56 protein-coding genes, 1 tRNA gene and 1 pseudogene (1 of these 58 cut by a window edge) are annotated in these 50,437 nt (G+C 37.9%); 17 read left to right on the plus strand and 41 right to left on the minus strand.

The annotated features are described in order from the left end of the window. The 19 genes from BLR53_RS06825 to BLR53_RS06910 all read right to left on the minus strand — a co-directional run. Window positions 1–578: the 5' portion of a DUF932 domain-containing protein gene (locus BLR53_RS06825; RefSeq protein ID WP_074588286.1), read on the minus strand. It extends 454 nt beyond the left edge of the window; the window shows 578 of its 1,032 coding nt (coding positions 1–578); its start codon is at window positions 576–578; its stop codon lies off the left edge, out of view. Next, on the minus strand, window positions 562–762 hold the full coding sequence (locus tag BLR53_RS06830) for a hypothetical protein (protein WP_074588289.1): 201 nt from the start codon (window positions 760–762) through the stop codon (window positions 562–564). Before BLR53_RS06830 ends, BLR53_RS06825 begins: the two co-directional genes overlap by 17 nt. After that, the gene (locus tag BLR53_RS20220; RefSeq protein WP_280513380.1) at window positions 759–893 is read right to left on the minus strand and encodes a hypothetical protein; all 135 of its coding nucleotides are present in this window, start codon (window positions 891–893) and stop codon (window positions 759–761) included. The genes BLR53_RS06830 and BLR53_RS20220 overlap by 4 nt, the downstream gene beginning before the upstream one ends. Before the next feature lie 55 nt (window positions 894–948). After that, on the minus strand, window positions 949–1,518 hold the full coding sequence (locus BLR53_RS06835) for a hypothetical protein (protein WP_074588291.1): 570 nt from the start codon (window positions 1,516–1,518) through the stop codon (window positions 949–951). 507 nt (window positions 1,519–2,025) lie between these two features. After that, entirely contained in the window at window positions 2,026–3,558 is a 1,533-nt protein-coding gene (locus BLR53_RS06840; protein ID WP_074588295.1) for a hypothetical protein, read from the minus strand. Window positions 3,559–3,732: 174 nt separating this feature from the next. Continuing rightward, window positions 3,733–4,725, minus strand: a complete 993-nt coding sequence (locus BLR53_RS06845) for a hypothetical protein (RefSeq protein WP_074588297.1) — start codon at window positions 4,723–4,725, stop codon at window positions 3,733–3,735. Between the two features lie 13 nt (window positions 4,726–4,738). Next, entirely contained in the window at window positions 4,739–5,806 is a 1,068-nt protein-coding gene (gene traM / locus BLR53_RS06850; RefSeq protein ID WP_074588300.1) for a conjugative transposon protein TraM, read from the minus strand. A 23-nt stretch (window positions 5,807–5,829) separates the two neighbouring features. Further along, complete coding sequence (locus BLR53_RS06855; RefSeq protein ID WP_074588303.1) at window positions 5,830–6,051, minus strand: hypothetical protein; 222 nt, start codon at window positions 6,049–6,051, stop codon at window positions 5,830–5,832. Beyond that, window positions 6,048–6,671: a conjugative transposon protein TraK gene (traK, locus tag BLR53_RS06860; RefSeq protein ID WP_074588305.1), complete on the minus strand. Its 624-nt coding sequence runs from the start codon at window positions 6,669–6,671 to the stop codon at window positions 6,048–6,050. Before traK ends, BLR53_RS06855 begins: the two co-directional genes overlap by 4 nt. A gap of 3 nt (window positions 6,672–6,674) precedes the next feature. Continuing rightward, entirely contained in the window at window positions 6,675–7,847 is a 1,173-nt protein-coding gene (gene traJ / locus BLR53_RS06865) for a conjugative transposon protein TraJ (RefSeq protein ID WP_083332029.1), read from the minus strand. Between the two features lie 4 nt (window positions 7,848–7,851). Next, window positions 7,852–8,487, minus strand: a complete 636-nt coding sequence (locus BLR53_RS06870) for a hypothetical protein (RefSeq protein ID WP_074588307.1) — start codon at window positions 8,485–8,487, stop codon at window positions 7,852–7,854. Next, window positions 8,474–9,124: a hypothetical protein gene (locus tag BLR53_RS06875; protein WP_074588310.1), complete on the minus strand. Its 651-nt coding sequence runs from the start codon at window positions 9,122–9,124 to the stop codon at window positions 8,474–8,476. The genes BLR53_RS06870 and BLR53_RS06875 overlap by 14 nt, the downstream gene beginning before the upstream one ends. After that, window positions 9,111–9,821 (minus strand): conjugal transfer protein TraI, encoded by a 711-nt coding sequence (locus tag BLR53_RS06880; protein ID WP_143007839.1) that lies wholly within the window; start codon window positions 9,819–9,821, stop codon window positions 9,111–9,113. The genes BLR53_RS06875 and BLR53_RS06880 overlap by 14 nt, the downstream gene beginning before the upstream one ends. A 7-nt stretch (window positions 9,822–9,828) precedes the next feature. Further along, a complete protein-coding gene (locus BLR53_RS06885) occupies window positions 9,829–10,224 on the minus strand; it encodes a hypothetical protein (protein ID WP_074588315.1) in 396 nt (131 codons plus the stop codon). Window positions 10,225–10,244: 20 nt separating this feature from the next. Beyond that, a complete protein-coding gene (locus tag BLR53_RS06890) occupies window positions 10,245–12,713 on the minus strand; it encodes a TraG family conjugative transposon ATPase (protein WP_074588317.1) in 2,469 nt (822 codons plus the stop codon). Next, a complete protein-coding gene (locus BLR53_RS06895; protein WP_074588319.1) occupies window positions 12,706–13,059 on the minus strand; it encodes a DUF4133 domain-containing protein in 354 nt (117 codons plus the stop codon). Before BLR53_RS06895 ends, BLR53_RS06890 begins: the two co-directional genes overlap by 8 nt. A 96-nt stretch (window positions 13,060–13,155) precedes the next feature. Then, window positions 13,156–13,521 (minus strand): DUF4134 domain-containing protein, encoded by a 366-nt coding sequence (locus tag BLR53_RS06900; RefSeq protein ID WP_074588321.1) that lies wholly within the window; start codon window positions 13,519–13,521, stop codon window positions 13,156–13,158. A 54-nt stretch (window positions 13,522–13,575) separates the two neighbouring features. Further along, the gene (locus tag BLR53_RS06905; RefSeq protein WP_143007840.1) at window positions 13,576–14,094 is read right to left on the minus strand and encodes a hypothetical protein; all 519 of its coding nucleotides are present in this window, start codon (window positions 14,092–14,094) and stop codon (window positions 13,576–13,578) included. A gap of 116 nt (window positions 14,095–14,210) precedes the next feature. After that, window positions 14,211–15,095, minus strand: a complete 885-nt coding sequence (locus BLR53_RS06910) for an RteC domain-containing protein (RefSeq protein ID WP_074588325.1) — start codon at window positions 15,093–15,095, stop codon at window positions 14,211–14,213. Between the two features lie 313 nt (window positions 15,096–15,408). Here BLR53_RS06910 and BLR53_RS06915 point away from each other — a divergent pair, with 313 nt between their 5' ends. Beyond that, entirely contained in the window at window positions 15,409–15,714 is a 306-nt protein-coding gene (locus BLR53_RS06915) for a helix-turn-helix domain-containing protein (protein WP_074588327.1), read from the plus strand. Window positions 15,715–15,748: 34 nt separating this feature from the next. Here BLR53_RS06915 and BLR53_RS06920 read toward each other — a convergent pair whose 3' ends face one another. From BLR53_RS06920 to BLR53_RS06945, 6 genes are all read right to left on the minus strand, one after another. Beyond that, window positions 15,749–16,687, minus strand: a complete 939-nt coding sequence (locus tag BLR53_RS06920; protein WP_074588329.1) for a helix-turn-helix domain-containing protein — start codon at window positions 16,685–16,687, stop codon at window positions 15,749–15,751. Window positions 16,688–16,699: 12 nt separating this feature from the next. Further along, a complete protein-coding gene (locus tag BLR53_RS06925) occupies window positions 16,700–17,344 on the minus strand; it encodes a GNAT family N-acetyltransferase (protein ID WP_244889461.1) in 645 nt (214 codons plus the stop codon). A gap of 65 nt (window positions 17,345–17,409) precedes the next feature. Next, a complete protein-coding gene (gene mobC / locus BLR53_RS06930; protein ID WP_074588339.1) occupies window positions 17,410–19,491 on the minus strand; it encodes a conjugal transfer protein MobC in 2,082 nt (693 codons plus the stop codon). A gap of 33 nt (window positions 19,492–19,524) precedes the next feature. Continuing rightward, the gene (locus BLR53_RS06935) at window positions 19,525–20,781 is read right to left on the minus strand and encodes a relaxase/mobilization nuclease domain-containing protein (protein ID WP_074588342.1); all 1,257 of its coding nucleotides are present in this window, start codon (window positions 20,779–20,781) and stop codon (window positions 19,525–19,527) included. After that, entirely contained in the window at window positions 20,766–21,170 is a 405-nt protein-coding gene (locus tag BLR53_RS06940; RefSeq protein WP_074588347.1) for a mobilization protein, read from the minus strand. Before BLR53_RS06940 ends, BLR53_RS06935 begins: the two co-directional genes overlap by 16 nt. 182 nt (window positions 21,171–21,352) lie before the next feature. After that, window positions 21,353–21,577 carry a hypothetical protein gene (locus tag BLR53_RS06945; RefSeq protein ID WP_074588352.1) on the minus strand — a complete coding sequence of 75 codons (225 nt, stop codon included), beginning with the start codon at window positions 21,575–21,577 and terminating at the stop codon, window positions 21,353–21,355. 153 nt (window positions 21,578–21,730) lie between these two features. Between BLR53_RS06945 and BLR53_RS06950 the strand changes: the two genes are divergently transcribed. Both BLR53_RS06950 and BLR53_RS20305 read left to right on the plus strand, forming a co-directional pair. Then, on the plus strand, window positions 21,731–23,704 hold the full coding sequence (locus BLR53_RS06950; RefSeq protein ID WP_074588357.1) for a hypothetical protein: 1,974 nt from the start codon (window positions 21,731–21,733) through the stop codon (window positions 23,702–23,704). A gap of 270 nt (window positions 23,705–23,974) precedes the next feature. Further along, window positions 23,975–24,760: pseudogene (locus BLR53_RS20305) on the plus strand (recombinase family protein); the annotation flags it as partial. Between the two features lie 722 nt (window positions 24,761–25,482). Here the strand turns inward: BLR53_RS20305 and BLR53_RS06970 are convergent. Further along, window positions 25,483–25,567, minus strand: a tRNA-Ser gene (locus BLR53_RS06970). Between the two features lie 121 nt (window positions 25,568–25,688). Further along, on the minus strand, window positions 25,689–26,189 hold the full coding sequence (locus tag BLR53_RS06975; RefSeq protein ID WP_074588365.1) for a DinB family protein: 501 nt from the start codon (window positions 26,187–26,189) through the stop codon (window positions 25,689–25,691). Between the two features lie 177 nt (window positions 26,190–26,366). On the opposite strand from BLR53_RS06975, the gene BLR53_RS06980 reads away from it, so the two are divergent. After that, a complete protein-coding gene (locus BLR53_RS06980) occupies window positions 26,367–26,732 on the plus strand; it encodes a hypothetical protein (protein WP_037444348.1) in 366 nt (121 codons plus the stop codon). Window positions 26,733–26,836: 104 nt separating this feature from the next. Continuing rightward, window positions 26,837–27,370, plus strand: a complete 534-nt coding sequence (locus tag BLR53_RS06985) for a ferritin (RefSeq protein ID WP_037444346.1) — start codon at window positions 26,837–26,839, stop codon at window positions 27,368–27,370. A 130-nt stretch (window positions 27,371–27,500) separates the two neighbouring features. On the opposite strand, the gene BLR53_RS06990 is transcribed toward BLR53_RS06985, so the two are convergent. From BLR53_RS06990 to BLR53_RS07000, 3 genes are read right to left on the minus strand one after another with little or no spacing between them, the layout of a single operon-like run. Beyond that, window positions 27,501–28,496 carry an MlaD family protein gene (locus BLR53_RS06990; RefSeq protein WP_074588369.1) on the minus strand — a complete coding sequence of 332 codons (996 nt, stop codon included), beginning with the start codon at window positions 28,494–28,496 and terminating at the stop codon, window positions 27,501–27,503. After that, window positions 28,497–29,264, minus strand: a complete 768-nt coding sequence (locus BLR53_RS06995; protein WP_037444342.1) for an ABC transporter ATP-binding protein — start codon at window positions 29,262–29,264, stop codon at window positions 28,497–28,499. Between the two features lie 12 nt (window positions 29,265–29,276). Continuing rightward, the gene (locus BLR53_RS07000; protein WP_074588372.1) at window positions 29,277–30,083 is read right to left on the minus strand and encodes an MlaE family ABC transporter permease; all 807 of its coding nucleotides are present in this window, start codon (window positions 30,081–30,083) and stop codon (window positions 29,277–29,279) included. 290 nt (window positions 30,084–30,373) lie between these two features. Between BLR53_RS07000 and BLR53_RS07005 the strand changes: the two genes are divergently transcribed. Then, window positions 30,374–31,045 (plus strand): GDSL-type esterase/lipase family protein, encoded by a 672-nt coding sequence (locus BLR53_RS07005; RefSeq protein WP_074588375.1) that lies wholly within the window; start codon window positions 30,374–30,376, stop codon window positions 31,043–31,045. Between the two features lie 35 nt (window positions 31,046–31,080). Beyond that, a complete protein-coding gene (locus BLR53_RS07010; RefSeq protein WP_074588377.1) occupies window positions 31,081–34,329 on the plus strand; it encodes a S41 family peptidase in 3,249 nt (1,082 codons plus the stop codon). Window positions 34,330–34,403: 74 nt separating this feature from the next. Here BLR53_RS07010 and BLR53_RS07015 read toward each other — a convergent pair whose 3' ends face one another. Together BLR53_RS07015 and BLR53_RS07020 are read right to left on the minus strand one after the other, a co-directional pair. Then, on the minus strand, window positions 34,404–37,604 hold the full coding sequence (locus BLR53_RS07015; RefSeq protein WP_083332030.1) for a glycosyltransferase family 117 protein: 3,201 nt from the start codon (window positions 37,602–37,604) through the stop codon (window positions 34,404–34,406). After that, window positions 37,601–37,942 carry a PadR family transcriptional regulator gene (locus BLR53_RS07020; RefSeq protein ID WP_037444334.1) on the minus strand — a complete coding sequence of 114 codons (342 nt, stop codon included), beginning with the start codon at window positions 37,940–37,942 and terminating at the stop codon, window positions 37,601–37,603. Before BLR53_RS07020 ends, BLR53_RS07015 begins: the two co-directional genes overlap by 4 nt. 333 nt (window positions 37,943–38,275) lie before the next feature. Between BLR53_RS07020 and BLR53_RS07025 the strand changes: the two genes are divergently transcribed. Continuing rightward, on the plus strand, window positions 38,276–38,854 hold the full coding sequence (locus BLR53_RS07025; RefSeq protein WP_037444517.1) for a fasciclin domain-containing protein: 579 nt from the start codon (window positions 38,276–38,278) through the stop codon (window positions 38,852–38,854). A gap of 146 nt (window positions 38,855–39,000) precedes the next feature. Then, entirely contained in the window at window positions 39,001–39,492 is a 492-nt protein-coding gene (locus BLR53_RS07030; RefSeq protein WP_074588580.1) for an OsmC family protein, read from the plus strand. Between the two features lie 70 nt (window positions 39,493–39,562). Here the strand turns inward: BLR53_RS07030 and BLR53_RS07035 are convergent, their stop codons facing one another. Further along, a complete protein-coding gene (locus tag BLR53_RS07035) occupies window positions 39,563–39,922 on the minus strand; it encodes a winged helix-turn-helix transcriptional regulator (RefSeq protein ID WP_037444323.1) in 360 nt (119 codons plus the stop codon). A 130-nt stretch (window positions 39,923–40,052) separates the two neighbouring features. On the opposite strand from BLR53_RS07035, the gene BLR53_RS07040 reads away from it, so the two are divergent. Next, window positions 40,053–40,850: an SDR family oxidoreductase gene (locus BLR53_RS07040; protein WP_074588379.1), complete on the plus strand. Its 798-nt coding sequence runs from the start codon at window positions 40,053–40,055 to the stop codon at window positions 40,848–40,850. A 150-nt stretch (window positions 40,851–41,000) separates the two neighbouring features. On the opposite strand, the gene BLR53_RS07045 is transcribed toward BLR53_RS07040, so the two are convergent. Further along, window positions 41,001–41,846: an SDR family oxidoreductase gene (locus BLR53_RS07045; RefSeq protein WP_037444318.1), complete on the minus strand. Its 846-nt coding sequence runs from the start codon at window positions 41,844–41,846 to the stop codon at window positions 41,001–41,003. A gap of 220 nt (window positions 41,847–42,066) precedes the next feature. On the opposite strand from BLR53_RS07045, the gene BLR53_RS07050 reads away from it, so the two are divergent. After that, a complete protein-coding gene (locus tag BLR53_RS07050) occupies window positions 42,067–42,345 on the plus strand; it encodes a winged helix-turn-helix transcriptional regulator (RefSeq protein WP_262496582.1) in 279 nt (92 codons plus the stop codon). Between the two features lie 455 nt (window positions 42,346–42,800). Here BLR53_RS07050 and BLR53_RS07055 read toward each other — a convergent pair whose 3' ends face one another. After that, the gene (locus tag BLR53_RS07055; RefSeq protein WP_074588381.1) at window positions 42,801–43,256 is read right to left on the minus strand and encodes a hypothetical protein; all 456 of its coding nucleotides are present in this window, start codon (window positions 43,254–43,256) and stop codon (window positions 42,801–42,803) included. A 145-nt stretch (window positions 43,257–43,401) separates the two neighbouring features. After that, window positions 43,402–43,701: a hypothetical protein gene (locus tag BLR53_RS07060; protein WP_074588383.1), complete on the minus strand. Its 300-nt coding sequence runs from the start codon at window positions 43,699–43,701 to the stop codon at window positions 43,402–43,404. Window positions 43,702–44,034: 333 nt separating this feature from the next. On the opposite strand from BLR53_RS07060, the gene BLR53_RS07065 reads away from it, so the two are divergent. The 6 genes from BLR53_RS07065 to BLR53_RS07090 all read left to right on the plus strand — a co-directional run bounded on the left by BLR53_RS07065 (window position 44,035) and on the right by BLR53_RS07090 (window position 46,479). After that, a complete protein-coding gene (locus tag BLR53_RS07065; RefSeq protein WP_074588387.1) occupies window positions 44,035–44,289 on the plus strand; it encodes a hypothetical protein in 255 nt (84 codons plus the stop codon). 94 nt (window positions 44,290–44,383) lie between these two features. Next, entirely contained in the window at window positions 44,384–44,701 is a 318-nt protein-coding gene (locus BLR53_RS07070) for a hypothetical protein (RefSeq protein WP_074588391.1), read from the plus strand. Between the two features lie 5 nt (window positions 44,702–44,706). Next, window positions 44,707–45,054 (plus strand): hypothetical protein, encoded by a 348-nt coding sequence (locus BLR53_RS07075; RefSeq protein WP_074588392.1) that lies wholly within the window; start codon window positions 44,707–44,709, stop codon window positions 45,052–45,054. Continuing rightward, on the plus strand, window positions 45,054–45,359 hold the full coding sequence (locus tag BLR53_RS07080) for a hypothetical protein (protein WP_074588394.1): 306 nt from the start codon (window positions 45,054–45,056) through the stop codon (window positions 45,357–45,359). The genes BLR53_RS07075 and BLR53_RS07080 overlap by 1 nt, the downstream gene beginning before the upstream one ends. Window positions 45,360–45,530: 171 nt before the next feature. Beyond that, complete coding sequence (locus tag BLR53_RS07085; RefSeq protein WP_074588397.1) at window positions 45,531–45,863, plus strand: hypothetical protein; 333 nt, start codon at window positions 45,531–45,533, stop codon at window positions 45,861–45,863. Window positions 45,864–46,152: 289 nt separating this feature from the next. Beyond that, on the plus strand, window positions 46,153–46,479 hold the full coding sequence (locus BLR53_RS07090; protein WP_074588400.1) for a hypothetical protein: 327 nt from the start codon (window positions 46,153–46,155) through the stop codon (window positions 46,477–46,479). Between the two features lie 25 nt (window positions 46,480–46,504). Here BLR53_RS07090 and BLR53_RS07095 read toward each other — a convergent pair whose 3' ends face one another. The 5 genes from BLR53_RS07095 to BLR53_RS07115 form a co-directional block, all read right to left on the minus strand. Beyond that, window positions 46,505–48,325 (minus strand): DUF2326 domain-containing protein, encoded by a 1,821-nt coding sequence (locus BLR53_RS07095; protein WP_074588403.1) that lies wholly within the window; start codon window positions 48,323–48,325, stop codon window positions 46,505–46,507. Then, window positions 48,312–48,554: an ABC-three component system middle component 8 gene (locus BLR53_RS07100; protein ID WP_074588408.1), complete on the minus strand. Its 243-nt coding sequence runs from the start codon at window positions 48,552–48,554 to the stop codon at window positions 48,312–48,314. The genes BLR53_RS07095 and BLR53_RS07100 overlap by 14 nt, the downstream gene beginning before the upstream one ends. Next, window positions 48,554–49,498: an ABC-three component system protein gene (locus tag BLR53_RS07105; protein ID WP_074588414.1), complete on the minus strand. Its 945-nt coding sequence runs from the start codon at window positions 49,496–49,498 to the stop codon at window positions 48,554–48,556. The genes BLR53_RS07100 and BLR53_RS07105 overlap by 1 nt, the downstream gene beginning before the upstream one ends. Window positions 49,499–49,719: 221 nt before the next feature. Continuing rightward, on the minus strand, window positions 49,720–50,067 hold the full coding sequence (locus BLR53_RS07110) for a hypothetical protein (protein ID WP_074588419.1): 348 nt from the start codon (window positions 50,065–50,067) through the stop codon (window positions 49,720–49,722). Continuing rightward, on the minus strand, window positions 50,060–50,437 hold a 378-nt coding region (locus BLR53_RS07115), incomplete at its 5' end, for a transposase (RefSeq protein WP_143007841.1). The genes BLR53_RS07110 and BLR53_RS07115, both read right to left, overlap by 8 nt.

Genomic DNA, 50,437 nt, shown 5'->3' on the forward strand with positions numbered 1-50,437 from the left:
CTTGCGGTGTGGCGTATCTTAATAAAATTAGTATGGTTTTTTAAAGCTGCGTTCAAAGTATTTTGGCAAACTACACGGATGGGTGTAAAAGATAGGCAGATACTGCCTAAACCATCATGCGAAGACGTCAGCATTAAATATTGCTCTATTAAGTCTTCACGCCCTACACGGATATAATCAGGTAGTTTAGCAGTAATGAAAATTACTGAACCGTTGCCGAGTGCGCCAGCGGTTTCATATTTGATACCATTCTGACCGCCAACGACACTATCAAAAAAGCTAAACGCTTCTGTATTCTGTACTACTTCATAATCCTTGCCGACCTTATCACCTAAAACTGCTTCATTATCTGTTCGGTAGGTGAAAAATGAATTATCAGAAATGATTTCTATACCACTTGGCAATACGTGTGTATTGGGGCTTTTTGCAACTTCAAAATTAAGTCCTGCGTATTCGATTGCTTCGGCACTTGTCGGGTAATGTTCTATTATTTGTCCTAGATTGTGCCATGCGGGTTGTTTTACAGACATAAAGCTATATTTCCCTGTCTGCTCATTATAATTAAGATTGTGTGCCATGATTGATTTTTTTAAGATTTCTAACTCTTGATACTAAGATTTCGGTTTCCAGTATATTAACATTTGCGGTATCGGTTAAACTAAGCTTTGATTGTGTTTCTATTTCATTAACAATCCCTGTAATACTGGTATGGTCGGTATGGACTACCACACGAACCATGATAAAAAGTGTTTCGTATTTCATATTGGTAAACTATAGTTGGCTTTAAATTCCCTGAACTGATTATAAAAGGCAGTCGGGTTGTTATTCTCAAACTCTTCTGCATAACCTTCCCAATACATCCCATCTAGAAATTCCATAAATGCTGCTAACATGATTGTAGTTTTAAATGTGAAAAGAAGCGCCCCGATAATTAGGGGCGCAAATGATTTAAAGATTTAAAGAAATTTGTCCCTCAACTTCTGCCAATTTATCGGTGCAAAGTGATTTAATGCTATTGGATACTTCATTAATGATAAATGGGTTTTTGGTGCTGAACGTATTGCCGTTATCATCAGTAATTTTCAATTCGCAACGCTGAAAGTGATTTAAACTCGTTTCTTCGGCTTCATCTTCCTGTTTAATCTCGAAGGCTTCCAGTTCGTCAATTGTTCCGATTAATTTCTCCCTTTGATTTGATAGACGGTTTAAGTCTTTGATTTTTTTAAGGGTTTGCTCTAAGTTCAAAGCTGGTCTTTCCTGCTCTAACTGAAATTTTATTTCCTTTTTTGTCAGCTCTGCTTTTGATGCTTCCTGCTCGGAAACCGTTGCAGGTTTTTCCGTTTGTACTGGTTTTACTGCATCTTGCGATTTAACTGCTTCGGGTTTTGGTTGTTCTTTTTCTTGCTCTGATTTGTTAGATACTGCATTTACAGGATTTCCTGCTACAAATCTTTGGGTTTTTTCTGTTTTAACGGTGTTTTGGTTTACCTGTCCGTTTTCTTTTACTTTCGTTTCCATTTTGAAAAAAATTAAGTTGTTTACCCTGCTTACTACCTTTCGGCAGGAGCCATTTCCGGCTTTTTGTTAAGCAACCTCATCTGATTGAGCAGGGATGGCAGACAAGACTTTGCCGAAAAAAAAACCTCGTGAGCGCAGCGAGCAGGGAAGATTTTTTTCGAGCAAACCCGTAGGGCTTGGTCTTTTCTGACGATACTGCGAATCAGAACTTTCTGCGCAAACAGCCCAAACCAGCCAAATCCAATGGTGACAAAAGTTATCAGTAATTAATAAAGGGCAAGCAAGTGTGGCTGTAGGAACGGAGGCCACTCTTGCAGAATTCTGGAAAACGGCTGAGTGGAAGAATGGAACGAAGTGGTTTGATCTAGGGCCCCACCCGATATTAGTTCAAAAGTTATCTAACCGTTAGTCGATTAAAAGCGGGAAGATTTATTGAATGTGTTTAGAACGACTCCTAATTAGGAGCCCAATCTACCAAGCATTATAAATACTTTGAACAAAATATAACTAAATATCCTGTAATGGAAGAATTTCGTAAGGAAGGGAAACTTCGTTATATCGGCCAGTTTTATGATGGCAATAGCTGATAACACTACAATTTAGACATTTAATTGGTTGTGAAAGCTGTTGTCCATTAACCTCTAGAAATTGAGTCTTACTAAATTTATCTACGTCATTCATCGTGGTCTGAAGTAGGTTTCTACTCTTTTGGTCAAGTGAAACTTTTGTTAGTCTATAATCAATAATCACAATCTTTTTCTCATCGTCTTTTCCATCTTCTACTATTTGATGCGTGTAATACCAAGTTAGAAATAAACCAAAGCTGAGCTTATAATTATTAAAGTGTTCGATAAAACTATAATGTTTAATTAGGTCACTTTCAAAGGGGTTTTTGAAATCGGTAGATTGGTACCTACTAAATTTTTCGGTAACAACAAAACGGGCACCTTTTGGATGAAGAAAAATATAATCAGGCGCACCACTTATATTTTTATCAGAGCCTTCCATAATCTTAACTTCCTTAGTCGTTGCGTTATTTAATTCTATTTTAGATTCAAAGATTGCATTAAACTTATCTAAAGTATCTTGATTCATTTCAATATTGGTGTCATTAAAGGCAAGCTTAATATCTTTCGATTTATGAAAAATTTTATAGCGATCGACGAGGTATATCTTTTCCCTTTTCCATTCGTCTTTTTGCCAACTTTCAGGAGAATAAACCCTGAAAGTTCTATTAATAGCATAACTCACTGGGCAATATTTAAAATGAGAAAGATCACTGACCGAAAGTCTTTTGTTTCTACTATAAATAATTTCCGCATTCCGTTTTTTTCGCAAGTTAATCTCTTCAGATAAATTCTTTAACACTAGGGCCAGAGGTTTTATATAGATTTTTGGAATTCCATCGTACTCAAAATTGAAACTTTTAGATATCACCTTATAAAAAGCCGTATGCTTTTCCCCACTAAATCCTAGTCTCGACATTTGATCTGCAATATACCCGTTATACGAGCCAAGGGAAATCAATGCATAGGCATACTGTATAAAGTACCGTTTTCTATCAGCAGGATAAGAGATATCATTAAATCTAAATACATTATTGTCTAGAATTGACTGATCTAATTTATCAAGCCACTTCAACTTTTGATTAGGTTTATCATCCAAGCGCATTACAACACCAAGCACCGTTTTAATATATACTCGTCCTGTATCACTACTGTATTGATCACATTGAGCTAAAATTTTTTCCCCGTCCTCTTCGAAATTCTGATTTTTATAATTTTTTATTAACTGCTTATAATCTAACCAAAGTAACTCAGTTTTCATTGGTAACATATTAGGAAATAGCAGATTAAATTTTAAGTGGAATTCTCGACATTCGTCCAGCTGATCAGTTTGTCTCAAACAAACAGCGATAAAATAACCTGTCCATGCATCTTTAACTTCAGTCCAAAGTCGCTCATAGATTTCGAGTGCCTCCACGTATTTTTTTTCATCCTTAAGTTTTTTGGCAATTTTTTTCGATTCAGATTGAGTCATAAGAGAATTAATAACAATTAAAGTTATTAATAAAAAACAAAAAAGAGTATGTTAATATATTTGGCAGATGAAATACAAAACCCTGCTCAAATAAATGAACAGGGTCATGTTTCTGTAGTAAATGGGTTTTAAGAAAGTAATTTATATATTGTAAATTTAAGGCAGAGGAATTATTTAAAGTGTCAGTTCACTTTCCTGATCCTTGCTTTTACTTTTGGACTTATCCTTACCATTATCTTTGCCCAAATCCTGATCCTTACGGTAATCCTCACGCTTAACAGGTTTACCGCTCAATTCAAAGAAATTCAGATTGGTGTATCTTGGCACTGCTTCAATTCTCAATTTCTTGTCTTTACCATCAAGGCCGATAACACTGACCAATGGTTTATTGCCGTTCTGAATTTCGGTAATGAGTTTTTCAGCTGTTTCCTTTTTATCCATTTCTTTGATTCCGTAAGTGGAAAGTTCTTTTTTCAAATCAAAGCCATAACCTTCGCCAAACTGTTTAATGGCGTAATTGCCATATTTGTCCTTTGCCTGATCAAATTGGTAAATGCTCCATGCCTTGTACTGTACACCTGCACGACTGACCATATCATCTCGATAAGCGGAACGTCCCTGTAGCATATTAGCGGCTTGTTCTACGGTATAACCTTTCCCGCGGTCGATGTAATGGGAGTTTTTCAGCACAGGGCTATAAAAAGTTTGTTGAAACTCTTTTTTGACAAAATCTACCTTTCCATCTTTCATGGTGGCAAGGGTATCCCTGTATTGCAAGTCTTTATCGGTTACCTTGCCAGTTGCAAGCTCTGATGATTTGGTCTGTTCTCTGAAAAAATCCATTGCCTGCGCAGCACTATCAAACTTTCGGATCAGGTTTTTACCCTTATCATCAGGGGTGATAACCATGTACTGATGTTCCTTTTCCAATGGCTTAGCCTTGCTATGTGCGATATCAAATTTGTTAAAGTAGTAATAATCCGATTGGCCAGACTTTTTCAAGTGTATGGTCAAATCCATCATGCCCTTATCTGCGAGAATCTGTCCACGAATCGCAAATTTTTCAATGCCATGTTCCATCATGGATTCTGCGGCTGTAATCATTTTCTCAGGGACTTTTAGCGCTGTGGCTTCAGCTTTAAAATTTTCTAATGAATTTCTATTCATGTTCTAAATATTTTTAGTGATTATTTAAACTGTTTTTTTTGGTGTTGTCACGCAGTAGCAGTCGATAACCTTCTTTAAGGCTTTGCTTTACTTTGCTAACTTTTTTGGTCAGTAGGTTCTTTGCTGCATCGATACCAGCGCCCGCAATTTGGGTAGTGAGATCAAAACCTGTTATTCCAATACTTCCAGTGGCATCGGTGATACCACCTTTTACCGCATCATTCAGCATTGCTTCAGGCGCATTGATTCCCGCCATTCCGTCCCTTTGGTCGAATACGGTAATATTTACAGGAATGATTGAAGTACCTAAACGGATGTTTTTGATCTCCAAATTCAACCTTTGATTGCTGAAACTGGCGTGTCCGTAAATAAGATGACCTTTGGGTATAATCTGTCCGTTAATAATCAATGTATCTTGCAAGCGGAGTTCTACAACCGAACCTTGTTTAGCTTTTTGGCTAGTAGCTATAATCGCAGGTATAGCAGCAAATGTGCTATCTGGTTTCCCGTTGTCGGATTTTTTGAACAATGTTTTTGCAAGCTCAGGATTTTGCAGGGCAAGCAATTTATCCATCATAGAACCGAGCTGTGCCATTTCAGGATCATCATTTCCATTTTGTTGCATGTTCTTCATCAATGTTTCCAATCTGTCAACATCTTTGGTGATTGGCGTAGGGGTATTGCCTGCTAGGTTATTAGGTGTGTAACGCTGTGGAATAACATCTGGCGTAGCTAAAGCTTGGTTAATGGCCGTCAATTTCTCATTGATTTTTTGAGTCTGTGCATTTTCCCTAGGGTTAAGACCAAGGTTTTCTGCAGCTGTACTTAGACCTGCTGTATCATTGTGTACTGAATCCTGTCTAGCCATATCATAGTAGGCCATTTTATCGGCTGGTTGCTCCTTAGCCAGTTGTGCCTGGGGAAGTTGGGTGTTGATACCTGCAGATTTTACGCCTTCAATTTGCTCTGGTCGACCTCCGCCCAGCACATAGAACAGGACGGCAGACAGGATTGCCGCGACAGGAAATAAGACCAGCATCATGGTTTGCTGATTGACTCTTTGTTTTTTCTGTTGTGTCATTTGTAATTTTTTATGATTAATAATTAATAAAATGCTTGAATCAGCAGGAACATAGAGTAGCTTCCAAAAGCAGCACTGAATACGATCAATAATATCAGCCATGTTTTTGGTGATAGTAGTGCCGTTTTTTTGTTCAGGTAATCGGCTGTATGACGTTGTGCTTTTAATATTTTATCCGCAATTCTGCCTGCATGGTGTTCCTGCTGACTAGTTAAACTCTTGCTTTTCTTACTGAATAATCTCATGATTTCAAATTTTTAAGGTTTGTATCGGTGTTTACCAATGTCTCCCACCCGAGTATTAAAAAACCATGTGGGTTATTATCGGTCTGGGTATTAAGTACCCTAATATTTCCACGAGTAACCAATTTTCGAAGTACAGTTGAACTAGAGCGGATCAGTTTTTGGGTAGCGTAACAGGTAAATGTGTAGGGTGCTTCAGTTCCCAATTGAATGCTGTCTATCTCGATCTCTTGAGAAATATTAGCTGAAATCACGTTGTTGTAATAGCCAGCTTCCCGAAGATTATCATAAGCCTGTTTAGCTGAATTATCCGCCAAATACAAAGCTTTGGTAACACCTGCAGCAATCGATTTTTCATCAGGATCTAGGGTGAAGAAATATTTGTGAAAAGTCCTAATATGGTCGCGAAGCTCCACTGGCAAGTTCTGTTTTCTTTCAGAAGCGAAGGCTTCCAGTACTTTACCATTGTACAGGATCAGCATTCGATTATCTGCCTTTCGCATTTCATTGAAGCACAAGAAAGTGACGGTGCAAGTAAGCAAAAGACAAGTGATTAGAAAGGCAATGCTGAATCTTTTGATATGCTGAAAAGCAGTTTCAATATTTTTTAGTTGTGTAAACATAAGCTAGCTTTTAAGTTTGTCTTTGAAATAATCATTACTTGATGCCTCTGCCATCCCTTGTGATATATTGTTACGGCTGTTGTCGAATCGATCTGTAACCATCCCAGCCACTGATTTCCCTGCGGACATACTGGTGCTTGCACCACTGACCACCAATGAATTGACCTTTTGAAGCAGGGCATTTCCACCTCCTGCATGGACGATATAATTGGCAACATTCGGAACGGTGAAATAGCCCACAATGCCAATGCACATGAAAACCAGATATGCGCTATCAGTGGGACTTAAGAAGGTATCGCCAGCCTCACCGATTTGAGAAATATCTATTTTTAACATGTTTTCTTGAATTTTTCCAAGTATCGCTCCGAATATATTCGCTACAGGAAGCCACATAAATATGTTGATGTAGCGGGCGAGCCAGACAGTGAGGGTATGCTGAAAACCATCAAATACTGCAAAACCAAATACCAATGGGCCAAGTATGGCCAAAACAATCAAATAAAAGGTACGGATGGTATTAATACAGAGGGCGGCAGCAGCAAACAAAACCTGTAAAATCTCGCTCATCCATTGCTTAATATTATTGCGAAAATTGTACGACATGCGATCCATCTGAAATTTGATGTCATTTCCCAAACCCTCGAACATGCCTTCCTCGGTACGTTCAGGGTCTTTAGGGTGAGTGTAACGATACCAGCGATCATCATCACCGTTACCACTTTCACCCACATACATCTGCCATTGTTTGCTCTGTTTAACTGCGGCTTCTTTCTGTTTCAGCAAGGCAGATATCGCTTTATCGCTGTTTTTTACCATATTGCCTGTTGATGAAACCACTGGTTGCAATACTCCGTTAAGTACGCCAATTACCATCGGGAAAAGTACGATTGCAAGTCCGAGCGCAAATGGTCGTAATAGCGGATAGAAATCAACTGGTTCAGCATTAGCAATATGCCGCCATACTCGACTAGCGATATACCATAACGCCCCAAAGCCAGCTAGACCCCGTGCTACACCGATAAGCTGACCACAAAGTGGTAGCATCTCACGGTAAACGTTATCCAGTACAGGCTGTAGCCCTTTGATATTTTGCGTGATACCCTGCGCCAGCAAAATATTAGGCAAAAGCATAGCTAAGACTGTTAGAAATACAGTCATTAAAAATGTTGTTTTCATAAATTTAATTGGGTTTAAAATAATTACCTAAACCATTGATTTCAATTTTTTCATGCTGCCGCTGGACGTGCAGGATACTGGTCTTTCGGTTGAAATCCCGCAGGAAAATGAGCTTATCCTCTGTATCGGCAAAAATTTCATCAATAGCTTGCATCCGTTCATCATCACTCATACGCAATTTATTCGCAGTGATTACCATTGCTAATTGGTCGAGATTATCCAAGCTTTCATCAAAGAGTTTACTGTAAACTTTGGACAGGTAATTAAGTTCGGAAACATTGAAAGTGCCGCCAGCTGCAAAGCGTTTGAAAGCCGATTTATACTCCAAAACTAGATCCTCTTGATAGCGAATAATTTCGGTGACCTTATAATACTTTCTGACTTCAGGACTAACTAACCAAAGGCCGTTCAAGAAAATATCATGCAGTGAAAAATTGCCCTGGGCAATTTTTTTTACGGAATTATAACCAGTAGTAACGATGGTGTATCCCTTTTTCATATCCCTTAGGATGTTCTTCAGCTGTGATAGTTTTTCCACGTTCAAGGTCAACTGTTGTACTTCGGTACTTTGTCCAAAGGAATATTGCAAACCCAAAATAAACAGCAAACAGGTCAATAACATCATTTTAATTGATTTCATAGTACCTCCTTAAATTCTCTATGGCACGTTGCTCCATTTCTTTTTGGCGGATCATAAGTGCTGCATCACCGCAGAACGATTGGGTAAAACTTGATTTGTCAAGCATTCTTTCATAGATAGCGTTCAGTCGCTTTAGCCGCTCATCATCTTTCATTTCCAATTTGCCCGAAGTGATGACCAATAGCAGTTCCTCTAGATCGGTATAACATTCACTAATTACTCCATCTGCTAATCTGGAAATATAGGATAGCTGGTCTCCGCTAAAGCCTTTATGGTTTTTGATTGTGCGAAAGGCTTTAATGATACTGATTTGTGCCTCTATAATTTCAACCACCCTGACATCATTTCGTACTGTCGGACTGACTTTTTTAAGCCCTGAGATAAATGTATTATGCAAGCCAAATTCACCACTTGTTATATCCCTAACAGTTTGTAGTCTAGAACCAACAATCTCATAGCCTTTTTTTGCATATCCTATGTAAACTTGTAGTGCCGCAATTTGTTGAAGTAGATATTTTTTCTGTGTTTTTTTCTGCGAAAACCATTCTGCAAAAGTCTGGGCACTAGCAGGGGCTATACTTGTAAACATGAATACCGGAACCATTAACACAAATAGTGCATTTTTAATTAATTTCATAAACCTCCTTTAGCTGTTTGGTTTCTAAAATGGACTTTGACCGTTGAATTGAAAGCACAATGTTCTGATCGTTAAAGGCTCTCAGGTCAGAAAAATTCTGCTCAATCTTTATTGCCGCTTCGTTAATGAGTTCCAGTCGTTTGGCATCGCTCATTTGCGTTTTAAACGAACTGATGACAACAAACACCTGGTCTAGATTTTTCATACTTTCCTTTAAGATGCCTTTGTAAATTTCTTCCATGTGCAGCAATTCGCTTGCGCTGAAATGCTTATCCTTCTTAAATAGTCCCGATGCCCAGTTATATTCCTGAACAATGGCAGTCTGTGTGCCCACTAAATCTCGAACACGTTTGTATGTACTAATCACTGATTTTACCCGCACCATTTCATCATAATAGCCGGAGTATAGTTTTCTTTGGCGATCAGTCCATTCGGAGATTTCACCAAGCTTTAGTTTGCTGAGCTGGTTCTCGATCACTTTCTGCGCATTTTGCAGCCAGATGGTTTGATTTTGAAGCCGTTGAACTTTAAGATCAATGGCTTTGACCACTTTTTTGATGCCTGCCTTGATTACTTCGGCAATGGCCAGCTGCGCATTTACCCCTGTGGGCAATGCGGTCAGCAGGACGGTTGCACTCAATGGCAATACCACCATATAGGTCTTTATTATTTTACTCATATGCTTTAATAAGTTCATATTTCTGTTATTTAATCCTTTGGTATTTGCGCTTGCTTACGGTCATAATGCCTTTTTCAATATCAAAAGTGATGAGTTTACCATTACGGCGCTCGGTCATTATCGCTGTCTGAGGATCATAAACCGCAGTCCACTCTTCAGTCTCATACTGTGGTTTTCTAGTATTACCTTTATCATCAATCAGGCTAAATCGAGTTTTACGATGGATGTTGTAATTCTCACCATTCACTTGCTTCACGATCAGTGTATCATAAGCAACACTAGCCTCGCTTCCTGCACTGTTCACATAAATTCCTGAAAAGCTTGGTGCTAAGCGGCTGCAACCATTGAATGCTATAAGGAGGACTACAGCAAACGCAAATAATAAATTGTTTTTCGATTGATTTTTGATTATTGTTTCCATAATTGATATTGTTTTAATAGTTAAAAAATCTTTCTTCCATTGAGAAGCTCCGCCGCAAGTACGGCGATGCCACGGGCAACGGAGCCGTACTTCGCGGCATATTCCTGTACCTTTTGCTTTTCAAGTTCTTCGGTGGTGTAGGCCAAATATTCAATCAAGCTAACTTCTGTTCGATAGACTTTTGAATGTCCCCCCAGAGAGATAAAAACCTCTTTATATTTAAGCTTGGGATCATTTGCCTTATTCATTGAAAGGATAAGTGACTTGTCATGATCGGTCAGTCCCAGCAGTTCCTGCACGGTATCAAATTTGTTCTGGTATTTGCTTTGGTCTAAAAGGATCTTACAGTCTGAATTATTGATGATGGCCTGTTTGACAATTGGCGAAGAAATAATATCCTCTATTTCCTGCGTAACTACAATCGGTTCTCCAAAGAATTTTCTAAAGGTTTTATAGGCATATTGGATGTATTCGGCCATGCCACCTTTGGATATGCTTTTCCATACCTCTTCGAGCAACAAAATTTTGCGTACTCCTTTAAGCTTGCGTAGCTTGGCAATGAACATTTCCATAATAATCAGTGTGACCACAGGAAATAAAATTGGATGTGACTTAATCGTATCAATTTCAAATACGATAAAGCGTTCATTTAAAAGATCGATGTTTGTAGTGGCGTTCAGCAGGAAGTCAAACTCACCACCCTTGTAATAAGGATTAAGCACATATAAAAAGTTGTCAACATTGAAATCTTTAGGATTTACTTTTCCATTTTCCAAAACCTCTAAATATTCCTGCATCAGAAAATCATAAAAGGAATTGAAACATGGGAAAATTGACGGATGCCCTGACAGATGCTCATAATATAAGGTCAACGCATTACTTATCGCCACATATTCAGCTCTAGTATAGCTTTCGTTCTCATTCTTCCAAAGTGCTAAAAGCAAAGTCTTTATACTCTCTTTCTTTTCGGTATCCAGTACATCATCCTCGCCAATATAAAAAGGATTAAAACAAATTGGATTTTCCTCACTATAGGTAAAATAATAACCACCTACCAACTCGCAAAGTCCTTTATAACTGTGCCCAATATCCACTATGACTACGTGCGCATCCTGCTCATAGTAAGAACGTACCAGATGATTAGTGAAGAAGCTTTTGCCACTTCCACTTGGCCCGATAATGAACTTATTTCGATTTGTTGTCCAGCCCAATCTACGTGGCTCGTCTGATATATCCACGTGGATTGGAACCCCTGATTGGCGGTCACCGAGCCTGATACCAAATGGCGACAGGGAACTGCGGTAGTTGGTTTCCATATTCAGAAAACAGCAAGCCTGCTCAGCAAAAGTGTCAAAGGTATCGTTCATGGGAAAATCACCTTCGTTACCAGGCATACAGGCAAACCATACCTGTGGTGCTCCGTCAGTTTCCTGTTTGCACGCTGCATCCATTTTTGCCATTGCCGAACCGACCCTGTTTTTCAGCTCACCAAGTTCAGCAGGGTTATCTGTCCAACAGAGTACGTTGAAATGAGCTTTCACTGGCAGCTTCTGTGTAGCAATCGCTTCGTTCAGAAAATCATTGCAGGCATCACGTGACACCGCATTTTCCCTTGAATAGGCAGATAAAGATTGCAGACGCAGTTTCTTAGCTTCCAGTTTTTTGATTGTCTTTTGTGGGTCGCCAGTAAAGATCAATTGGTTATAGACATGGTTACAGTCCAAAAATAAGCCTAAAGGGGAAGCAAAGCCAATACTGTACTTGGTTCTATCGGTGGAATGGGAATCGTAATCGATGCGGGTACCACAAAATGGGGGCAAATCTTCCGCATCCGAAAGTGTATACAGCTGGCAATGTTTATCACCAATACGAATTTCATCTTTTAAATGCACATCCCGAATAATTGGTTGTTGACCTTTGCCTAGCAGAAACAGGTATTTTTCTATAATACCCGGATGGTTTGCAGTGCCTGCCAGTTCGTCATCGCCTAACCTCGTTAAACAAAATAGACCACTATCTGACAGAATACGCTGAAAAGAACCGCAGGCCGACTGGAAGTTTTTGATAGCCAATTCATCTTTGCGTTTCACAGGTGCAATTGATTTTCGAAGAATATTGCTGTAGACTGATGAAGATAGTTTTCGGTTTAGTGGTAATAAGGTCAGAAATAGATAACACTCATGGTCTAAATAGGGGCGCTCGTTAAAGTGTTTCTCAGATGCAAAGGCCAATAGACTATCCGATGCCTTTTCAAAATCAGGCTTAACAGTTGCTTTAAAAAAATAATCTGCCTTATGGAACACTACGCCAGCGGGCAACACCTTGATTGCTTTTACGAATGCCTGTTGTGCGGTATCAAAATGGGTACTTGCCATTGTGCCTGTTTCTGGTAGATCCACTCTAAAACAGATGGTAAGGTCACCTGACATGGATATTAGGCAATCGTGTTCCACTTTCCATATAGGTAGTATTTTTCCGATATCAATCATGAGGAACCTGCCTTCCTAAATTGGTATGCACTATTCGCAAACCTGTAAATACTTTTCTGGATTTGAATTTTAGATATTTAGGCAATCCGCGTTTTGCAATAAACTTACCAAGACCATATACTCCGTATTTTTTGGACAAGTGGCTAACGGTAATAAAGAGTCCTAAGCCCAGTGCCAATACCATTGGCAGAAGTACAAAAAGTGTTAGCCCTGAAATGTAGCAGATGGTAAAGCCAATTAACAATGCAACAAGCCCGATGGCTAGCCATGCAATGTATTGCCCCTGTAATCCCTTAAAAATGATGGGTTTGCCGATACCTTTATTGATTTGATAGATTAAACTCATAATAGTAGATTTTTTGTTTAAAAAACAGGTTGACGGAACAGCGGTGCCATTCTTGAGCAGGCTTTACCGTCCGCCAGCCTGTTTTCTTAATTCACGTTATATTCCAAAGAAGGATTGCAAAACGGTGGCTACCACTACCAAAAAGATGCAGGAACCAAACCATGCAGCTGCCACTTTGCTCGTATCAGGCTCACCTGCATTCCATTTTTGAAAAACTTTAACAGCGCCAATCACGCCCAGAACTGCACCGATGGCATACATGAGGTTACAGCCAGCATCAAAGTAGCTCTTAACTTTATTGGTCGCTTCGTTTATCCCAGCTACGCCATCCTGTGCCCAAACAATGGAGCTGTATAATATATTACAGCAGAGTACAACCATTAGTATTAGCAGGAATTTTCCGAAGATGACACGGCGTTTACTTAATCCGCTGCCATTGAATTTGAATTGATTTTTAGTCATTAAATAATTTGAAAAGATGAATGAATGAGTTAATTGTCTTTAAATGGGGTTTATCTAATTCCATAGACCTTCCAACTCATCGGCTGATAGGTGGAAAGGCACATGCTCACGGATAAACTGATTTAGCTCACTAGTGGCTGGATAATTGATAATTTGAGGATATTTGACTTTAACCATTTCAAACATGGCAAAGAAATCCTCTTTGTTTCCGTCCTTCTTCTCTAATATTGCGCAAATAGCTTTTATCTCCTGCAGCACATCTGGAACCAAGCCAAGCTGATGCGATTTATCAGCGACGTTGACGGTGTCAGTTTTGTCCGCAAAACTAAAGTCTGCTGCTTCGACTACCTGTACACCAGGCTCCAAAGTTGGTTGACCAATTAAGCTATCACTTTGGCTTAGTTCATCAACCTGATGTTGCCATCTGTGCGGTAGGGGTGTCGAAGAATTTTCAGCATCTAGTGAGCTTTTTCCCTTTCTGCGGTAGTATAACCAAATACCGACATACCAGATGATCCCGAGAACCAGTGTGGCAAGTATGAAATGTTGCCACGAAAAAGATTTTAAAATCATAATTTTTTGCTTTTGTCTTGCCGCTACATTACGACAGGAATTACAAAAGCAAAGTTTCAAAGGATGCGGATTGCGATATCTCTAGTAGAGAACTATACTAATTAACCTATTCATTATCAATTAAATCGATGTTTGTCTTTTTCATCATCTGGATGAAAAGCATCATCATCGTCCATGTAATTTAGTAGACCAGTTTTACAGAAATCGATAAAACGAGTACGGCTTAAGCGCTTTCTCCGTTTAATCTCCCGAAAACGATTGGCGGGAATACCAACCTCAACACCGAAACTTGCTTCCAGCCAATTAAAGATTTCCTGCAAACCGGTTTTCCCTGAACCCAATTGGCCAGATAGCCAAATCGCATAACCAAGTTCTACCAGATTAATGATCTCACCAGTCCAATCCAAACTTTTTTTAGGGCTGGTGATTGCGGAAAATTCTGGATTATGCTGATCAAGCTTCAACAACTCGGTCAATAGATATTCTTGTAATTTTTCATAAGCGATAAATAACGAAAAAAGATAATCACCAGGTGTTGATATAGTCTTATCCAATTCGGGAATATCCTGCAAATAAGGTAGGGTTACTTCAGCACCCCTGATAAATAATACTTCATCTAGATCTGTGTAACCCATACGGTAATAGTCATACAAAAAACGATGATCACGGAACCAGTTGTCAAGCTCCTTTAATTTTTCTAAGTAGCAAGATTTTCTCAGTTCTGGAACGGCAACAGGCAAGCTGCACTGGAATTTAAACAGTAGGGTATAATAAATCTTGATAGCCATGTAATCTGGCCTCTCAAACTTGTGATAGTAGATCTCATCAAATTTATCCTTGAATGGAATCTTTCGCACATGATCGTTCAACTCCTTGTGGAAAGCTGCGATTAGACCAATCACTTCATTAAACTTTTCAATCAGGTTTAGCTCATGGCCACTAATCAGTTTTAACCTGTTTTTAAGGTCTCGGAATAGAATTTTAAATGTGTTTTTACGCATGGTTAGGAATAATTAAATAAATCCGCCCTGCCTGTTAACTGGCAATAATTAAGTCACATTGGGAAAGGAATTAGTAAAATTTATTTTCATAGGCCTATGGATATTTGGTTAAAATTGATTTTCATTTTTTAGAAATATCTGGGACAAATGTGTGTCATAAACGCTAAAATCGACTACATAAAACAGTGCATTTCATATACATTTTTAAAAGTATTCTTTGAAAAAGTAGGTTCAGGCCGTATAAAGAGCGATTACTCTTTGAAAATAATGGCGACAAAAAATTTGTATTTAAAAATATTTTCAGTATTGACGTATGTTCGTACGTCAATACTTATTCCAATATGTGGCAGTTTCGGGGATGGATTGGAAAGAGGAGACAAAACTAAAATTCGGACAGCATCTTTTGGTGCTGCTTCAGGATTATGGTATTCGTAATAACACCAAGCCATCGTTGAGACAACTTGCCAATCGGGCAGGTTTGGAGTACAGTCAGGTTCAACGCATTTCTACAGGACAGGTCGACCTAGCGTTGACCACTATAGTTTCCTTGGCTGTCGGCTTGGATCTTGATCCCAAAGATTTATTAGATTTTAACCTAAATATGGCTGAACTAAAATAGCGCAATCCCAAACAGCCGCTCATTATATTACTTTTCAGGAAGCTGATTCTAGTTCCAGTTTGCGCATAAGCTCAAGTCTGCTACTGACATCGGCTTTGTCGTGGATATTTTGTACATGCCGAGATACTGTGGAGGTCGCAATGAAAAGTTTCTCTCCAATTTCCTGTTTGCTATATCCCTGACGAATTAATCGTAATACTTCAATTTCGCGAGTAGAAAACCCATAATTGTTAATATTAGTTTCAAAAACTTCTTCTGAAATTATTCTTACATCCAGTTTTTTTAGCTCTTCAATTTGTATTCTTGAACGTTTCACCGAATGAGCTATAAAAATTACAGTAATCAATATAAAACCTAAATTGGTTGTTAAAACTTCAATCCATTGTGTTACATGAAAATAAGCAAAGGCTGTCATAAAAACCCAGGGTAATACTGCACAGTAAACTGCAAATACTTCAGTCTTGGTTGCCATAAAACCATCCGGAGATTCCTTCACATGAAATTTTATCGCTCTTAATATTGCCCACAGAATTACAATTGAATAAATAAAAGGAATAACTAATCCGAAGGCTATTGCCTTATCCATATCCCTTGTAAAAGCATAGTATATTACAAAGAATACGATGTATGGGAGAATTAAAAAAAGTGGAACGCCATAAATGGCATGGAAACGTAATAATCTTAATTGAAAAGCTTTGTAAAAATAAAATGGAAAATAGGAAGCCATTAAAAAGCCGCTACCATAAGCTATGATATTTTGCAAACTTAATGGAATACAGTTTATATCTGGATCGGGGAAAAGTCCGCCTGTAATGTTGTATATCAAGAGTAAAAGAAGAAGAATCAAATACAAAAAACGTGGTTTATCAGTTGGCTTGTTAAGATAATAACCTAATTGTATTCCAAACATTACTAATTCAAGTATTACAAAAATTAATGTAACAATGTGCATCTCTGAATTAAATACAAGCATAGGCTTCCTTTGTTATTTCAACACATTACGTTTTAGAAAATATAAGCTATAGGTAAATTCAAGCTGATCATAAATTTGAAAGCCAAATCGATTATACCAAGATAGATTTTTGACCGTAGAGGTTTCTAGGTAAATAGGTAAATTCTTTTTTTTAGAATCTAAGATTAATTCTTGTAAAAGTTTGCTTCCTATACCCAAATGCTGCGATGAAGGATTTACGCCAAGAAACCATAGGTAGGTCATAGGTTCCTTAGGTTGTATTTTTTTTATATTTTGCTCCCGCGAAATAGCCTTACCGATATTTAGGAGTCCAATACACCTAAATAGTAGGTAGATATCCAGCATAATAGATTTAAGAGTTGTTTTCCTTTTATCGGGATATAAAACAAGTGCGCATGCTAAACCATCTTCAGACATATAGACATCTCCAAATAGGTAACATATTTCAAAGGAATACTCCATTAGCGCTTTAATCCTTTTTGATTTTCCATTATTAGCACCTGCTATGTAATTTACACTTAGATTTGATTCAAAAGATTCGATTAAAATACTTACGACGAGTTCCTTTTTATCGTGCCCGACTTTTATCATAGAGATTAAATATTTGGTTTCTGATGCACGCAAAAAACAAAAAATGCGGCTAAAATAAATAATCATAACGGGCAGTCATGGATTTTAGTATTTCAGAAAATGACAATGAACGCTATAACTCCTACAAAAGGCTACAATGAAACAGTTTGATCTTGATCCTTTTTTTTAATTAAAGGTTTCTTGTTAACTCGTTTTGGTGTTGATTTTCTTGGTGTGCTTGGTTTGATGTTTCTTTTTTTATCTTTCTCTGCTTTTGCATTTTTGTCTTCTTCGATTTTTTCCAGTTTTTTTAGTTCATCTGCAACAATAGTCGCCACATCTTTTTTTATTCTATTGTAATTCTCTTGCATATCCATCGGTGTTATTTTTCTAATATCTGGTAAAGGCATGTAAGCGGCTTCCTCCTGGGCAATTGCATCATGATTATTCTGAATCTCGCCATGAAACATTTTTAGGCTAATTTTCTCATTGGGACTATCAGCTACAATCCCTACAAACTCCCCTGATGATAGCGTAGCAATCTTAGATGCAGGAATAGCAGATTCCATTTGTGTAGATTTAGAAATAGATGTATCGCTACTGTTTATACTTACGCTTTCCCTGTTCTGCATGATTTTACCAAAGGTTTCCGATAGCTTTTTAGCACTGTTGCCAGTAACCTGACCACTAATAATATTACCAGATATTCCAGCTATAATCTCTGCAAATTCAGTACCGTACTCTTTTTTTACCTGTTCAATAGATTGGATACCCATTGTACAGGAAACCAGATTGCTTCTTCCAGTACTGATCGTCGATACAATTCCAGTAGCGACTAGAGTAGGAAACTCATCAAAGATCAGACTGCATTTTAACTTGTCTTTCTTGTTTACCAGTTTCAATAACCTGCTAACGTATAAGGATAGAACTGCACCGTAAGTTTCTGTTTTTTGTGGATTATTGCCCATACAAACGATTTTGGGTGCTTTAGGGTCATTAATGTCCAAAGTAAAATCATTACCAGAAAGTACATAGTAAAGTTGTGGCGATGAGAGCCTAGCCAGTCCAATCTTTGCACTTGCAATCTGACCTTCTAATTGTGCTTTCGCTCCCTGTTGCCATGCCGAAATAAATGGATTGATCAAAACCCTTATTTCAGGTTCGGTTTCTAAAATCGCAAACAGGTGATCGTATTCGGTCATCATTAGTTCTATCACATGAGGTAGGGTACAATATTTGCCATCCTGATATTTGCGTAAATACCAGATGACCGCCGTTAAGAAGTTGATTGGACTTTCTACAAAGAAGTCACCACTTTTTTTAAGCCATTCCTTGTTCAGCCCTAGCATAATAGTGCGACTGGCTTCTGTAGCATCCGTAATGTCAGTCATATCTTGGGGATCAATCGGGTTACAGCGGTGTTTGGGGTTTTCCAGGTCAATGACATAGAACTTCGGCTTTACCTTAAAATTTCCTTGATATTTAAGGAGCTTATTAAGGGCCATTTTGGTTAGGTCGTCAAATTTAAAATCGTATAAAAACATAGAAAAACCCTTTCGTAGATGCTGATCTATAATATGTCTGATTACAAAATAGGTTTTACCAGCTCCGGCAGATCCAGATACTAAAATACTTCTGTAGGGATTTACACAATTGATCCAGCCATCCCGTATTTTTCCCTTTAATTTGTATTTGGTCGGTAAGTTTATCGAATGTTCATTTTCCAACAGCCGCTCTTCCTGTGGAAAAGTTTCATTTTCGGTATTAAAAACATCCTTGTTTAGATTGAGCTTAAGCATCCTTGATAGCCTTGTGCCGCCTGTTAAAATTAACAAATAGCCTATTACGGTGAGCCCGATGTACAAACCAGCCATTACACGGTAACCTGTATGCAGGTAAAGCACTAGAAAGGCTATACTATAGGTAAGTAGTCCGCTGGCAAGGTAGGCAACAATAGCTTGCCGATTGACCTTTTCATCCTTTTTGCCTTTGGCACCAATAAGGGAAACTAATAAGAATAATAGGGCTGCAAACTTGGGTTTGAGCAGACCATTGAACCAACTAATCTTTGTTAAGTTTGCGAGTATGCGGTCTGTAATATCAATTGTAAGGCCCCAGTGCCAGAATGCGCCGTAACAGGTGAGGTAAAAATGTATCGCCAATATAAAAATACTGATTAGGCGACTAAAATCGATGATCTTGCGTAGTCCTTGTGTATCTTCTCCGGTATTCATAATGATTGTTTTTTAATGTTATTGGTATGTGTTTTATAAAGTGAGCTGCTGATTTTGCTCGATTTTTTCTCCTTTTTTGCGTTTTTTTCTTCTTTTAGGTATGGCTATGCCACTTTCAGATTGTGATTTGGCCAATGCGATGCCCAAGAAATTTGTAGGTTCAGGAACTTTTAAATAGTTTTTGGATGGATTATCCTGCCGAGGCTGAGAAACTGGTTTTGTGGTTTCCAGTTTTTGTGAGTTCAATTCCGCTTTTTCAAACCGCTCAGACAAGGCTTTTGCACTATAAGCTTTGCCCAGGTCACTGCCATTAAATACGGTTTTATTTTGGTGGTCTATAAAGGTTACTCCATAAAGCAGCCCTTGGTCGCTTGTTCGGAATGTTATACTGATGTTTGATTTTGCTAGTTCTTTTGTTAGCAATTCCTTGCTGAAATTCCCGTATTTGAAAAATAGTTTGTCCATTTCGTTTTTAAGCGATGCTTTAAAAGGCTTGCGTTTTTCTATGTTCCGTTTGTAGTGTTTATCCAATTCATCCATAGTAGGTTTACAATAAATCTGGCTGGCTTTTACTGGGATTCCAATTGATTTGCCATTATCATCCATTATAGAATAAATTAATCCTCTTTTATCGAACATCTGTGTATGCTCTGCACCACGGTCTGCTTTGATATTGAAATGTTCCAGTATGGTTTTATATTCTGCAAATGTTGCATAACGGTATTGGCGCATAACGCCAGTAACGATATTGCTGATGGCTTGTTTTGTAGGTTTTGCTCCATATATAGCAGGTCTTACTCCTTTTCCCTGTTGCATTTCTCGTCCTTCAGCTTTAAGTAGTCCATATTTCTTTTCCAGTTCTTTTCTCGCAGGTTCGGATAACTTATATCCGATACCGTGAATATCTATTCGTTCGCCGTTCCGCTGGATATTGGTGGTGGCAATATGGATGTGCGGATGATTGGCATCATAATGCCTATATACCAAAAATGGCTGGTCGCCGAATCCGATACGCTCCATGTAATCAGCGGCAATCTGTTGTAATTTCTGACTGTCTAGTTTGTCGGAAGAAGCGAAATTAAGGGAAATATGAAGTGCGTTTGTCTTGATGGCTGCATTCAGCATGGTCAGGTGCTCAAATCTTTTTAACTTTTGTACCAAGTTCATCTTTTCAATATCACCTGCAAAGCCACTAGCCAGTATAAGTGTAGCTTCGCCAAGCTCTACTTTATCCTCGTTGTAATGCAGAATGCCTCTGATACTTTTTCCGCTTTCTATTTTGGCAACCATTTTTCTGCAAGTTTGGCTACGATAATTAGCAATTGGTCAACCTTGTTATCTACACCTTTATACAATGTAGCTGTCTTACTAAAGTAGAATGCTCTTTCATTGGAATTTTCACTGATATGGAAATGATGGGTCTGTTGGTTGATGTTAATGCCGATTGCTTTCAATTCTTTTCTGATCAATGCCAACTCTTCCATTGGCCCGTTTAAAGACGCTTCTCTGTGAAATACGTTAATGCGCTCACCTGATAGAATCTTTCTTGCCATTTCGCAAATGCTACGGCAATCTGTTTGTTTTTGTAGCTTGGTCAAACGCTCATAAACTGCATCATTAACACGCACTCTGATCAGGTGTCGAAATTGTTCTTGCTCTGCTTTTTTAGGTCTTGACATTGGCGCTTATTTAAAAGTTTTAAGGCATCACGAGTTCCGAGTGAATGCCCCAGCCGTAAGGATGGCAAGATGTTTTTGTCTACAAAAATCCATCTTGCTGCGAACCCACGTTTGCCAAAAAGCTACCCTCGAAGCTGCTATTGAACCTCGGATTTTGGTGAAATGAAAGATTTTGTTATCGTCTAATGTGATGTTGTAGTCTGCTGGACATTTTGCAAGGTTCGGAGTTCCTCCAGCGGTATCGATGTCCGTAACAATTGCCGAATTTTCTGCCTCGGTTCTGCCTTAGCCTTTTTAAATTTCATGTAAGGATTGCCTTTATACTTGCGGCCTTTGACATTGGGTGTTCCGATCTTGCGGTTGTTGATAGTCCGTTCTTCCAGTGCTTCTAAATGTTGTTCTTTCATGGCTTAAATTTTTGTTGGGTCAAAAATGAAAAGTCTGTAAAGGGGCAGTACTCTAGTAGGGAGAAATAATGGGGTAAAGTGGAATTGCTAAAAAAGTTAGAAATATTCCATAACTTCCCCGTGGATTACTAAACCACATTAATAGACTACTGGATGAATACACAGTTTGATTTGTTTAGGCTAAATTGCCTGTTAAATGATAGAGAGGCTAATGATTTAAAAAAAATCACTACGTCTTTAGTATGTGAATTTCTCTATGAAAACAACAATGAGGAAAAAAACAAAGCAGAAATTATTAAATATTTGATAGGTATTCTAAAAGTAAGTTTGGATTTTGATTTACTAGATAGCCTTTTGTCGAACAATAAATACTTTGAACTTACGCCTGGCCAAAATGATATTTTAATAAAACTTACACCAAGCAAGTATTCTGAAATAAATTCTAAAATCAAGGATCACTCCATTGACACCTACATAGAGAAATTTTTAAAAGAAAATTCATTAGAAGAAAAACATCTGGAGACTATTAAGGCAATATTGTATTCGTCAGTTTATGATAATATAAACTCGTTCGCAACCGACAATCTTCTCTCAATATTATCAGCCGGTGCACACGAAAAATTTCAGCCTAATGAAATTGAAATATTTAATCAATTTTTGGAATACAATGACCATGAAAAAAACACTGCTCTTTATAATGTTTTCCTAAAAGCTGTTGAGTTTGCATTAATAACCTCTGGGAGAGGCGTAAGTAAACTAACTAAGGATATTTTTAAAGACAAAATCTATGTTTTAGACACAAATGTTATTTTTCGAATCTTAGGTGTTGGTGGCGAAGAAAGGAGAGAATGTTGTGAAAATCTTATAAAGATTTGCTTTAATGACGGTGTGAAATTTGGGTACACATCTCATACCTTTAATGAGTTGAGGAGAAAACTTGAGCAGATTGTTCATGTTTTTACACGAGCTGAATCAAATAACCAAATCCAGGTTATAGCTGACCTAATAGAGGAGGGTGCAGATATGTTTAACCAAGATTTCATAGTTCATTATTCCCAGCTAAGATCGGCTAAAACAGTTAATAATCCTTCTCAATATGAATTGAAGATTCTAACAGACTTTAATGTTTTGTGTAAGAAAATGAACATTGCACTTATAAATGGTCAAGTTAATTTTGAGCAAAAGGCAGTAAACAAATTCGCACAGGAGCTATTTAAAAAGAAAAAAAAGATAAGAAATAAATATTCCAATTTAGCAGCTCAAGTCGACGCCTACAATATTTTGTACGTGCGAAACAAGAGAGGGGCTAATAATTATAATTATTCAGATGTTAAATCTTTTTATTTATCGACGGATAAAAGTCTTAATAATATTCTAAATGAAATATCGGAGGTTAAGGTCCCAGAAACAATCATGCCATCTCAACTTTTTTTGATCCACCATTCATTTAATGAGGTTGATCAGGAAGTTGATTATGAACTATTTCTCAAATTTTTAAAGAGAAGAACTTCTGAGTTTAAATATAATGGTAAAGATATTTTGAACTACATTTCACAAGTCAGGATGAAAACTCAAAATCCTGAATATCTCAGCGAGGTACTTAGGACATATGCTAATCAAAGATACAAGTTTTCTAATCAACTGACTATAAATAAAAACGAGGAGGTTCTCACCTTTAACCAATTCTCAGAAACGTTTTTCGATGCATGGCGAGAAAACAATATTGACAAATTGGACGCTTATGAAGATATTACGTCACGAGCTGAAAAAAGTATTAGGAAAGCTGTTGTTTCAACGCAGATAATTATAAGATGCCTTGATATTTTGGTTATTCTACTGATTGCTGCTGGAGCACTAATTTTTAAGCAATTTTTCAAAGATCTTCGAGTTTTGGTAGGTATTATTTTGATGTTAGAGGTTATAAAATTTGTATTTACGACTAAGACGCCAATATTGAAAAATATATGGAAGGCGCTTTTATTATGGCGTATAAAATCTACGATGTATTATAAGGTATCTCGTGATGACAGATATTTAGACCTTGCAGGTCGATATTATGATAGTGTTGGTGGGGATGTTTACAAGCCTCTTATTTCCACTTTTACTATTACTCAAAAGACTGACTAAGTGTATTTCGTCAAATAGACTCTAGTAGTACTCTCGTAATTAGTTCGCTTTATTTAAGGAGATTTAAAATGCACTACTAGAGTTAGTGTATTTTGATAATTGAATATCTTGCTTTATGAAGCAAATAACCTCCAAAAGGCGACCAAAGCCAAAACGAAAAAAGCCTGTTCTTGAGGCTAAAAAGCTAGAAAATTCATTAAACAGCGATAAAAATTTCGTAAATTTAATAGCAGATATCGTATTTGAAAACCTATTGAATAAGTATAGAAAATGAACGCTATTGGATACATAAGAATAAGTAAAAAAGACCAATCTACCCATTCGCTGGACTATCAGGAAAAAAGTATTCGTGATTATTGCGATCGTAATGATCTGGTGCTCGGCTCATTGTTTATTGATGATGGGGAGAGCAGTTTCACATTTGATAGGCCAGATTATAAGGCACTCGAAGATTTCATTAAAAAGAATAAGAAGTCTGTTAAATATCTTGTCATATTTGACCATGACCGTTTCAGCAGGAACCTACCCGAAGCATTGCAAAAGATCGAATTTTTAGAGAAAAAGCATGATCTGAAGGTAATAGCTGTGAGTGAGCCATTAGACATTGACACCAGCGATCCCTCTGTGTTTTTGCTCCGGGCCTTCAAATACCTGATAGCCAATCAGGAATTAATGACCATAAGGAAACGGGCGAAAGTAAGCGCAAGACATGCGCAGGAATCAGGCAGATACCTCAATAAAGCACCTTATGGCTATATTAATGGTAAACACACCGATGGTAAAATGATCTTGCAAATTGACGAATCGAAGGTATTTATTATAGAAAAAATCTACAGGGATTACCTGAACGGTATTCCTCATTTTATCATTCATAAGGAGGTTAAAAAGCTTGGTTTCCCGCATAACTCCGCCAGTGCAATATTTCGGGCGCTTAACAATCCTTTGTATTGCGGACTAGTAAGAGTTTGTGCCTATGGCAAACTTGCCGAAAAACTGGTGAAGGGTCAACACGAGGCAATCATACCGGAGTCACTTTATTATCGGGTTCAGGATAAGTTAAAAGGCAATAAAAGAGAAATGAAATCCAAGCCGAAAGAAGAGTTTCCATTAAAAGGGATTATTAAGAGCCCTTGTTGCGGCAGGAACTTAACTGCTGGATGGAGTACCGGAAAACTGAAGAAGTATATGTATTACCGCTGTTTGGATCACTCCAACATAAACATATCTGGGATAGAGTTGCACCAAAAATTTGAAGAGTTGTTGCGTCATTTAAGCTTTACCAGTGAATTTGTGGATGAAGTCGTGTTGTTGGTCTCGGGAAAAGTAAAAGAGATCCTCAAATCAAATGAAAATAGGTTAAAAGAGCTTAGACAACAATTGCAGGGGATAGAGGTAATGATCGCAACCGTTGATCAGAAGCTTTTCACTGATGTTATCAATGATGATACCTATAAGAGGAATATGCAAAAATTCAAAGGGGAAAAGGGTAAGTTGAACGATGAAATTGAAAATTTGAATAACCTGGCAGACAATATCCAGCAGGATTTATTGGTGTTGCCGTATATGTTGAACCTGCATCAGGTATATATCGATGCACCGCTTGGGCAAAAACATGCGATGATTAGAGAGGTGTTCAAAGAAGGTCTCACATATAAAAATGGGATGTTTAGAACACCTTCGGTTAATCCAGATTTAAAATGTAACTCACTGTTATTAAAGCAAATAGGGTTGCTCGATTTCGAGCAACCCTATGAGTTTGAGAAATCATTCTCCTTATGCGGAGAGTGGGGGATTCGAACCCGCGGACCTTTAACAGTCAACAGTTTTCAAGACTGCCGCAATCGACCACTCTGCCAACTCTCCGCGACAAAAGTACAAATAATGTTTATTTGTGCAAACACTAGAGTTAAACAATCGCTTAAATGCCTCATTATAAAGTCGTTTTTTTTCAAAAAGACATCAAGTAGGCCATTTAAACGGTGTTTTATTCCATTGCGGGCAGGCCGATAGCCTGCCATTCTTCCTTTGAAGGACCGTAAATACCAATAATAGGTAAGTCCAGCATGCGCATTATAATGGTCATCTGGCTGCGGTGGTGGGCTTCGTGTGCGATCAGCACATGCAGTACCTTTCCTTTTGGCCATTGTTCGCCATACATGTCGATACTATCTTCCAGGCTGGAGTCTGTCCACTTTAACCGTACTCTTTTCTTTAAAAGGCTGCTATGCTCTTCGTGCAGCTGAATAATCTCTTCCATAGTGGATGGGCTTGAAAGCTCTGCCATCGGATCAGAGTCGATTAATCCGGCATGCAGACCCATTTCTGTAATCGTTTGCGTAATGTGCCAGGCGAGCCTGTTTAAGCTGCGTATGTTTTCGTGGATCTTAATGTTTTTTTTGTCTTCCGTAATCAGGCTGAAAAGTTTGCGTGTCTGGGCGGTTTCTTCCTGATAGTTTTTTTCGAAGTCTGAAATGCTGCGGTACATAGGTGTGTTTAGATATTTGTTTTGCTCGATTAGTTTTGAATAGAGTGTATTCAGCTGTTGAAAATAAAAAAAATCCAGCTTTCAAGCCATATAAACAGGAATAAAAAAATATTTAAGATATTGTTTGTAACAAGTCTAAATAATCACAATATTTGCAGGACTAATACAAATCTACACATGCAAACACTTGTTGCCGCACCAAAAGTAAAATTAGCACCTGTATTTGAGACCAGTAATGGAAGTGTCTATCAGTCGGACAATGAGAATTGCTGGTATGTTGACTTTGCTGGTAAGTTTGCGCGTTTCGATTATCGTTGCATGATGAAATTGAAAAAAGCGGTGCTTGGTATAGATATAGAGGCTCTGTTGCTGGCTACAGACAAAGCTCCTGACGTAGAGATTGTATTTATCTGCGCTTGTGATCACTGTTATGTATTAACACTGCTTGAGATCATTTCATTCAAAGAATTACTTGAAGGAACTTTCGTGATGCTGGAGCTAAACAGGATCATTCATGATAGAGTATATCGTCTGTCTTTCTAACTACTTAGAATTAGAATCTTTCCATATTTCTCATTTATAAGGTAATATAGAATTATAGCACTATTTTTGATTCATCAAATAGACTACAATTTAATATTATTCATATGAAAGATATCACTCGTGTAAAGTGTATGCTGTCTACAGAAGTAGAAACACTTTTAAATCAACAAATAAAAAAAGAAGCACAATCATCATCTGCTTATCTTTCTATGGCTTCATGGTGTAACAGAAATGGTTTCGACTTTTCTGCTGACTATTTCTTTAAACAAGCAGAAGAAGAAAGAATGCACCAGTTAAAAATTTACAAATACGTATTGGATTTAGGCGGGACCGCGATCTCTCCTGAAGTAACTAACATCAAAATAGAATACAATTCATTCAAAGAAGTATTTGAAGAAGCCTTAGATCAGGAAATCAGCGTAACGCAATCATTGAAAAACATTGCGGCTTATTGCTATAAAGAACAAGATTTTGTAACTATTGAGTTCCTTAACTGGTTCTTTAAAGAACAACGTGAAGAGGAATATAAAGCAAGACGCGCACTCGAACTGTTTGAAGTTATCGGTGAAGAAGGAACCGGAAGATGGCAGATTGACAAACACGTTGGTGGTATTCAATATAACGAAGATCCGGCGTAATCGTCCACAAATGAAATACAAAGGCACCCAATCGGGTGCCTTTTTTTATGCCTGTAATTTATGTTTAATGGTTGAGGTCAGGTGCCTGCTTAGATTTATGATAACAGCGGCAACCTTATTTAAAGATAGATTATTGCTTTTCTGCATCTTTTGCAGCATTCGCCTCAGCCTTTGCTTTCTTCTTAAAGAAACCTCTCAGAAGGAAGTTATGCTGCAATGCTTCCATATTCTCGTCTAATTTTTTAGTGCTCGACTCTAGGTTGCTGACGGTAGATTTCAGGCGAGCGCCAGTCTCCTCATCATTTAACAATACACCGATTGCATTCTTATCAGAATTCAGTTTACTACTGGTTTTGTTCAGATTATTGGTCATTTCCGAAGCAGAGGCAGCAGTAAGCTGGAGACTTTTGACAGCACTTTTCAGATTACTGAATACAGTAGTGTCTGTTAGTAATTCCGTAGCAAGTGTACCTTTATTATTCAGTTTAGAAGTATATTGAGATATAGCTGATATTACTCTGGCAGTGGTAGCAGATGCATTTTCAAGGTTAACACTCATCTGACGAAGTCTGTCGGCCATTACCGAATCGGTAAGTAAAGTGCCTAAAGTACCTTTGCCTTTCAGCATACTGGAGCTAACAGATTTGAAGTCATTAGTAATAGCCAGTATGTTTTCATTGTTGGCTTGTAAAGTCTTCATTATATCTTCTGGCCCTAAAGCTTGCGCAATTTGCAGTTTATCACCATCTTCAACTTCCGGGGATTGGGTAGGCCCACCGAGTATTTCTATCATTTTGTTACCGATAAAACCTTCTGAGCCTAATTTCGCCAGTGAATTTTTGTGGATATATTTCTGTGCAGATTTCTCGATATGCATAGTCACCTCGACCTGTGAGGTACCATAGAAATTGATTTTGCTAACTGTACCTATCTTTACGCCCGAGAAAAAGACATTATTACCCGCCTGTATACCGTTCACATTGTCAAAAACGGCGAACAGGGTGATGCTGCTGACAAAACGTTTTTGTTTCCCACCTAAAGTAAGTACGCCCGCAATAAAGATGACGAGTCCTATAAAGATGAAAATTCCTACTATAATTGATCTCTTATTTTCTGTAGCGCTCATTTATTTTGTGAAATTATAATTATAAAAAGATTGTACCCTTTCGTCCGGACTTGCAAATACTTCATCGAACGTTCCCTGTATTGCAAACTGTCCATCAAGCAACATAGCAATTCTGTCGCCAGTTTGCTTGGCACAGGTTAAATCGTGGGTAATGATAATAGATGTGGTGTTATATTTTTCCTGAACTTCATTAATCAGGTTGTTAATTTCGATACAGGTAATAGGATCCAGTCCCGCTGTCGGCTCATCATAAAGCATGATTTCAGGCCTTAGAATTAGGGTTCTGGCGATACCAATACGTTTACGCTGGCCGCCCGAGAGTTCGGAAGGCATCTGTTCGATAGTCTGAGATAAACCCACTGCTTCTAAAACTCGTTCCACCTGGACATTGATTTCCTTGCGCCTTAAGTTTCTGGAGTTACGGACAAGCGGGAATTCAAGGTTCTTACGAACCGTCATACTGTCATATAATGCACTGTTTTGAAAAGAGAAGCCTACTTTAAGACGCAGCTCCATCAAATCCCGGGAGTTAAGAGTTTCTACTTCTCTTCCTAATACATTGACTTCTCCGGAATCCGGATAAAGCAGACCTGAAATAATTTTTATTAATACAGATTTACCCGTTCCTGAACGGCCAAGTACAACCAGGTTTTCCCCCTGGTAAACTTCCAGATCTACGCCGCGGAGAACGTGAAGGTCTCCAAATGATTTTTTAAGGTCTTTGATTGCAATGACTGCATTATTTCTGTCTATAGCTTTCTGTTGCATATTTGTCAAGGATTAACGGAAAGCATTTACAATCTGTACAATAATAATTTCTTCCACAAAAATAAGGAACATGGCCGCAACAACGGCAGAGTTTGCTGCCCGTCCGACACCTTCAGTACCTTTCGAAGAATTGTATCCATGATAACAACCAACTGCTCCAATTGTGAATCCGAAAACTGTCGATTTAAAAGTTGTCGAAAAAATATCAAGAAAGCTTAAAGAATCGAATACCTGGGAAAAGAACATTGCGAAACTAGTCTGTTCATTACTGTGTACGCTTAAGAATGCACCAAATAAAGCTACAAATGCGGTATACATTACAAGTACAGGAATCATAAAGGTAGTAGCTATTATTCTGCTTACAACTAGATATTTAAAAGGGTTTGTAGCTGAAACCTCCATGGCGTCAATCTGTTCAGTAACTTTCATTGAACCCAATTCTGCACCCATGTTAGATCCAACCTTTCCTGCTGCAATTAATGCAGTAACAAGCGGAGCTAATGCACGCACGATAGCTATTGAAATAAGGGAAGGCAACCAGGACGTCGCACCAAAATTTGCGAGCGAAGGACGGCTTTGATTCGTAAATACTATACCTGTAATAAATCCTGTAAGTGAGATCAGGGGCAGAGACTTATAGCCTACCTCATAACACTGGTGGATGATTTCTTTAAATTCGTAAGGCGGTACAAAAACTTCTCTGAAGAAGCGGAGAATGAACTGGTAAGCATGGTAAATACTGTAGAACATGCTATCCAGTCTTTTGGAGAATATGTATTTTGGCTTGGGACTTTCCGGATTATCTGTGTTAGGATCCATTCTTAAAATTTGATGCAAAAAGATGATGCTTCATCCTGCAAACCAGCAGGGATATGAATGCAAACAATCAGAAATGCATTATTGTTTGTGCTGACTTTAGCTACATTTTGGTCAAATGTAAGATAACAGCTATTATTCGTGAATAGCTTACATTAAAATGACAAAATAATGATGTGGAGCCATAATAACATAGTTTCTAAGCACAAAAATATTCAATTTATGCAATATTGTTTCATTTACAATCCCATAAAGCTTAGTTTTACCATATCGATACCCTAAATATATATGTAATGAATAGAATTTTAAAATCCGCTCTGTTCGGTTTATCTCTCTTAGTTTTTTCAAACACCACATTAAAAGCCCAGGAACATCCTCCTTTCTGGCAGGACATTCAGGCCATCAAACAATATGATCGCGTTTATGAACCACCGAAAAATCCTATCTTATTTGTCGGTAGTTCTTCCATTCGCTTGTGGGTAGATTTCACAAAAACATTTAAAGATTATACGGTGCTCAACCGGGGAATTGGAGGAGCAGTTACAGCTGATATTGACCGGTATCTGGAAGATATCGTATTTCCATATCAGCCCAAACAAATTGTACTTTATATCGGAGAAAACGATTTACTGGAAGCTAGTAATGCTGAGCAGGTATTTAAATCTATAAAAAAACTCTATACAGATATCAGGACCCGCCTGCCGGAAGTTCCGATAATTTATCTCGCTATCAAAGGTAGCCCTTCCAGATATAAAGAATTTAATAAGGCTATTGAAACTAACAGGTTGGTTAAGAATTATTTAATAGATAAAAATAATGCTATTTTTATAGATGTTTTTACGCCAATGCTAGATAAAAAAGGGGAAATGAACCCATCAATTTTCAAAGCAGATCAGCTTCATATGAATGCATCCGGATATGCCATCTGGAACAAATTATTGGTTCCGCATCTGCTTAAAGATTAAAGATAACCCTAAACTATAATAAACAGAATCATCAAATGAAGAAAACAGTACTCTTAGGTATTTTTCTGGCATTGGCATCTTTGTCCACACAGGCACAACAGCCAGCCAGATGGATACAGCAACCCGCAGTTTCACCCGATGGAAAATGGATTGCATTCAGTTATAAAGGCAATTTGTTTAAAGTTCCTTTCGCAGGTGGGCAGGCTTTGCCGCTAACAATCGCATCTGCGTATAGTGGTTATCCGGTATGGAGCCGTGATAGTCAGAAAATAGCATTTGCTTCAGACCGGTATGGTAACTTCGATGTTTATATTATGAGTGCCGCAGGCGGGTCGTCCACCAGACTTACTTATAATTCCAGTAAAGACATTCCTTATGACTTTTCAGGAAATAATGAGTCGGTAATTTTCGGAACCGACCGTTATGATACCTACACCTCTGCACGTTTCCCGAACAATGCAATGTTTATGAAACTATATGAAGTTCCGGCTCAGGGTGGGAGCAGCAGAATGATTAGCAGTGCGGGAATGGAATTTGCCCATTACAACCCACAGGGTGATCAGGTAATCTTTCAGGATAGAAAAGGTTATGAAGATCCCTGGAGAAAGCATCATACCTCAGCTGTGACACGTGATATATGGACTTATCAGATTAATAGTGGCACTTATACCAAGGTATCGGATTTTAAAGGAGAGGACCGTGAACCTGTATGGGGTGAGAATGGTGTGTTTTACTATCTGAGTGAGCGTAATGGTAATCAAAACCTATTTCGTTCTTCGTTAAAAAACCCGGTGGAAGTTACGCAGCTGACCAAATTTGAGCAGAATCCTGTTCGGAATTTGTCCAGAGCTGCTAACGGTTCATTAGTGTTTACCTATAATGGGGATGTTTATACCTTAAAAGAGGGCGCAGAGCCGGTTAAAGTAGACATAAACTTACAGGCGGACTTTTCTGCAGATCAGATTGCAACGCTGCCTGTAAAAGGCCAGGCAGCTGAAATGGCTGTTTCAAAAGATGGAAAGCAAGTTGCATTTGTTTACAGAGGTGATATTTTTGTAAGCTCAGCAGACGGTTCCACTACCAAAAGGATTACAAATACGCCTTATCAGGAAAGAATGGTCGATTTTAGCCCTGATGGTCGTAAATTACTGTTTTCCGCAGAGCATGAAGGCTCCTGGGATATTGACGAGGTAAGTATTGTAAATGCTTCTGAGCCTTATTTTTACGTGGCTACTGTTTTGGATGTGAAATCTGTCATTGCCGGACCTAAAGATGAGTTTCAGGGCGTTTATTCGCCGGATGGTAAAAAAATCGCTTATCTGGAAGAAAGGAATGTCCTTAAATCTTTTGATATCGCTGCAAAGACGACACGCACGTTATTGCCACAGGGGTTAAATTACTCTTATGCAGATGGTGACCAGTATTTTACCTGGTCTCCGGATAGTCAGTTTCTGCTGGCACAATCGACAGAAGGTGGCGGCTGGTTTCAAAATGAAGTGGTGCTGATTAAAGATGACGGCTCGGGTAAACGGGTAAATTTGACAGAAAGCGGTTTTAGTGATCAGACTCCTCAATGGGGACTAGATGGCAAGATGATGTACTGGATTACGGACAAAGACGGTATGAAGAACCTGAGCAGGGGTAGTCAGGCAGATATTTATGCGATGTTCTTTGATCAGGCTGCCTGGGATAGATTCCAGCTGAGTAAGGAAGATTTTGACCTTAAAAAGGACGCCGAGAAAAAAGATACAGCAGGTAAACAGATCGTGTTGACGGCTAAACAGAAAAAAGAAGCTGCAAGAACCGATAAACCAGTTAATTATGACCTGAAAAATCTGGACAACCGAACTAAACGCTTAACAAATGCTTCAACAACAATTACAGGTCTTAAGCTTTCTAAAGATGGCGAGAAACTGTACTATATGGCACGTTATGAAAAAGGTTTCGATCTTTGGGTAACGCAGACCAGGACCAATGAGAGTAAGGTACTGGCTAAGCTGGACGCACCTTATGCAAGTCTTGATATCAGCGATGATGGTAAATCTTTATTCGTGCTTGCCAATGGCAATATCAGCAAAATAAACGCAGAAGATGGAAAGGTTAATGTAGTGAAGATCAATTCACAGATGGAGCTGAACGCTGCTGCTGAACGGGCTTATATTCTGGAGCATGCCTGGAAGCAAGTGAAAAAGAAGTTCTATGATCCGAAACTACATGGTGTCGACTGGGATTATTATTATAATAATTACAAGCAATTTCTACCATATATCAACAATGAATACGATTTTCAGGTTCTTTTAAGTGAGTTTCTTGGTGAATTAAATGCCTCGCATACCGGTGGACGTTATAGCCCCTCGTTTCCAAACGGCGATGAAACTGCGGCTTTAGGTCTGATCTATGATCTGGGTCGTAAAGGTGACGGACTGCTTGTAAAGGAAATTATTCCGGGAGGTCCATTTGACAGGGCTGGTTCGCAGATGAAAAAAGATATGCTCATCGAGAAAATTGATGGCGTGCAGCTTAATCAGAAAAGTGATTGGGCAAAACTGTTGAATCAAAAAGCCGGTCAGCTGACAAGAATTACTTTCCGCCCGTTAAAAGGTGGTAGTCAGCTAGAAGAAAGTGTAAAGCCAATCAAGCCCTCAGTGGAAACCAGCGTCCTGCTTTATAAGAAATGGGTGAAGCTGATGGAACATTTGACTGACAGCCTTTCTGGTGGTAAAGTCGGCTATGTACATGTGAGAAGCATGGACGACCCTAGTTTTAGGGTTACTTTTGATAAAGTACTCGGTAAAAACAAAGATAAAGGTGCATTAATCGTCGATTCCCGCTTTAATGGCGGAGGTTGGTTGCATGATGATCTGGTTACTTTCCTGGGTGGTAAGCAATATTTCACCTTACGCCCTCAGGGACATATCACAACAGGTGGTGAGCCGTTAAACAAATGGTCAAAACCAAGTTGTGTGCTAATGAGCGAAGGTAATTATTCTGATGCGTTTATGTTCCCCTATGCCTATAAGGCACTGGGAATGGGTAAACTCATCGGTATGCCGGTAGCAGGAACAGGAACAGCCGTATGGTGGGAAACTCAGATCAATGACCGTTTAGTCTTCGGAATTCCGATGATCGGTACTTATGGTCCGAATGAAACACATGCGACCGAGAATCATCAGCTGGAACCAGATGTACTTATCGCCAATGAATACGAGAAAGTACTGGCAGGGCAGGATCAGCAGCTTGAAGCGGCTGTTAAGGAAATGCTAAAGACAATTCCTAAGTCCTAGTCCTTAAAACGAAGTCTTTATAAATTAAAGGGGCAGTCCAATCCGGACTGCCCCTTTTTTTATGCAATCATTTGCTAAACCTTAATTCCAAACCGGTCTGCAGCTTTCATAAACTGCTGACGGAGTTCGATACTCAGCTTATCTCGCTTGTAACCTTTGCTGATGTCTTCAAGTCCGTTTAATATGGCAAGTCCAAACCGGATTTCCTGTAAATACCTGCGTTGAAAATCAGGCGGCAGGGTATAGACATAGTTGAACTCCTGTTCCAGGAACCCTGCTGTTTGCCTGGCAAGTTGCTCCGCTTCCTGAGTTCTGTTTAAAGCATATAGATTTTGCACCGTGTACATCCGGTAAAGTGTATCACTGACATTGTAATTGCGCAGTGGTAACTGATCTAAACCTTTATTTAAGACTAACCCTGCTTCTTTACTTCTACCTTCCTTTATAAGGTTCGCAGTCAATGTGTTATTTAGTTCCCAGGTTGAATTCAGAATCCTTCTGGATTCAGGATCCAGATATGTCGATTTTTTAAAACCTGCAAAATCCAGTTTCTCCATCATATTTTTATAGAGAACAATAGTATTTGTTCTTTCTCTTTTACCCTGCAGTTCCTCTTTCTCATGCGAGATAGGCAGAAGGCGGTAGGCATAGCCTTCCAGATAAAGATAATCATCCATACCGGCATAGGAATCCTCAGATACCGAAGTCGCAAAATATATTGGTCTTTTCCAGTTGTTCTGAACCAGGATATCAAATAAGGCCAGATCACCTTTGCCAGCATAGTTTTTCTTGAAAGTCCATTCCATCGAAGATGCTGCTTTGTGTATCTCGTCTGCTGGTAAAGTTCCTGTTTGGACAAGCTCATTGGCATCTATTGTCATTTTTAGCTTTCTGGCTGGCAGAAAATTCATAAATGTACCGTCAGCCATTTCCACCTGATCACTCTTATTTTCAGATGTCATTACAGCTAACAGATCTTTTAGTTCCACACTGTCTTTGATCCCATAATCTACATAGGGTAGATAGTCCCGCACCCCGTCAACGTACTGTTCCTCTTTCATCTGCATAGGAATAGCAGGGCTTTCGTTTAACGGTTTCCTTAATTGGTTAATAAAAGACGGATCTTGTAAGAACTGTAAAGAAATAACTCTGATGTCAGTTCGGATACCCTCAACTTCCTGTGCATACCATAGTGGATAGGTATCGTTATCTGCGTTGGTAAACAATATAGCATCCTTTTCACAGGAATTCAGGTAGTTTCTTGCCCAGTCCAGTGCTGTAGTTTTAGCAGAACGGTCATGATCATTCCAGTTTTGGGTGGCCATTCTCAGGGGAACGGTAAGCATACAAAATGCCGTTACGAGCATCAAGCTCCATTTCGGATTCATCAGTTTGGAGAAATTGTCTTGCAGGAAGAATACGCCAAATCCAATAAAGATCGCGAATGCGTAGAAGGAGCCCGTATAGGCATAATCACGTTCTCTGACCTGAAGCGGATCCTGGTTGAGATACAGAATGATGGCGATACCGGTAAAAAAGAAAACGGTGCTCACCAATATCAGTGCAGACTTATCCTTTTTACTCAGCCATAATAGTCCGCAAATTCCTAAAATCAGCGGTATGCCGAAATAGACATTCCGACCTTCGTTAGCTTTCATACGATCCGGGAGATTTTCCTGACTGCCTAAACGTGGGCCGTCAATAAAATTCAGCCCAGACAGCCAATTCCCATTTTGAATCTCACCCTGTCCCTGTATGTCATTTTGCCTGCCGGAAAAATTCCATAGAAAATAACGCCAGTACATAAATCCGACCTGCCAGGAACTGAAGAATTTAAGATTAGACAACATATCAGGACCTTCATTTTCGCCAAGGTCCAGCCAGTCCCTGTAGTATTGCACGTGCCCCGGCTTCTGACTGTAGGTGCGTGGGAAAATTAAGTTCCTGTCGAATTTCTGCTGGTAACGGCTGCCGGAAACTTCATAGCTTGTTTTCCCCTTCCTGTAGGTGTCTTCTTTGGGGATATTAGCTGTGTTTTTTGCATCAAAAGTCTGTCCGTAGAGTAACGGGGTAGAGCCATAGCTGTTTCTGGACAGGTAGTCAAATAAAGAAAAAGGGTTATCCGGATTACTCAGGTTGATATTAGTTTTGGCGTCTGCACGAATAATAATCATCATATAAGAACTGAATCCAAACATCAGAAACACTGTGCTTAGTAGTGCCAGATTTAATCTTGGATAGTGTTTTTTGATGCTATATTTAACTCCTGAAAATAATAGTAATGCAATAGTAATCAGTGAAGTTAATGCGCCTGATCCGAATGGTAACTTTAATTCATTTACAAAGAACAGATCCGTATACGCAGCAAAACTAACCATGTATTGGATAACGATAAATTGTACTAAACCAACAATTGCACAGCCTGCAAGAAATGCTTTCAGCAAACCTTTAAAAGTAGTTTTTGAATAATGATGAAAGTACCAGGCCAGGGAGACTGCCGGAATGATGAGCAGGCTCAGAAGGTGGATACCTATAGAAAGTCCGATTATAAATGCGATGAATAAAAGCCAGCGGTTGTCTGCCGTACTTTCCCACCGAAATACTGCCCAAAAGGTGATTGCTGTAAATAAAGATGACAACGCGTAGACCTCAGATTCCACTGCCGAGAACCAGAAAGTGTCTGAAAATGTGTAAGCTAAGGCGCCAACAGTTCCTGCCGCAAGTATCGCCCAGGTATTTGACTGAAGATTTTTTCCGGATTTGACTTTAAGAGCCAGTGCGGTAATAGTCCAGAATAAAAACATAATTGTTGCTGCACTGGCCACTGCGGCACTCCAGTTTACCCAGTAGGCAATTCTTGAGGTTTCTCCCATGGCCAGTAGAGTGAACATTTTGCCAATCATTAGAAAAAGGGGGGCGCCGGGCTGGTGGCCAACCTGTAATTTATTAGCGGTTGCTATAAATTCTCCACAGTCCCAAAAGCTTACTGTTGGCTCCATGGTCAGCCAATAAGTAGTCAGGGCAATTAAAAAGACGCCCCACCCGAATAAGGTATTTAGTCTTTTATAACGAAGTACGACTTTAGGCTGATTAATTATGTCGCTGAAATCCTGTTTGATATGAGATTTGATTTTGTCGAGGTCGAAGGATTCGCCTTTCTCTTTTTCCAGTGCGGAGAGAATGTGGTCATATATCTCATCTTTTAACTGCCTGGTTAGCCCGAACTCATTCAGACAAGACCTGATCTGTTCCTGTTGCGGGATACTAGCTTTCATGTACGTTCAGGTTTGAGGTTTAAAAGAAGCTTTAAGTTCTCCATAAAACTGGTTGTTTCCTGAACCTTTATTTCAAGTGCTTCCAGTCCGGCAGATGTCAACGCATAATACTTTCTGATGCGGTTATCGACTTGTTCGGTGCTGGTTTCCAATAAACCTTCCGCCTCCATTTTATGAAGCGCGGGATACATAGCGCCTTCTGTCAGTTTGATTTCACCACTAGTGATGTCTTTTACCTTTTGGGTGATCTCATAACCGTACATCCGGTCATTCTCCTTAAGCAGGTTCAGAATAATAGTCTGAAGACTGCCCTTCAACAAATTATTTGGTATATGCATAAAACAAATATATATAATTTACCTATATACATAAGAAAATTATGCATACTGATTTATAGTATATTAGTCTACTTTCAACTTTTATTATGTATCATAATGGTCGTAATAATGGAAATAGTTCTCCATGTACGTATGAGCAGGTTGATCTCTTGTCCTGCAGCCGCCGGTGTATTTCTTTTTGGGTTTACCGAATTTAATTAGGAGGGCTTAAGTCAGGAGTAATGTTTTTAAAGCGATTATTGAATTGAAAATCAGTGTTTTGATAGTTTATTTTATTTTTTGGAAACCGTGACGGGTATATCCACCGTACATATGGCAAATATCAAAACTAAAATGAAAAAAATATTCTTATCCGCATTTGCAATAGCAGCTATCGCATTTGCTTCAACAACAGCAGTTAAAGCACAATCGAGCATGAAAATGTCTGCAGACACTAAAATGGTTGGTGGCGCTGAAATGTATCCTACCAAGGATATTATCGATAATGCTGTTAACTCTAAAGATCATACTACATTAGTTGCAGCTGTTAAAGCAGCGGGTTTAGTAGAAACCTTAAAAGGAACTGGTCCATTTACTGTATTTGCCCCGACTAATGCTGCGTTTGATAAACTACCTAAAGGAACTGTAGCCACCTTGCTTAAACCAGAGAATAAAGCTGCACTGACTAAAATTTTAACGTATCACGTTGTTTCCGGAAAAATGGATAGCAAAGCAATTGCTGCTGCAATTAAAGCCGGAAATGGTAAAGCTGAATTGACAACTGTTGAAGGCGGAAAGTTATGGGCCTGGATGGACGGTAAAAAATTGGTACTGAAAGATGCAAAAGGTGGAATGAGTACAGTAACTATTGCAGATGTAAACCAAAAAAATGGTGTCATTCATGTAGTAGATACCGTGCTGATGCCGAAATAACGACTTCAGATTTAAATACTTCAAAAAGACCGCTTCTGGACCGACGTTTCAGAAGCGTTCTTTTTTTGTGAATTGGCTAGAGGTTCGGAAGGAACCATTTACGATTGTAGCTCATTAAAATGAAAGCTTTTGGTATTTTTGTTCCGATGAATAGAGAACATAACTACAAACTGTCTTTAAAATGGGATGGAAACAAGGGGCAGGGCACTTCTGATTATAAAGCTTATGGGCGTGAGTATTCAGTAGGTATCGCAGAAAAGGAAACTCTTATTGGCTCTGCAGATCCAACATTCAGAGGAGATAAAACCAAATATAATCCCGAAGATATGCTGGTCACAGCACTAAGTGCCTGTCATCTCTTATCTTATTTGCATGTCTGCACAGTCGGGGGAGTAGTCGTAGTAGACTATGTTGACAACGCGACCGGCCTGATGGTAACCAAATCAGATGGGTCTGGTCATTTTGTTGAGGTTGTACTCAATCCTGTGGTGACGGTTGCCGACCCTTCCATGGTTGAAAGAGCAATGGAATTCCATAAAAAAGCCAGTGAATTATGTTTTATTGCGAACTCTGTAAATTTTCCGGTGAAACATGTACCGGTGGTTAATGTAAATGCTAAACCCGATATCTCACTTTAACCACTTTTTTCGAAGACAAGCTAATGTTACGCCAAGCTATTTCAGGAATTGAATTTAACAGGTTGAAAGATCACTTGACAATTGGATCCCAGGTCCCTCTTGTTGCGGGGTCTTCCATTTGAATGCCCCAGTCGTACATGGCTTTCAAAACAGGGATTAGTGTTTTACCAGACTCACTTAGTTCATATTCAACGCGTGGCGGTTTTTCCATGTAGCTGTAACGCAGGATCAAACCATCTTCTTCCAACTCTTTCAATTGTTGACTAAGTATCTTTCGGGATATATCAGGCATTTGTACTGCCAATTTTCCAAAACGCACTTTGCCTCCATTTAATAAACGGATCAGGATGATCGGCTTCCATTTTCCCCCTATATAACCTACAGTGCGTACTACAGCACAGTTTTCCGGATTTTGCAGCATTTTTCTCATTAGTTACTTATATGTTACCAGTTAATTGCCTTTAGTCACCACCAGGTAACTGCTAATATCAGGCAGAATAGTAATTACCTGCATTTGCTTTAGTTACTTTGCGAAACAAAAGTAAATTAATTTTTATAAAATGAGTAATCAAGAAAATCAGGACAGAGACCTGGAAGGAAAAATAGCACTAGTAACGGGCGGTACAAAAGGTATTGGAAAGGCTATCGCAAACAGGTTGGCAAGGGCAGGGGCTAAAGTGATCGTAACAGCGCGAAACAGTCCGGTAGAAGCAGATTCGGATCATCATTTCATCGCGGCAGACCTATCATTACCGGCAGATGTGATCAAAGTAGCCGGGCAGATTAATGAATTATTTGGTGGGGTAGATATCCTGGTGAATAATATGGGCGCGAATACTTATCCTGGCGGAGGGTTCGGTACGCTGACAGATGACGACTGGGACCAGGCATTGCAAGTAAACCTGCTGTCATCAGTGCGTTTGGACCGGGCGTTGTTGCCTAAAATGCTCCAGCAAAAAAGCGGCGTTATTATCCATATATCATCCACCAGCGGACAGTTTCCGATATGGGAGTCAACCATGGCTTACAGTTCCGCTAAAGCGGCATTAAATGCATATAGTAAAGCCTTAGCAGACGAAACAGGTCCTCAAGGGGTGAGGGTGCTAACAGTATCTCCAGGATTGACCAAAACTGAGGCTATGGAGGTGTTCTTAAAAGATTTAGCTGAAAAATCTGGTATCACGGTCGATGAAATGACACAAACGCTTTTTGAAAGAGTTGGCGGGGTGCCCTTAGGAAGAATGGCCGAGCCGGAAGAGACTGCGGAATTGGTTAATTTCCTGGTCTCGCCAAAAGCCTCTTACATTACAGGTGCAAATTATTTTATTGATGGAGGTAATTTCCCTGTAGTGAAGTAACGGTCGGATTAGCAAATGGCATCAATCAGGAAGAAAACAGCCAGTGCAGTTCTTCCTGATTGAATTGAACTATTTAGGTACGGATGCCTGAAAATTAAATATTTCCAAACCTATCTCTTCAACCTGCGGGTCAAACCTGTTAATTTTTATTTATACCAAAAAACTTTTTACTACAGTTGCCAAGGGGGTAGTTGGGTGTCCGATCAGTTGGGATAATGTTTTATTATCAGAAAAAAGAGCACCTTTTGCCGCTTTCGCATCACTATCTGCTAAAACTTGTGCGAATCCTTCTGGTAAGCCAATGTTTACTAGTGCAGCAGTAAAGTCCGCTTCGGACAAATTATGGTAAGGGATATCCTTGCCAGACTGACGGGAGATTTCAGCGGCAAATTCGGATAGGGTATAGGCCTCATCACCTGCTAATTCATAGATTTTGTTTTCATGCCCATCTGTAGTTAAGACCGCTGCGGCAGCTTCTGCATAATCTTCACGGGTAGCAGAGGAAATCTTTCCTTCACCGGCACTTCCGATAACTGCACCGGCTTGAACGGAACCCGGAATAGATGCGGCATAATTTTCTGTATACCAGCTATTACGTAAAATAGTGTACGTTATGCCAGATTCTTCCAATGCTTTTTCTGTAGCCACGTGCTCTGGTGCCAAAGCCATTTCAGAAGTGGCGGCGTGCAGTAAACTGGTATACACAATCCATTTTACACCTGATTCCTTAGCTGCCTTTATTACATTTTGATGTTGTGAAATACGTTGTCCGACTTCACTGCCTGAAATAAGCAAAAGGGCATCGATTCCTTTCAGCGCGTCGACTTGCCCATCTGATTTTGAATAATCAAAAGCCCTTGCCTCAACACCCAATTGTATCGCCTTTTCAGGGTTACGCACCAATGCTACCAGATTTTCGGGAGCTGTTTTTGTTTTCAATTTTGCGATAACCAATTGACCTAAATGTCCTGTCGCACCAGTGATTCCTATTTTCATTTTTTAAGATTTAATATTTTATATAATTGCCTTATTTTTTCCGGTGTCCAATATTGATTTATTGTATTGTTAGGAAAAGATGTACATTTGTTTCACAAAGTAACTAATAAAAGTTTTATTAAGTAACAATTAGTAAATAGAGAACGAAAAAAGTAGTAACCTTAAGGTAACAGAGTCTATGGCGATTGAAAACGTAAAATGCCCAATAACTTCTTTTTTAATGTTGGTGGGAGGAAAATGGAAACCTATCATACTATATTATTTAGCGTTGGGACCAAAAAGGTTTGGTGAAATTGATGTTCGGATCAACGGGCTTTCCAGAAAAGTACTTACAGAGCAATTAAAGGAACTGGAACGGGACGGGTTCGTTACCCGTAAGGCGTATCGCGAGTCTCCTCCTCGTGTTGAGTATGAGCTTACAGCTGAGGGTTCTAGTTTATCAAATGTATTTGATTCCATGGAAGCCTGGGTTAACCAGTATAAAGAAAAGATGTCCTAACAGGCTTTCCCGCCAGGGGGCTGATCATTCCTATTATAGAAACTAATGTGATGATCTTGCCAGAACACTGTTTTCTAAAATATTTTCAATTTACTGCCAATAAGTTTTAAATGTTCACGTAGCGATACCGTGTAAAAAGCCAAAGCTGTTTTAGAAGAAGAATAGGTAGCCTCGATCAAAGATGGGCATTGGATTAGGATCGACGTTTTCGGGGAGTCGCTAAACCAGAAAAGCCTGTTATCATACGATTTGCAGGCTTTTCTGGTTTTTGATACCCTTTGAGTGGACCGGACGGGACTTTATTAAAGTAGGCTAACAGCCTTTAATTGACGTTTTTTAAGCTTTTTCGATTTTGACTCATGAATTACTCAATAAAATCATAGTACATTATAGCTGCAATGCTATGAACTTAATATACGGATAATTTGCATATTATCATAGTTTAGATAGTGAAATCAGTGCAAAGACCACCAACGACTAGGGGCATATACGCATTTGACTAGGTAGCATCTTTTCCCCATTACTTTCATCCTTAAGTACAGATTCTTATTACTTGGCAATTTAAATTTGTACTGTTCATCAATCTCCCAATCAAATGTGGAATGTGAGCCAATTGAGAAGTTAATATGATCCTGTTCTCTTCCTGTACTTAAATACTTTCGTGACGAAAGTATCTTATATTTTGAATAAAAAAATTCAAAATTAGAGATCGCAATGCTTTTCTCTGACATGTTATATATAGTAATGACATCATGAGTACCATATTCAGCTGTAAAGAAATAAGATGTATCAATTCTTGCTCGTTTGAGATAAATTTCTCGAAGAGTTAATGCAGTAGATAAGATTGCTGCATACACTGCAATCCAAGTCTCATGATTGAGGGATTTAAAAAAAGAAAATATTATTTCCATAGATCAATTAATATATGTTGCAAATTTTTTTTGGCCGGAATAGAAGGCGTCAACTTTAGAAGCTATCTATTTAATGAAGAATCAATGGCAACTTGCCCGGCCAATTTTTCCAAAACGAAATCTAAACCTTCAGTTGTCAATTTACCTACCTGTGTAAATGGAGCCCAATCTTTTTTTTTCGCAAAAGATCTTTAGCCATAAAACTATTGTGATATGTAACATCCCAAGCATTCCCGCATGTCTTGTGGGTTTCAAAATAATTTTTTCCCATTTTTATGTTTCCGAATCGTGCAGCGTGCGTAAGCATAGCACCATGAAAAAAATCAGGATTGTTTATGTCTGCTAAAAAAATAATATAATGGGACCTAATGAATTTGTTCTTGTTTTTATTATTTGCGCCACTTATAATATCTCCTGGTGTCATTTCTGATAGTAAGTTATTCATACAATAATTGTTAAAATTTTTGATTATCAAATTTAATATGGGTGGTTATGGACAATATTTAGATATTTCATTTCTTAAGATAATTTTATATAAATATCGAATAATTCTATAATGCAAACCGCTGATTCCACAATAAGCATTCATTTTTTTATGTTAGCCATAGTGGTCAAATTGCTATCTGTAAACTTTCACCACTGGCTCGATAAATAGTTAAGGTTTTACCGCTACATTGATGCGCCAATAATCTGCACTGTCCTTTTCCACAATGCGTTACAACAGTATTACAAGAATATAGTCGGTAAAACTATAAACGGCAAAGTATATCCTAGTGTAATGACCGAAGCTAAGGGATTAAATATAGTATTGACGAAAGAGGCAGTTGACTCATTTCTTACACCTGATAAAATTGGGATGTATAGGTTCATTTTAGTTGACAATACTTATCTTGCTGAACCATTTGCGGACGCTGTTGATATTAAAGATGGAAAATTTATAATAACTGGCTTTGTAAGGATACCTGAAAATAAATTATATACTATTGAATGTGAATCAAATGATAATCAACCACTCAAACAATCTAAGTATTGAAATGAAATCGACGTTTTAATTCTTAAAAACTCATATACTGGCTATCCGAAATGTCTTTACTGACTGGCAGGATTCTATTTTCTATATTAGTATTATGAAAATTACAGATGGATTTATAGATTTTGTGAAAACAGGTTGTCACCAAGTGTTTAAAAGGAATGAAGGTGTCACATATAGGTTTTTACATCCAATAGTAACAAATAATAACACTGAACTATCACTTCAGTATGAAATTGATAGTGATGAAAATACTGGTGGTTTTCAAGTGATAGTAACACTTGATCCACCGAACCATGAAACAAGGCCAATACGTTTAAAAATATTTGCAGATCCTGATACAGAATTGAATCAAGCAACTACTGATTTGATTAAAGCTGATCTATTAATTGTTGAGTCACATTTAAACCCATAGCTATTATGCAAGGTATAAGTAATGCAGAAAGAATGCACGCAATCTCAACCCTAAGTGAAGTATTTGGATATAATAGCAGCATGATTTTTACATATATTGGTGATATTACAACAATGACTCCTGGATTAATTGTGGCGGAATATGAAGTAAAGTCTGGTGATTTAAAAGCGAAATTTAGTGTAAGGATTAATATCGACCGTTACCAAAATAAGGATATGATTGCATCCTTACCAGAATACTCAATGATGTTTAATGAATATCCTAAGTCATTAATCAACGATTCAAGTTTAAGAATTAAAATCATACAAGATGATATCAAAGAAGCAGCAGCAAAAACTAATAGAGACCATTAATGAGGCATTCAGAAAGATTAACCGTTGAAAAGGCTATAGACCTACTCATAGGTTTAAATAAAAACTACTCTTATATTAAGATAGGTAAAACTATAAGATCCAATGATGAAGTAATGCAACTAAACTATGATGTGAATTATGTTTATGATGTAAATATGATTTCCATTGATATCAAAAAAGAAACAGACATTAAGGACATAGAATATTATATATTAACAGCCATATCAACCAACATACCTCAGGATATTATGGAACAGATTGCTGTTGATATTAAACAGATTGAAGATAATCTAAACCGACGATGAAAAAAACATAAAACAGCAATGCCTAGATAAGATTACTTACCTAGCAAGTGCAACATGCTCTTTAAATAGATGTAGACCTGGAAAAATATGAAATATGCCTTTACTTTATCAATTTTCGTTTGATCTTAAAGCCGATACTGAAATAGTAAGCATAAATACAACAATATAATAATGGGAACAGGAAAAAGTTTAGAAGATCTATCACAGGAAGAAATAGTATTTTATCTTAATCAGAATAAACATAACGTCCAATATACATTCAATGGTCTTGGTGCTACCGATACGAAAACAGACACAACAGAACTACGTTTTACGGTACAACATGTCAATATAATTGACAGTATTGTAATATATTATAGTTTCCCAGATGAAGGTGGACGTCGGTTTAACGAGCGTGTATTTCACCTAAAATTGCAAGCACTTCCGACAAAACTAAACGATAGTATTAACAGATGGGTACAGGAAGATATTACTATGGCGGAACAGGAATTAATGACGCATTAGAGTTATGATATGAAAAGCCATATAAAGGCCATTTTAGGATTTAGTATAGTTGTTTCGTACTAGCTGTACATGCAACATATGTAGGTCACTATATTGGATTGAAAGAGAATATTAAATGGTTCTTTGCTGAATTGTGGTTCAATCATAGCGTTGCATTTTTTATGTGTTTATGGGGATATTTCCCATACTGCTATTTAAGAGATAAATGGATTGAAAAGAAGTTGGATGAAGCAAAGAAAAAAGCTGAGTAAAACTATGTGGTAATCAGTACAAAAATAAATAAGTAAAGGTGCTGGAAGATAAAATGATTGAATTATTGACGTACTTACATCACAGCTTATTAATAGATGGTGTTGCATGTTCTTACTTAGGTGAATCAGATTATTATCATGGTCATTTAAGTTTTAGGTATGAAATTACAGATACCAATCAGCAAGTTATAGTTGCAGTAGTTGATGATTTAAAATATAGTAAATCACTTAGGGGTATAAAATTGCTAGTAAAACATCTGGATGATATCACAGAGGGTAAAAATTATTATCAGACTATGATGGATATTAGGATTGTCCAACTTCAGAGGGAATTGAAAGAAGGGTATTATGAGAAATTTAATTAAACATAAACTCTAACACATATTGTTCTTAGAACTCAAAGCCAAATAAGGTTCCCGTTGCATCTTTGTCGTTAAGAGTCAATATAATTTCATTATCTGGAAAATACAGTAATTGATCATTTTCATCAATTGGTAAATCTGATTTGATGACGGAGATGATGTATTGGATATCAAATTTTGTTGTTAATTCGTGAATTAGTGACAATAGCCTGTGTTTGACTCCAGGATCTTGTTGGGAAAGAACATCATCGTGGTAAACAAATCTAAAATATGATTCATTATTATAACTAGCAAGAACTGCTAAGTCAAATGCTACGCATAATAATTTTTTGTAAGTGTTTCCTTCATCCTTCGCTGTTACACGTTTATCTCCCAACTTCTCATGAACCTTTGGTTGCGGGAAATCAACATTATCACTGGTATTTATATTCCATGAGATTCTAGCATCCTCATCCATTATTCTTTTATAGTAAGCTGCAAACTTAGCTCGTATGTCGGAATATTTCTTATTATCTTCGGTCGACTGGTATATCTTATTAAGTTTGTTTACAGTCTCTTGAATTTCTTCCAGTAGTTTCTTGCTTTCTTTCTCTTTGTTTAGAATAGTATCAATATGCTTTATTTTTTCTTTTAAGGCAAAAACTTGAGATTCAATTTTCACTAATTCCTTCTGATATTGTTTAAATCTTCTGAAGGTATCTGTATCTTGGATAAAGGATAATAAAGATTCTCTTTTTTCATTCAATAATTGAAGCTGACCATTGATTTCTGATAATTCTTTCTGTTTCTTTTTAATCGTGGTTTTTATCAGTTTATTTCTCTCGCTAGTTAGTTTTTTGTTAAATTCCATTAAGGAATTGTAATCATATTTGAGTTGTTCTGGAAAAAACAGGTTAGCTTCATTAAACACTTTCTGAACCTTGTCGATATTAAAAGCAAAGTTATTGGAGATTGACTTTTGCAATCTATCTAATTCGTAAGTAAGGCGATATACGGCACTATTGAAATCGCTTATTGAGTTTTCAATATCATCTATCCCCTTTTTTATTAATTCTTTGTCTTGTTCATAAAAGTTGAATTTATCTATATTGTCAGTAACCTCGGCCGAATGAGCTTCTACAAGCTGCATCTGAGCAACCAAATCATCTCTATCTTCTATTCTGATAGAGTATTCATTCTTTAAGGACTCAATAAATTTCGCGATTTCCTCCCTTTGTTCATCATTATCATATTTTTTGGCCAATAGTTCACCATCGAATCCTAAAAGATCGAAAATAAAAGGTTTCCAATATATGTGTTTACCATTAGAGAACTTATTAAGTTGGTAAACATCTTTATAGTCGTCAGGAGGTGTTCTTAAGCTATAACTAAGTGCTTTCCTAAAATCATAAGGCTTATTAAAAAAGAAATTAAAGTTTAAAAAATCAGCAATTAACATTTTCGCCTTATCTAGCGATACGTCTTCATAGTCCCATTTCGTAGGCTCAATAAATCCTTCAGTTTTCTGAACATTTACAACGAGACTGATTTTTGTATTATTATTGATTGCTCTCTTAATTGTCAAATATCTTCCATCATTAAGTTGTATCTCGAGATAAAAAACATACTCCTGAAATAAAGATACTCCCTCTTCATTTTTTAACTTAAACAAAAAACTCTTCTTTTGGTCAGCCGTTTTCAGTAACAAGAAATCGATCAATTCCGCAATCTTTGTTTTACCTAGATCATGAGAGTTCTTATGATCATCCAAATTAGTTTGAACGTCAGCATATATAACATTAATCCCACTAAGATTAAATGCTATATTTTTAAAAGTTTCATTATTGGCGTATAGCTTACTTAGTTTCATTGTAGCTGAATGTATCTGTTGATTCTTTGTAAGTTAACTTTCCCATAAGATACAAAAAATTTAAGGCATAAGGATAATTTTCTTTCGCATTTTCGCCCATGCCCTTAATTACTTTTTCGAGTAAACGATCATAGCTAATATTATATTGAGACTTCATCTGTCTTAATACGAATGCACTTATATTTATTACCGAAAAGTCGGGGTTAGTATGGCGATCTGGTTTTAACATTATTTAATTCCAATTAAACATTCCATGTAAATGTAATGCAAAAATGTCAAGACATGTCTTTTGCTCCCCTTTAAATCGATACTGCCATCACAAACCTTTTGGTAAATAAAAACAAAAATCTCTTCGAAGCTTCCAAAATTGTCTCTTTGCACAGTAATAATTTGATTTAATTCAGAGGCTATATCAAAATAATACTCCTTAAAAAGAGTGTTGTTTTCTGAATCAAGAAAATGCTGAATTTTATCAAAGTCCATTAATGAACTTGATAAAATTACATTTTCATAATACTCTTTTCCTAACTTGTTTTTTTTATTTTTCTCTTCCTTTTCCAAATGGTCGAAGTCGTACTTAACATTATCGACCTTAACTTTTAATTCTGTTTCAATAGTGAATAACTGAGATTTGAACATCAAAATTATCTCCTTAATTTCTTCATCTGAAAAATCAAAAGGAATATGATGCTTGCTAAGCCCAAATTGCCTAATTAACTCTTTACTTGTATTAATATAGTTATTATTTAAAGTTTCCTTACCAATAATTGCAACATTATTCAGCCCTGTTGCTGTTTGAATTTTTTTTAATAATTTCTCTCCTGAAATACCAGAGTACTTGCGATTAGTAAAGATTATATAGCAATCAATATCACCAGTAGCAATTAATTTTTTTATTTTAGGAACTTCTTCGTTTAGAATTAGTCTTTCAAAATCTGAGTCAGCACAGGAAGCTATTGGGTTTGCTGTATGTTTTGCCTGAATAATAAATTTACCATTCCAAGGATTCGTTTTTGAAGGATAATTTTCTGCGGTACCAACAAATTTTCCATCTCTACCTCCATCTTTACCAGGCGCAAATGAAACTACGCCCTTTCCAAGAATGTTAGTGCATATACAATTTATTAGTTCTTCGTATGTTGAACTATCAAGCAGTTCCAGTCTATAATCCATTGACCTTAATTATTAACAATTTGTAAAAAGAAAACACAATATACAATATCATTTTTCAAATCAACGTTCAAAAATAATGCTATTTCTCAATTCAGGTAGCTGCTTTCGACTCGATTCTATAAATGGCAAGGGGCTAATACTATTTTGTCAATTGAGACATACAGTTGAGAAGAGTAAAAACCATTAGCCATCAAAGAGTTATTACCTTTTTTTAAGTTTTTTTATTTTTCTCTTGCCAATATAGCTTCCTTCTCTACTTCTTTAGCAGCTGCCTCGGCTTGTGCTAGGGCAAGTTGCTGTGCTTCCAATTGCCTGGTCTTCTTTTCCATTCTTTCGGGGTTTGGGTAATATAAAGTGTCGGCCTGATATGCTAGGTTAGGGGCGATCTGTCGCACCATTCTAAACTTTATATCATTATCTTTCATCTTTACGTAATCGCTCCATAAGTTGAAGCAAATCCCTGTTGAAACTGCTGAGACTGTAAAAAGAACTAACCCACCAATAATAAAACCTTTGGTTTTGTCTTGGATCAAGTCAAAAACTTGTGGACTAAGGGTGTTTTTAAGCATACATTTGTGTTAGGCGAGACAAGAAAAACTCAGTTCTTCTTACTCCTCTAAACTGGCTTCTAAATGCCTTTATCTTTGCATTGAAAGACTCAGCTGAAGCATTCGTGGAACGACTATCAAAGTAGTTTAGGATGGTTTCATAATGGTGCTGAATGGATCTTGAAATCGTATTGAACGACTTAAAGCCTGATTGCCTTACCGCCTCATGCCATTTGGCAAGTCTTGCCAGACCATAAAGTTTGTCGGTGGTTTTCTCGAAGATGTTACTCAGGTTTAGGCTTAAGTTGTAAGCTTGCTTAAGTTTAGGATATCTTTCAAATAATAGATCAGCTCGCTCTTTCTGGCTCTCAGACCAGGCATCAGGCCTTCT

Source organism: Pedobacter antarcticus (assembly GCF_900103515.1).
Lineage (GTDB): Bacteria > Bacteroidota > Bacteroidia > Sphingobacteriales > Sphingobacteriaceae > Pedobacter > Pedobacter antarcticus.

Excerpts from the sequence above, each read along its gene's own strand:
- BLR53_RS06830 (WP_074588289.1), bottom strand. The coding sequence starts at position 762 with ATGAAATACGAAACACTTTTTATCATGGTTCGTGTGGTAGTCCATACC.
- BLR53_RS20220 (WP_280513380.1), bottom strand. The coding sequence starts at position 893 with ATGTTAGCAGCATTTATGGAATTTCTAGATGGGATGTATTGGGAAGGT.
- BLR53_RS06835 (WP_074588291.1), bottom strand. The coding sequence starts at position 1,518 with ATGGAAACGAAAGTAAAAGAAAACGGACAGGTAAACCAAAACACCGTT.
- BLR53_RS06840 (WP_074588295.1), bottom strand. The coding sequence starts at position 3,558 with ATGACTCAATCTGAATCGAAAAAAATTGCCAAAAAACTTAAGGATGAA.
- BLR53_RS06845 (WP_074588297.1), bottom strand. The coding sequence starts at position 4,725 with ATGAATAGAAATTCATTAGAAAATTTTAAAGCTGAAGCCACAGCGCTA.
- traM (WP_074588300.1), bottom strand. The coding sequence starts at position 5,806 with ATGACACAACAGAAAAAACAAAGAGTCAATCAGCAAACCATGATGCTG.
- BLR53_RS06855 (WP_074588303.1), bottom strand. The coding sequence starts at position 6,051 with ATGAGATTATTCAGTAAGAAAAGCAAGAGTTTAACTAGTCAGCAGGAA.
- traK (WP_074588305.1), bottom strand. The coding sequence starts at position 6,671 with ATGTTTACACAACTAAAAAATATTGAAACTGCTTTTCAGCATATCAAA.
- traJ (WP_083332029.1), bottom strand. The coding sequence starts at position 7,847 with ATGAAAACAACATTTTTAATGACTGTATTTCTAACAGTCTTAGCTATG.
- BLR53_RS06870 (WP_074588307.1), bottom strand. The coding sequence starts at position 8,487 with ATGAAATCAATTAAAATGATGTTATTGACCTGTTTGCTGTTTATTTTG.
- BLR53_RS06875 (WP_074588310.1), bottom strand. The coding sequence starts at position 9,124 with ATGAAATTAATTAAAAATGCACTATTTGTGTTAATGGTTCCGGTATTC.
- BLR53_RS06880 (WP_143007839.1), bottom strand. The coding sequence starts at position 9,821 with ATGAACTTATTAAAGCATATGAGTAAAATAATAAAGACCTATATGGTG.
- BLR53_RS06885 (WP_074588315.1), bottom strand. The coding sequence starts at position 10,224 with ATGGAAACAATAATCAAAAATCAATCGAAAAACAATTTATTATTTGCG.
- BLR53_RS06890 (WP_074588317.1), bottom strand. The coding sequence starts at position 12,713 with ATGATTGATATCGGAAAAATACTACCTATATGGAAAGTGGAACACGAT.
- BLR53_RS06895 (WP_074588319.1), bottom strand. The coding sequence starts at position 13,059 with ATGAGTTTAATCTATCAAATCAATAAAGGTATCGGCAAACCCATCATT.
- BLR53_RS06900 (WP_074588321.1), bottom strand. The coding sequence starts at position 13,521 with ATGACTAAAAATCAATTCAAATTCAATGGCAGCGGATTAAGTAAACGC.
- BLR53_RS06905 (WP_143007840.1), bottom strand. The coding sequence starts at position 14,094 with ATGATTTTAAAATCTTTTTCGTGGCAACATTTCATACTTGCCACACTG.
- BLR53_RS06910 (WP_074588325.1), bottom strand. The coding sequence starts at position 15,095 with ATGCGTAAAAACACATTTAAAATTCTATTCCGAGACCTTAAAAACAGG.
- BLR53_RS06915 (WP_074588327.1), top strand. The coding sequence starts at position 15,409 with ATGTTCGTACGTCAATACTTATTCCAATATGTGGCAGTTTCGGGGATG.
- BLR53_RS06920 (WP_074588329.1), bottom strand. The coding sequence starts at position 16,687 with ATGCTTGTATTTAATTCAGAGATGCACATTGTTACATTAATTTTTGTA.
- BLR53_RS06925 (WP_244889461.1), bottom strand. The coding sequence starts at position 17,344 with ATGATTATTTATTTTAGCCGCATTTTTTGTTTTTTGCGTGCATCAGAA.
- mobC (WP_074588339.1), bottom strand. The coding sequence starts at position 19,491 with ATGAATACCGGAGAAGATACACAAGGACTACGCAAGATCATCGATTTT.
- BLR53_RS06935 (WP_074588342.1), bottom strand. The coding sequence starts at position 20,781 with ATGGTTGCCAAAATAGAAAGCGGAAAAAGTATCAGAGGCATTCTGCAT.
- BLR53_RS06940 (WP_074588347.1), bottom strand. The coding sequence starts at position 21,170 with ATGTCAAGACCTAAAAAAGCAGAGCAAGAACAATTTCGACACCTGATC.
- BLR53_RS06945 (WP_074588352.1), bottom strand. The coding sequence starts at position 21,577 with ATGAAAGAACAACATTTAGAAGCACTGGAAGAACGGACTATCAACAAC.
- BLR53_RS06950 (WP_074588357.1), top strand. The coding sequence starts at position 21,731 with ATGAATACACAGTTTGATTTGTTTAGGCTAAATTGCCTGTTAAATGAT.
- BLR53_RS06975 (WP_074588365.1), bottom strand. The coding sequence starts at position 26,189 with ATGTACCGCAGCATTTCAGACTTCGAAAAAAACTATCAGGAAGAAACC.
- BLR53_RS06980 (WP_037444348.1), top strand. The coding sequence starts at position 26,367 with ATGCAAACACTTGTTGCCGCACCAAAAGTAAAATTAGCACCTGTATTT.
- BLR53_RS06985 (WP_037444346.1), top strand. The coding sequence starts at position 26,837 with ATGAAAGATATCACTCGTGTAAAGTGTATGCTGTCTACAGAAGTAGAA.
- BLR53_RS06990 (WP_074588369.1), bottom strand. The coding sequence starts at position 28,496 with ATGAGCGCTACAGAAAATAAGAGATCAATTATAGTAGGAATTTTCATC.
- BLR53_RS06995 (WP_037444342.1), bottom strand. The coding sequence starts at position 29,264 with ATGCAACAGAAAGCTATAGACAGAAATAATGCAGTCATTGCAATCAAA.
- BLR53_RS07000 (WP_074588372.1), bottom strand. The coding sequence starts at position 30,083 with ATGGATCCTAACACAGATAATCCGGAAAGTCCCAAGCCAAAATACATA.
- BLR53_RS07005 (WP_074588375.1), top strand. The coding sequence starts at position 30,374 with ATGAATAGAATTTTAAAATCCGCTCTGTTCGGTTTATCTCTCTTAGTT.
- BLR53_RS07010 (WP_074588377.1), top strand. The coding sequence starts at position 31,081 with ATGAAGAAAACAGTACTCTTAGGTATTTTTCTGGCATTGGCATCTTTG.
- BLR53_RS07015 (WP_083332030.1), bottom strand. The coding sequence starts at position 37,604 with ATGAAAGCTAGTATCCCGCAACAGGAACAGATCAGGTCTTGTCTGAAT.
- BLR53_RS07020 (WP_037444334.1), bottom strand. The coding sequence starts at position 37,942 with ATGCATATACCAAATAATTTGTTGAAGGGCAGTCTTCAGACTATTATT.
- BLR53_RS07025 (WP_037444517.1), top strand. The coding sequence starts at position 38,276 with ATGAAAAAAATATTCTTATCCGCATTTGCAATAGCAGCTATCGCATTT.
- BLR53_RS07030 (WP_074588580.1), top strand. The coding sequence starts at position 39,001 with ATGAATAGAGAACATAACTACAAACTGTCTTTAAAATGGGATGGAAAC.
- BLR53_RS07035 (WP_037444323.1), bottom strand. The coding sequence starts at position 39,922 with ATGAGAAAAATGCTGCAAAATCCGGAAAACTGTGCTGTAGTACGCACT.
- BLR53_RS07040 (WP_074588379.1), top strand. The coding sequence starts at position 40,053 with ATGAGTAATCAAGAAAATCAGGACAGAGACCTGGAAGGAAAAATAGCA.
- BLR53_RS07045 (WP_037444318.1), bottom strand. The coding sequence starts at position 41,846 with ATGAAAATAGGAATCACTGGTGCGACAGGACATTTAGGTCAATTGGTT.
- BLR53_RS07050 (WP_262496582.1), top strand. The coding sequence starts at position 42,067 with ATGTTGGTGGGAGGAAAATGGAAACCTATCATACTATATTATTTAGCG.
- BLR53_RS07055 (WP_074588381.1), bottom strand. The coding sequence starts at position 43,256 with ATGGAAATAATATTTTCTTTTTTTAAATCCCTCAATCATGAGACTTGG.
- BLR53_RS07060 (WP_074588383.1), bottom strand. The coding sequence starts at position 43,701 with ATGAATAACTTACTATCAGAAATGACACCAGGAGATATTATAAGTGGC.
- BLR53_RS07065 (WP_074588387.1), top strand. The coding sequence starts at position 44,035 with ATGACCGAAGCTAAGGGATTAAATATAGTATTGACGAAAGAGGCAGTT.
- BLR53_RS07070 (WP_074588391.1), top strand. The coding sequence starts at position 44,384 with ATGAAAATTACAGATGGATTTATAGATTTTGTGAAAACAGGTTGTCAC.
- BLR53_RS07075 (WP_074588392.1), top strand. The coding sequence starts at position 44,707 with ATGCAAGGTATAAGTAATGCAGAAAGAATGCACGCAATCTCAACCCTA.
- BLR53_RS07080 (WP_074588394.1), top strand. The coding sequence starts at position 45,054 with ATGAGGCATTCAGAAAGATTAACCGTTGAAAAGGCTATAGACCTACTC.
- BLR53_RS07085 (WP_074588397.1), top strand. The coding sequence starts at position 45,531 with ATGGGAACAGGAAAAAGTTTAGAAGATCTATCACAGGAAGAAATAGTA.
- BLR53_RS07095 (WP_074588403.1), bottom strand. The coding sequence starts at position 48,325 with ATGAAACTAAGTAAGCTATACGCCAATAATGAAACTTTTAAAAATATA.
- BLR53_RS07100 (WP_074588408.1), bottom strand. The coding sequence starts at position 48,554 with ATGTTAAAACCAGATCGCCATACTAACCCCGACTTTTCGGTAATAAAT.
- BLR53_RS07105 (WP_074588414.1), bottom strand. The coding sequence starts at position 49,498 with ATGGATTATAGACTGGAACTGCTTGATAGTTCAACATACGAAGAACTA.
- BLR53_RS07110 (WP_074588419.1), bottom strand. The coding sequence starts at position 50,067 with ATGCTTAAAAACACCCTTAGTCCACAAGTTTTTGACTTGATCCAAGAC.